Here is a 57,671-nt window from a genome sequence, read left to right as displayed (position 1 = left end):
CAACATGTTTACCTAATCTCTCTTTTCAAAACTGCCCATATTCTCAACAATATTATATTCACTTTTTAATTTTGTTGCAGAAAAGATTTATAGCTAATGGCTTCAGAGTAAACACAAATCCAATGAATCCTGGAATGGTATCAGAAAATTCTTTTATCAGTTGTCTCTAATGAACTACCTCGGGGCAGAGCCCGCGAGGTATCAACGAAGAACCCATAACATTTTGGTCAATACATGGCTTATTTTTGGAGTGTCCATCCGTTAGCTGACGGATGGCAATGGGGGATGATGCATTGTGAATCAGAATTCTAGTATTTGACATTTTTAAACTCAGAAAGTCATCCCCGGCTTACTCCGCCTGTCCTCCGAAGCCTTGGGCGCAGGCGGGCCTGTCTTCCGAATCTTCAGCGCAGGCAGGTTCGCTTTCCCCTTCAACCTGTGCACCGAAGCCTTAGGCGTAGGATGTAATGGGGATTTTTATCTTTTTCCAACCCAGAGGGTCGGGGAATTAAACCACTTATCATTAAACCCTCTTTTAATTTAATCCATCGTTGATTTTTGCATCGATTGAGTACTTACCGGCGCCTGTCAAAAACAGTGACAAAAATGCTATCAGAAAGAACAAGGGCAACTCCTTATCCCCAAATGGATCACCGGCGTAAACAACAAATACGATGACTATAAAAGTAAATATTAGTGGAATAGTCGCCAATCGAGTCCATAATCCAATCAGTACAAAGATGGCACATATTACCTCAGCAAATGTTGCTAATACCAGAGAAACCGCAGACCCAAGTCCAAGTGGATCACCAAAACTAAAATCTCCATTAATGATCTTTAAAAGTTTTGGAATTCCATGAGTCATAACCAGACAAGCAGTTCCAATTCTTAAAAACAGGATTGCCAGATCCGGACTCACAATTTCATTTAAATGAGGAGAGTTAAGTTTTCTAAACATAGCTAGATTTTATTGAGATTTTTGTCTGCGAACGTTTTGCATTTAATTTTCAATTCTAACTCCTAATAAAGGAACGTATAGTTCACTTTAAGCAGAATTGAATTATTAGGAAGTATGTCAAAGGTATCGTTGATTTGAGTTCCTATGGGCCTGTCGTATGGAGAGGAGCCATAAGGGGAAAGAGGATTAATTGCGTCCGAGAAATTCCTTCCGTGAGACCATACCAGGAAGATGGTTGACCCGGGACGGTATTCCCAGCGAAGTACCATATTTGAGAGAAAACTATTATATGAAAACTCATCCCGTTTTGGATAGGAGCTAAAATCAGCAAGATGATCCCGATCTTGTAATATTTTAAAATTTTCGTATTTACCTTTTGCAAGAAAAAGCTGGCTGTAGATTTGAAGTGACAGGTTGCGAGTAAATGTAACTGTACTTCTGAGTGTGAAATCGATGGAACGTGTATCTCTTTCTCCAAATAAGGGAACATAATACGCTTGATCGCCAAAAGGCTCCGTACTTGAAAGAATCGGTGTTAGTTCTCCACCCTCATCAAACGAGCGATACTCATCATCACTCAAATTGGACGGCGATGCTGAAGTTTCCCCTATTAACCAATTCATTCCATCTCTTCGGAACGATTCATTCGATGCCCAGGCTATTACGGCTTTTTCCCACTCTCCCTCTACATTTGCTGACAGATCTAACCTTGATCCTACATTCCAATTTCCACGCATTCCGAGTCCATATTCATTTCCCCCATCACCATGGTATGTCCATTCCACTTCAGGTGAAAGCTGCCAGGGCCGTCTCTCATCTGTTTCGAATTCTAATTCCACTGCGGCAGTAAAAGGCTGTGCATAAGGCCCCAGGCCTCTTGTTTCAAAAAGGTCATACCCTCCAAAAAGATTTTCCAAATCAAGTTCTGCTCCAATAGATTGAAAAGAATTAAAGGTCCAGTTAGAACCGGTTCTTAAGCCCAATCCAAGGTTTAAACCTGTGTCATATGAAACTGACTGGGTGAAAAACCCATCCACATCCGCTTGCTGAAAGGGGCCAAATGGACGTCCCCCATTCACTTCATGTTCAAATCTGAACAGTCCTCGTATAAAATTGTTTGCCCTTAGTTGACCGAGATCGTTCGGATTAAAATCGTCGCTATATACCTCAGATCCAATGAATCCCCTCCAGGATCCCTGTCGTTTCTCGGCAAAAAAGCGTCCGGAAAATCCGGTTTGGGATTCGTCATCTTCCGTCAAGGTTCTGTGAGTAAATGATGTGTAGCCATCAAGGCCATAGTTATTGTCAGCAAACCGAATATCCCAGTCAGCTCCACCTGTATAAGCTCTTCTCCTTCCATTCTCTGGATTAAATGGACTGTCATAAAAGGTAAGAATACCTCCCATTGTTGAATAATCACCAATCTGCTGACTTGCCCGAACTACACCATAATTTCTCGCCGGATCAAAATCGGTCCCTGTCATTGCCCCCAAAACGCCGAACGAGAGTCCATTTTCAGTACGGCCGGAAAGTTTGGTAGCCCCAATAATTGGGTCTTCTGCCCCAATTCTCCTTGTATAAAGCAGTTCTCCCCTGCCAACGGAAAATTCATAAATTTCTATACCCTCAACAAAAAACGGTCGTTGTTCCTGAAAAAATATTTCAAAAGCTGTCAGGTTCAAAACAGCAGGATCGGCCTCAACCTGTCCAAAATCAGGGTTGATGGTTGCATCAAGAGTTACATTCGGACCCAATCCCACTTTAAAATCAACACCTGCATCAATATTTGTGTCTGTTGCTACTTCTCCCGGAGCCGTTGGGTTTTCACTTGAATTGTAACCACTAACCAAATACGGTCGAACCTGGATATTTGGTTTAGGTTCAACATTTCTGATGTTTTGCATATAACCAAACTGAGTAATCAGGTTGTCTCTTTCTACCCTTGGAACCAATGGCCACTCCAATACTTCACCGAGTCTTGGTATCCTTCTCGTAAAATGAACACCCCAGGTCTGAATCTCAGCTGCCGAAAACCGAAGCATACTGTAGGGTATTTCAATTTCAATAACCCATCCATCATTCGTTATACTTATATCTGAATACCAAACTGCATCCCAGGATTCATCAACACCGGGTATTCCGGGTCCTCCGCCAAAACCGCCCGAACTTCGAATACCATCATACTGAACTCCACCGGCATTGACTCCAAAAGTAAATGCATTTTGGCGATTGAAATAGGAATCGAAGGAAACAATAAACCAATCGGCACGATTGTAATCATCCCTTCTGCCCAAAGCCCGTTCAATTTCAGCGGGATTATCATCGTAGAGCATCGCCCCTACGTATATACCGTCCTCACCATAAAGGACCCGAACTTCCGTTTTTTGACTTGGTGAATCACCCTCATTAGGTGTGAATTGTCTGAAATCAGTGGCCATTTCTGCTTCACCCCATGCTTCTTCATCAAGCCTTCCGTCAATGCGAATAGATGAGTCTATCTGATGGGCGTTTATCGTCTGGGTTTGCTGAGCCCATATTCGTTCAGAAAAAAATAGATTAACTGTAACTAAAAGGCTGATACTTACAGTATAAATAGCCAGGTTGTACTTATTTTTTTTCATTTACTTCTCGTTATCATTATCCCGTTATTTCCCAACACCCTTATTGTCTTAAACTTAAACATTGAATTTTATAATGGCATCTGCTGTAAGTTATACTTTCAACATCTAAACTCTTTAGCGAATGGGCTAATTGACTCTTCTGTAAAATAGATCTGAAATCTGCTCTAATCTTGAATGAATTCTGAAGAAATATTGATTTTTACTTTTATTTACAGGTAAAGTTGAAGTTTAATCTTTGAATTACACTTCATTTGTACCCATTCTTATCCCGTGATCCTTAGACTCCCATTTCAAATTCTTTTTGGCTTCTCATTTGAGATAAATGCTTGGTTACCGCCTTCGAAAACAGAAAATCCCTCATAGAGGTCATTTATTGAACTTTTAAGACTGATTTAAATATGCAGTTAACTTTTTGGATTTAAGAAGTTACATTGTACCGGTTTACTCTACTTATCATTTTTACCATAACATAGTTTCAATGAGCAATTTCAGTTCTCTTCTCACAGATCTTAAAAAAAGATTTACCCCAATATTAATCCTGTTTATCGCTGCATTTCTATTTCAAAGCTGTTCCAGCGAAGATCCTGATATCGAATCTGTAGAATTTGAGCCACGGGTTTTACGCGTAGAGGCTGATCAAGCTGCTTCAGAAGCACAACAGATCACTCAAAACACCCAGGCAGATGTAGCCGAGGGTTTGGAATACTCGTTGTGGGCCTCTGAAAGTTTGGTCGCTGACCCCATCGCAATAGACATGGATGACCAGGGCCGGGCATGGATAACAGTAACCAACCGAAGCGGCAACTCTGAATTTGATATTCGTGGTGTAGATAACAGCTGGCGATTTGAATCAATGAAGTGGGAAACTGTTGAGGACCGCCGTGAGTTTTTACACACCGAACTTGCCCCCGAGAAAAGTGATCAGAATGAGTGGATACCGGACCGAAATGAAGACGGTTCTCACGACTGGCGCGATCTTGCGGTGGTTGAAGAAGAGATCTGGAAAGTAGAAGATACCTCAGGCGACGGTATTGCAGACCAGTCTCAACTGTATATTAGTGATTTTAACAATGAAGTAACGGATGTAGCCGGCGGACTTACTACATTCAAAGATAACGCTTTCCTGGGAGTAGGCCCTGATATGTGGCGACTTTACGATACGGACAACGACGGCATGGCTGACAAAAAAGAATCATTAAGCCATGGATATAATGTTCACATTGGTTTCGGGGGACATGGAATGTCCGGCGTAAAAGTGGGGCCCGACGGACGTATCTACTGGGGAATTGGCGACATCGGTTTCAATGTTGTCGATCAGGAAGGTAATCGGCATGAATACCCAAACCAGGGAGCCATATTGAGGTCTGACCCCGATGGTTCTAATTTTGAGGTGTATGCCATGGGGCTTCGCAATACCCACGAGTTCGATTTTGATAAGTATGGAAATCTCATCTCTGTGGATAACGACGGCGACCATCCCGGTGAACATGAACGGCTGGTTTATTTGATAAATGGATCCGACAGCGGCTGGCGTATCAACTGGCAATTTGGAAAATATCGCGATTCTAAAAACAATGAGTATAAAGTGTGGATGGATGAAGAATATTTTCAGCCCCGGTTTGAGAATCAATCAGCACACATCTTACCACCAATTTCAGGGTATCATGCCGGCCCTGCCGGATTTGCCTATAATCCCGGAACGGCCCTCAGCCAAGAGTGGCAAGAACATTTTTTCGTGATGTCCTTTCGGGGATCTGTTCCAAATTCGCCAATCTATGCTTTTACGCTTGAGCAAGATGGTGCCGGATTTGAGCTCAATACAGATGAGGAGGTTTTAACCGGTATACTAGCCGTTGGACTGGACTTTGGGCCGGACGGTGCACTCTACATGACTGACTGGCGAGATGGCTGGGACCGAAACGGAGAAGGCCGGATATGGAAACTCGATGCTCCTGCTGATGCAAATTCTGAGATCAGAACGGAAACCAAGAATTTGATCGCTTCTGATTACACTCAAAAATCAGAAGACGAATTGACGGATCTTCTGGCACATGCAGATATGAGGGTCCGGCAAAAAGCGCAGTTTGAGTTGGTGGACAGGGGGGCAAATGATCTCCTCCTTGGAGAGATTGAATCCAGCGACCATCAACTGGCCAGAATCCATGGCATTTGGGGGCTGGCTCAAATCGGCCGCGAATATATCGAAGCAGTAGAACCTTTGGTTGAGTTCCTGGATGATGAGGACTCCGAAACCCGTGCTCAAACCGCCAAGATGTTGGGCGATGTTCGATATGAACCGGCAGCCGATGCTATCATTCCACTGCTAACAGACGAAGATGCCAGGGTCCGAATGTTTGCTGCCGAAGCCCTCGGACGAATCGGGGTTGAAGATGCCGTTGCCCCCATCGTAGAGATGCTTGAAGCCAATAACGATGAAGACGTTTATCTCCGCCACGCCGGTGCTGTTGCTTTAGCACGGATTGGTGATAGTGAAGCTGTAAACAATCTGGAAGATCATCCATCCCTAGCCGTGAGAACTGCTGCCGTTGTAGCATTGAAAAGAATGGGAGATCCCGGGGTTGCGCAATTTTTGGATGATGAGGACGAATATATTGTCACGAATGCTGCAAGAGCCATCTCAGATGATTCATACATTGGAGATGCCATACCAGGCCTCGCAGCTCTCCTGGATCAAACCGAATTTAACAACGAGCCGTTGGTCCGCCGAATGATCAATGCAAATCTTTACGACGGCACAGCTGAAGCTGCAGAACGGCTTGCACAATTCTCATTGCGAAACGATATCTCTGATACACTGAGAGTTGAAGCTCTAAACACACTTGAAACCTGGGATGATCCCTCCATTTTCGACCGTGTGACCGGTATGTATCGGGGAGAGATCTCCAATAATTTGGGCGATGCCCAGGAAGCGATTGCCGGTGTTATGGAATCGCATCTCACATCCTCAAATGAAAACCTGAAAGTGGCTACACTCAATGCAATCGGAAACCTGGATGTAACGGAGGCCTCTTCACAAATTTTAGCTCTTGTTCATGATGATCCATCTGCCTCGGTTCGTAGCGCATCCCTGCAAGCTCTGTTTGACCTGAATTACGAGGCACTGGACGACGTGCTCGCTATATCTCTGGAGGATTCAAACCAGGAAGTAAGAATGAAAGTACTCAATCTCCTGGTGGATTCGGACTTCACACCTGAAACGAAAGTGGCGCTTTACACTACAACTTTAGAGGAGGGAACCGCATCTGAAAAGAAAGAGGCTTATGGTGCTCTCGCACGGCTCAATACACCCGGAGCTGCTGATCTTTTGGTGAATGAATTGGAGGCACTTAAAGATGGAGATCTAAATCGAAACATCCATCTTGATCTTGTGCTGGCGGCCGAAAATAGTGAATCCGAAGAGGTTCAACAGGCTCTTGAAGAATATAAAGCTCAGAAACCGGAGGAGGATCCGATTGCCGAATATCGTGAAACGTTATATGGCGGAAACGCTCAACAAGGAGGTAGAATTTTCTATTCTGATGTTTCGGCCCAATGCGCCCGATGTCATATGATCAATGGGTTTGGTGCCGAAGTGGGACCCGATCTCACAGAAGTTGGAAATCGATTGAGCAGGGAGGAGTTACTCCTTTCCATGATTGACCCGTCTGCGCAACCGGCAGCCGGATATTCTTCGATCACCGTTACGAGAAGTGATGGCGAAACCGTGAGTGGAATATTCCAGGAAGAAACAGATTCAGAACTTACTCTAACTGTGAGTGGAGAAGAGGTGACAATTCCTAAATCAGATATTTCGAACAGGCAGGATGCCCCGTCTGCAATGATAGCGGTAGGGGATGTTCTTTCCCGAACTCAGCTCAGAGATCTGGTGGAGTTTTTGAGTCAGCTGAACGGACAATCCTGGGACTAATTAAAATTCCCCCATCGAAGGGAGGCGCAAAGGGATGACCTGCTCACACAATTTTAAAAACTAGTATTATAAACCGGTAACCATGTATAAACAGCGCTCATTTCAAATAACGTTTATTCTTTTCAGTGTAATTGTATTGAGTGCTGTTTCAATGACTCATTTGCCCGAAGTAAATCTAAATGAAAGTGAATCGCAGGATGAATGGATCTCACTTTTCAACGGAGAAAACCTGGATGGCTGGACGCCCAAATTTGCAGGTCATGAACCCGGAGTTAATTTTAAAAATACCTTTCGGGTTGAAGATGGACTTCTCAAAGTTTCCTACGATAACTATGAAACGTTTGATGGCAAATTTGGTCACCTTTTCTACGAGCAGCCTTATTCGAACTACAAAATCCGACTCGAATATCGGTTTGTAGGGGAGCAGATTCCGGGCGCCCCCGATTGGGCGTGGCGAAATAACGGGATCAAGTTTCATTCTCAATCCCCGGAGTCGATGGGGATCGATCAGCCCTCACCCGTATCCATTGAAGTTCAGCTTTTGGGAGGTAATGGAACAGATGAGCGCCCAACCGCAAACATCTGTTCAATGGGCACACACATTGTGATGGATGGAGAACTGATCACTCCACACTGCACGGAATCGAGTTCAAAAACCTACCATGGAGATCAATGGGTTACGGTTGAGGCAGAAGTTCACGGAGGAGAGATGATTCATCATTATATAAATGGTGAGAAGGTTCTCAGCTATAGCGAACCCCAATATGACCCTTCTGATCCAAATACAGAACATCTCATTCCTGAAAATGGTGATATGATCATTACCGCGGGATACATCGCACTGCAGGCCGAAAGTCACCCAACACACTTTCGTAATATTGAGATATTGCCGTTGGAGGAATAATCTATTCTTTGGGGTACTTCCTGCTCTTCGCGGTTTAAAGTGAATAAGCGCCGAGGGCTCGGTTAGGCGCTGAGTAATGACCCACCTTAAATCCCCTCTCGAGAGGGGAAAGTGATATGAGCAATTAGCGAATGAACTTGGGGTGTGTTTGCCTAGGTCAATGGTATATCGTGAACACACCTCTGATGACTACGCTTAACGCTTCGTCATCTGTCTCCTCTCAAGAGGAGAGCTTCATACTCGCTCAAACCATATCACAAATCTTTTCTGTAACCTTTCCCCACTGCAGCAGTGTATCCTAATGAACAGGCTAACGAAAAACTTTGATCGGTTGGATTCAAATTCGGACAAAGCATTGATGATGAAAGTAAGAGACGGCGATTTCGACAAGCTCGGGTTGCTGTTTGAGCGATACAACCAGCGCCTGTTCGGGTTCTTTTACAGGCTGACGCACCGCCGCGATATCAGTGAGGATTTGGTTCAGGGTGTTTTTGAACGGATTCTGAAATACCGGGAATCTTACAACGGTGACGGTGCTTTCTCGACGTGGATTTTTCAGATCGCACGAAACCTTCATATCGATTACTACAGGAAGAATTCAAGAACCAAAACCGAAGATAATTTTAGCGACTGGGACTCTCTGGAAGCCGAGGATTCCGATATCAAACTAAAAACAGAAGATGAACGAAATCGGCTGTTATTGAAACAGGCTTTCGATCAGCTGGATGAGGAAAAGAAGCAAACGCTGATTCTCAGCCGCTACCAGGGCTTCAAATACAAGGAGATCGCTGAGATTATGGATTGCACAGAGAGTGCGGTAAAAGTGCGGGTGTTCAGGAGCATTAACGAATTGAAAGAGATCGTTTCCGATCTCAAAAAACAGGAAGAATTATGATTGACGAAAAATATATCGACTTGGTGACCGCGTATCTTCAGAATGATCTGAATACGGATCAACAAAAGAAGCTCGATGAGCTGATTGAGTCCGGCAAGATCGATCTGCTGGACCTCAAAGAGATGGAGATAATGATCGGGAAAATGGATTCTCTCGACACTCCCAAACCAAGCTCTGCGATGCGTGACCGGTTTTACACCATGCTTGATGAGGAGAAAGAAGCTCAAACCGTTTCTTGGTCACACAAGTTGAATGGATGGATGGTTGAACAGAAACAACGATTCCAGCTTAGCTATCTGGTGTATATCGCGGCTGTTTTCCTGACGGGTCTGATGATTGGCGATCTCTATGCACCCATCAGCAACCAGGATGAGCAGATCGAACAACTAATGTCTGAAGTCTCTCAAATGCGCGAAGTGATGATGATTAGCTTGCTGGACAACTCGTCGCCAACAGAGCGGCTCAAAGCTGTGAATATCAGTAATGAGATCCGTTCAGTGGACGAGCGGGTTGTGAATGCCCTGCTGAAGACCCTGAATAACGACTCAAACGTAAATGTACGCCTTGCAGCTGTGGATGCACTCACCAGTCATGCCAACAATCCAGCGGCTCGATCCGGGCTGATCAATTCCATCGCCCAACAGGAATCCCCTATTGTACAGGCGGCTCTTGCCGATGCGATGCTGGCTCTCCAGGAGCGACAGTCTGTTGATGAATTCAAAAAACTCCTGTCACGAGACGAGCTGGACTCCAACGTCCGAAACAAACTGGAAAACACAATTGCCGAATTAATCTAAACCGGACAACAACATGAAATTGCTCAATAAATATTCTAAAAAATCCCCCTTCGCAGTGTCCTCCCGACGCTTCGGGATCGGGGAAGGGGGAGAGCGGGCGGATGACCGATGCATAGTGGTAGAATAAACGTTCAAGTTTCAGGCCAAACAACGTTCATCTCATCCCCCCAATGCTCTCCGTCAGCTGACGGGGGGACATTCCTCAACTAACTCTGACTTCAAACGCATGTTATTTATTAACTATCAACAACTTAACTGAAGTATTATGAAGACATTTAAATTTTTATTCGCATTATTATTGTCCCTTCTTTTCGGAGTGGTTCCAAGCTTCGCCCAGAAACAGATTGTGATTCCGCTGAGTAATCCCGGTGATCCAGGACAGCTGGAACTAGGTATTGTTCGGGGATCGATCTCTGTTTCAGGATCAGATACTGAAGAGGTCATCATCAGTTATGATGGCGACAGATCCATGAATGAAGCTCCGGAGAACAAGAATGGACTCCGCAGAATCTCCAACAATTCGGTTGGATTTGAAGTAATCGAAAATGATAACAAAGTAGAAATTGGCGGCGCGCCTCCACAGTCTGAAGTAAACTTTTCAATCACTGTGCCGCGAAACTTTTCGCTCTATCTATCAACTGTAAATGGAGGCGATGTTCAGGTTGAAAACGTAAACGGCGAGATGGAGATCAGTAATGTGAACGGGAATGTTTCCCTCACCAATGTAGGGGGTTCAGCAACTGTAAACACGGTCAACGGCGATATAACAGCTTCATTTAACAGCATAAACAGGGAAAGCCCTATGGCATTTAGCAATGTGCAGGGCGATATTGATATTACACTCCCGTCCGATGCCGGAGTAACGGCAAAAATGAGATCGGAATGGGGAGAGGTATATACAGATTTTAATATGGAGATTGACCGGTCGAACCGGGAGAGTATCGAGGCAGATTCGGATGTATACAGAGTGTCGATCAACAACTGGATTACCGGCCGAATTAACGGGGGTGGACCGGAATATATGTTTAAAACACTTCGCGGCGATATCTACCTTCGAAAACAGTAGTAAAAAGTAAAATTGACCTGTCGGAAAAAATCTAAAGGCAGAAACCCGACAGGTCTTAATCAAAAATTTAAAGTAGGTTTCTACATTGAAAACATAACTTTGAAACAATTTCAAAAGCAGGAGGGAAATATTAAAAAACAAGGGAGAACCTCAGCTACCTTTTCTAATCATAGAAGTATCAAATAAATAACAGTTCTTATATGTTATTTAAAAAGATCGCATTACTCATATTATCTCTTTTTTTCATCCTTAGCGGACTTTTTTCAGCTCCATTCGCACAGGATGTTGCAACACAGACTACATCTGAAAATATTTCAATTGCGACCACCCGTTCTTTACGGGCAATAAAAGCTACAAATTCAACTCCGATTACACTTGACGGGAAGCTGGATGAAGAGATCTGGATGCAAGTTCCCGTGGCTACAGATTTTATCCAGCGTTTTCCGAATGACGGAAATCCCGCCACGGAGAAAACAGAAGCCAGGGTGATCTATACTGAAGACGCGATCTATGTGGGCGCGAAGGCTTACGATTCATCCACAGACTCAATTGCAGCCACTCTTTTCCGCAGGGACGGATCTGCATACAGTGATTGGTTTTATGTAAATATTGATAGTTATGATGATAATCGAACGGGATTTTCATTTGCTGTTAACCCTAAGGGGGTACGCAAAGATATTCTAATCTTTGATGACGATGATGAAGATATCCGATGGGATGCCGTGTGGGAAGCAGCTACATCAATCAACGATGATGGATGGACTGTTGAGATGAAAATTCCGCTTTCACAGCTTCGCTTTAGTCCTACACAATCCAATGCCGAATCTTCCTGGGGAATTAATTTTCAACGGCGAATTGCCCGGAACGAAGAGATATCATTTTGGTCGCCCACTCCCCAAAATGAATCGGGTTTTGTGTCCCGGTTTGGAGAATTACAGGGCATCAGAGAACTTGAATCACCCAGGCGGTTTGAAGTGAGGCCCTATGCTTCTACAAATCTAATTCGCGAACCGGGAAATGGCTCGAATCCATTTCACGAACAAAACGAATGGAACGGATCGGTTGGCGCCGACCTGAAATATGGCATCACTCCGGACCTCACCCTTACTGCGACAATCAATCCCGACTTTGGCCAGGTTGAAGCAGATCCGGCCGTGATCAACCTAACCGCCTTTGAAATTTTTTTCCAAGAGCAACGCCCCTTCTTCCTTGAGGGCAACGAAATTTTTCAGTTTGGAAACACTCGAACATTCAACTCCTTTGGGAACCCGGTCACATTTTACTCCCGGAGAATTGGGCGAAATCCCCAGGGAAACCTCGACAGCTACAACGACTACAGAGGTGAAACGATTTACGATCCTGACGTTGTAGATAATGACGATCTATATACGAATCTCCCGGATCAAACGACTATTGCTGGTGCGGCAAAGTTAAGTGGTAAAACAAAATCGGGATGGTCAATCGGTTTACTCAATGCATATACCGTTGCAGAATCGTCCCCATATCAAATCGGTATCAACCAGTCGACGGGAAATTTTACAGTTGAACCGGGAACCAACTACCTGGTGGCACGAACCAAAAAGGATATCAACAATGGAAATACCATTTTCGGCGGATTTTTGAGTGCAACAAACAGAAGCATTGATGATACCTATTTTGAAGATTTCCTTCACTCATCAGTATACCTGGGAGGATTTGATTTTGAACATAACTGGAATGACCGTGACTGGACATTCAGCGGCACATTCTCGGCCAGCCGGGTAAATGGTACTGCTGCAGCCATTGAGCGAACTCAGAAATCATCAGCACGATACTATAACCGGGTTGATTCCGACAAGCTTGAACTCGATCCCACAAAAACTGATCTGACCGGTTTTGCTACTGAAATCAGTCTCCAGAAATCAGGGGGAGAACACTGGCTTTCATCACTAACATATTCTGAAGTAAGTCCCGGGTACGAAGTGAATGACCTAGGTTTTCAAAACCGTGCCGATTACAGGGCTGCGTCTTTGCTTGTAATTTACAGGGAAACTGATCCTAAATATTTAAGAAATTATGAGTTTTGGGCTGCCGGTAACTATGCCCAAAATTATGACGGGGATGTTATTGATATCGGTCCCGCTGCTGCCGGGTATCTGCAATTCAACAACTTATGGTCAGCCAACTTCCATCTCAGCTATGCCGGAAAAGAGTACTGGGACAGGTTAACACGTGGTGGGCCTGTTACATCTCGACCGCGTGATTGGAACCTGAATTTTAATATCCGTTCTGATCAAACCAAAAAGGTGTCCTACGGAATTGGGGGTTTTTACCGAAATGAAATCACCGGGAAGGAGATTGACCGGCGTTTTTGGGGTTTTATTGAATTCCGTCCCACTACATACATTCAATTGGAGATATCACCGAGATACGGTTGGGAGGTTGAAACAGACCAATATGTAAAAGAGGTTGAAGATCCGCTGGCAGTGAATACATATGGTTCCCGTTACGTTTTTTCTGACTTGGATCTTACAACCTTTTCCACCAGCATTCGCCTGGACTGGACCTTTACACCTGATATCAGTCTGCAGCTATATGCCCGGCCTTATATCAACTCGAGTAATTTCTACAACTTTAAAGAATTTACCACACCCCGGAAGTTTAACTTCGATATATATGGTGAAGATGCGGGTACAATCCATTACTCTGCCTATGATGAGGAGTACACGATTGATCCGGATGGGGAGGGAGCGGCAGAAGAGTTCACCGTTTCAGAACGTGATTTCAATTTTCGCTCAATCCAGGGAAATACCGTCTTTCGGTGGGAATATCGTCCCGGTTCAACCCTGTTTTTGGTTTGGCAGCACGACCGCTCAAGCAATGGCCGGCAGGATAATTTCAGGTTCGACCGCGACTTCAGAAATCTCTTCGATTCAGAACCAACCAACATTTTTCTCGTGAAGCTGAGTTATTGGTTTGGGTCGTAGTACAGTTGACTTACATTCATTTTGAGACGATATAATAGTTCGTTTACCTTCTGCCTTCCCGCAATACATCGAGGTGTCGTATAAAAGAGATGTCTCGATTCGATATGTACTGTTTGTACGCTTCGCTGCCCAAAGCCACCCTTGTCATTTCGACCTGAGCAAAGCGGAGTAGTGAAATCCAATGGGTATTGGGAGTCGTCGAATGAAAGATATGTCTCTATGCTTTATAGTAAAATGAACTGTTTGTGGATTTTGACGATCCCAGACTCACCTACTTTAAAAGATGGAAAGATTTTATGTCGAACTAATGCTCATTAGATCTATTCCGGTTTACTAAACATGATATAGTAGAACCGGCCCGATTCATCCTGGGAATCAATCAACTCAAACCCGACACTCGTGATCTCTTCTATCACCGTTTCGGGCGTTACTCCGTGCTCGTCGCCTTCTGCTCTTTCTCCCGGTTCCGCCTCTTCGCCGCGGGGCCTGAAATCAATAATGGCCAGGCGTCCTCCCGGTTTCAGGGATTCCAATAAGCTTGCGTTAAAAGAAGGCGGATCACCAATATGATGATACACTCGCCTCAAAAAGATCCCATCGCAGCACGCCTCAGGCAAGTTGGTTCGCTGAGGATGACCTTCCAATACCGTTACATTACTCAATTCAGAGCCTTCAATACTTCTCCGGAGATTTTGAAGAGACTCCTCACCAATCTCTGTACTGTAGATATGGCCCTCAGAACCAACATATTGTGCCAGCTCTATACTTTGATCTCCATCACCCGCACCAATATCAGCGATAACGGAACCTTCGGTAATTTGCAGTGATTCGATCAGCCATTCAATGTCTGCGGAGTTTTGCTGGGCTGTTGAACAACTGGCGACCAACAGCATTGTCAAAATTGTTAGAAAACTATGCTTCCATTTTCCCGGCAGTGTTACATAGTTATTTCTCATCTTGTCAAAATTTTATTGAAAGTTATCGGGCATCATTACAAATCAATTTGCACAATTTCATCATTGAAATAGACTGAAAAGTTGCTCCATTGTCAACCCCTCAAAATCTTCAATCACCAAATGAGCCCCATTAAATTCATCCGGTGTATGCGTTGTTGCCACCCCCACCACTATCATACCGGCATTGAGGCCCGCTTTTACACCGGCAACTGAATCCTCAAAAACCACACAGAATTTCGGGTCTATTTCCAATCGATCAGCCGCTTTTAGATAAATCTCAGGATTGGGCTTTCCTTCCGATACATCGGCCGAGTGCAAGAAAGCATCGAAATAGTGGCGAAGATCCAGGCTGTCCATAATGAAATTCAAATTCTCTATGGGGGCCGAAGTTCCAACTGCAGCTTTAATCTCTCGTCGCTGGAGTTCATCCAAAAAGCCGATCAACCCAGGTACAGGTTCAACATCTTTCTTGTAGAGATCACGGAATATAGCTTCTTTTTCGTTTGCCCATTCTTCGCCTTTTTCCGGAGTGTATTTGTCCTTGAAGATATATGGGAAAATCTCTGCATTTGTGCGCCCATACACATGATCCTTCAGCTCCTGGTCACTGATAGAGATATCATGCTTATCGAGAAATATCTTAAATGCTTTCTTGTGATAGGGATTGGTGTGAACAATGACGCCGTCCATATCAAATAATGCGGCGAGAGTGTTTCGGTTGTTTTTCATTTCGTTTAGATAATTTTCAAAAAGTTTTGAAAAAAAAATTTTTGTGATATACTCTTAACGTAGAGTCAGCTTAAAGCATGAAGGTAAGATGATTGCAATAGGTTCCAATACTACTGTTTAATAATTATATATGACATCTTCTGATTTTTACTTAAATGTTTTTTAGAGATACTACATTTTGTTTGGCATTCAAAATGTCTCAAAATTATTAAATTACAATAATTTATGTCTGATATTTTTACAGAAAAAAAATACTTATTCCTCCTTTTATCCGGAGTGATTTTACTTTTTGGTGGGGTATATATTATTAATTCCCACGAAAAGACAGTTGATTATAACAAAGACATAAAGCCCATTCTCAATAATCAGTGTATTGCTTGTCACGGCGGAGTAAAGAGGTCAAGTGGGTTCAGCCTTCTGTTTCAAGAGGAGGCCTATAGCCCCAATGAATCTGGAAAGCCAGCCATTGTACCGGGCAACCCGGAAGAAAGTGAGATGATTCGTCGTATCAATCATCCAAACCCTGAAGAACGGATGCCTCCTGAGGGAGAACCGTTATCAGCAGATAAAATTGAACTACTAACCCAATGGATTGAGCAGGGAGCCAAGTGGGGGGAGCACTGGGCCTATCAAAAACCTCAACCGGTTTCTCCGCCTCAGGTAAACTCCGGCTGGGTCGAAAACGACATTGACCGGTTTATACTTCGGGGTTTGCATGACCGGGACCTGAAACCCTCCCTGCGAGCTGATAAAGCAACCTTGTTGCGGCGAGTGACACTGGATCTGACCGGCCTCCCGCCTACCCAAAAGCAACTCGAAACCTTCTTGAATGACGATAGCCCGGACGCTTACGAAAAGGTAGTAAACCGGCTTTTAGACTCCCCGCGATATGGAGAGCGCTGGGCAGCGATGTGGATGGACCTTGCCAGATATGCCGACTCCAAGGGATATGAAAAAGACGGTCACCGAAATATCTGGCAATATCGTGACTGGCTGATTAATGCCTTCAATGAAGATAAACCTTACGACGACTTTACTATTGAACAGTTGGCCGGTGACCTTTTGCCCAACCCGACGGACCAGCAAATTATTGCGACCGCATTTCATCGGAATACCATGAATAATGATGAAGGCGGTACAAATGATGAGGAATTTCGGGTGGCAGCTGTCATTGATCGCGTGAATACAACCTGGAATGTCTGGCTTGCCACAACTATGGAATGTGTGCAGTGCCACGCACACCCATACGACCCCATACGGTTTGAAGATTTTTACAGATCATACGCATATTTCAACAATACCGCCGATGAGGATGTACCCAGTGAAGCTCCTACGCTTACAACGTTTAAAAGTGAAACGGATCAGCAACAACTCGACGAGATTAAACAGTGGATCGAAAGTCAAATTGATGAGCCGGAGGTATCAAATCAGAAAATAGATAGATTTGTCGAACTGATACGTATAGCTGAACCAAAGATTCATGGCCACTCATTTGATGAGGTCAGGAATGGTACCATTACCTCGACCAACAACTACCTGGCCGTAAAACATAATGGGGTTGCACGAATTAAAGATGCAGACTTGAGGGGCAAAGATCGCATGTTTATTCGTTCCAGCACCAGCAGCAGCAGCGGAGTGATTGAGATTAGAAAAGGCAATCCCGATGGACCCATGATCGGGCGAATGCAAACTGATGAAAGTAGTGGTAATGGTGGTTTTCATATTACATCTATCCCAATAACCCCCCAGCAAGAATTGACCGATCTCTACCTGGTATTTCATGATCCCGGTAATGATGGATACTTAAACTATATAGAGTGGATACTCTTTCACCAATCATTACCCGGTAACGGGCAACCCGGCCATGAAGAAACACTCGATAATTTACATGCTCTCTTAAATTCTAAAGAGACTATAGAAACACCTGTTATGGTAGAGCTGGAAGGCAACTACAGGCGAACCACGCAGATATTTGAAAGGGGAAACTGGATGGTACACGGGGATACGGTAAAACCGGGCGTGCCAGGTATTTTAAACCCGATGCCAGAGGAATATCCGGAGAACCGGCTGGGCTTGTCACGCTGGATGATGAGTAATGAGAATCCACTGACAGCCCGGGTAATGGTGAACCGATTGTGGGCTGAACTTTTTGGAACAGGTATCGTTGAAACTCTGTCCGATTTTGGATCCCAGGGATACCTGCCGTCCCACCCGGAACTGCTCGACTGGCTGGCACTGCAATTTATGAATGAACATAAGTGGAGTATCAAAAAACAATTAAAGCAGATTGTGATGTCTGCCACCTACCGGCAGTCTTCAAATGTAAGTCCTGATCTTCAGAGACTCGATCCTAAGAACCGCCTGCTGGCACGCGGGCCAAGAACACGCCTGACCGCCGAGCAGGTACGGGATCAGGCATTGGCAGTAGCCGGTTTATTGAGTGACAAAATGTATGGGCCAAGCGTGATGCCACCGCAGCCGGAGGGGCTTTGGCAAGTGGTTTACAGTGGCCTTGAATGGAAAACAAGTGAGGGTGAAGACAAATATCGGCGTGCCTTATATACCTACTGGCGCCGGACCAATCCTTATCCTTCAATGATTGCGTTTGACGCCCCCAGCCGGGAGGTTTGTGTCGTTGAAAGAATCAATACGAATACCCCTTTACAGGCCCTGGTTACATTAAACGATCCGGTGTATGTGGAAGCTGCTAAAGGACTGGCCGAGCGTATACTCGAGAAAACTCCTAATGATATTGAGCAACAGTTAGAAACCGGCTACCGCCTGGCGATACAACAGGATATCGGAACAGAAAAACTGGAGGATCTAAAGTATTTGTATCAGGAAACAAAAGTACATTTCCGGCAACATCCAAAAGAAGCTGAAGAACTGACGGGCGAGCAAAGCATTGAATTAGCCGCATTGACAATCGTTTCCAATGCCATTATGAACCTGGATGAATTTTTAACGAAATCATAAAACGGACAATTATGGATATTTTCGAAGAGCTCCGACACAAAAAGCTTGAAGCTCAAACCCGCCGGCACTTCCTGAAAAAGTGCTCGCTTGGACTTGGAGGATTGGCATTTGCAGCTATGACAGGCTGTAATCCCTTTTCATCTTCAGATGGCACTTTTGTTGATAATAAGGGTGGCAATCACCCACTTTTTCCGAAACTACCCCATTTTGTGCCTAAGGCCAAGCGGATCATCTACCTGCATATGGCCGGTGCTCCCTCTCAGCTGGAACTATTTGATTATAAACCGGAACTGCAAAAACTGCATGGCAAAGATTGTCCGCCTTCGCTGCTGGAGGGAAAACAGTTTGCATTTATCGAGGGAGTACCCAAAATGATGGGACCACAAGCGAATTTTGAAAAACGCGGGGAATCGGGAACCATGGTCTCCGATCTGCTTCCCCATTTTTCTACGGTCGTGGATGATGTGGCGATCATAAAATCGATGCACACAGATGAGTTCAACCATGCACCGGCTCAGTTACTCATGCAAACCGGCAGCCCCCGATTGGGCCGTCCCAGCATTGGTTCTTGGGTGACTTATGGACTGGGCAGCGAAAACGAAAATCTGCCGGGATTCATGGTATTGGTTTCGGGAGGAAAAACCCCAAGTGCCGGAAAAAGTGCCTGGGGAAGTGGTTTTCTGCCCTCCGTATACCAGGGCGTTCAGTGTCGCTCAAAGGGAGACCCGGTGCTGTATGCATCAAACCCTGACGGAGTAGATCGCAACCTTCGCAAAAAGGTGATTGATGCGATCAATAATGTGAACCGAAAAGAGCATGAAGAGGTTGGCGATCCTGAGATTTTGACCCGGATATCTCAATATGAGATGGCGTTTCGGATGCAGACATCTGTTCCAGATGTGATGAACATATCAGATGAACCTGATTATATCCACGAAATGTACGGAACCGAACCGGGTGAAACCTCTTTTGCCAACAACTGCCTGCTGGCTCGGCGATTAGTAGAAAAAGATGTACGCTTTGTGCAATTATTCGATTGGGGATGGGACTCTCACGGAACGAATGAAGAAACGGGTATCGATGCCGGTTTCAGGGATAAATGCCGTCAGATAGACCAGCCGATGACAGCCCTGATTAAGGATCTCAAACAACGCGGGCTCCTGGAAGAAACATTGGTTGTCTGGGGCGGAGAATTCGGCCGAACCCCCATGCAGGAAAACCGGGACGGTCAAGAGATGCCGTTTATGGGCCGGGATCATCATACCGAGGCGTTCAGCGTTTGGATGGCCGGTGGGGGTGTAAAGGGGGGTACGACATATGGTGAGACTGACGAAATTGGATATGCAGGTATTAAGGACCGTGTGCATATTCATGACCTCCAGGCAACGATTCTGCACCAGATGGGACTTGATCACGAGGAATTAACCTACTTCCACCAAGGACGAGATTTCCGTCTTACAGATGTGCACGGACATGTGGTTACTGATATACTGGCATAAAACGAACGAAGGATGATTGGCAAAGCATCATAGCCAGGTAACGTAATCTGGTTCGATTCTTTTGTTAGACTTGTCTGCTATAAAACGTGCTGTGTTTATTTAAAAACCACAGAAACAGAGAAAGCTCAAAGAACTCCGTGCCTCTGTGGCAATTTTAAAATCTATCTTGTGCTTCGGTTTTTCCAATTTCGGCCTGAGGGTCGTTTTTTCCTCTTCTTACGCCGGCCTTGGTTTGAAGGTCGCTGATTGTTTTGCGAACCAGACGAACCACCATTAACGGTAGCAAATTCATGCTCATCAATGACGGGAATCTGTTTGCCGATAAGCTTTTGGATATCGCGAATGTACGCTCGTTCAACGGAGTCGACGAATGAGAGAGCCGTACCGTCAGCTCCAGCTCGTCCGGTTCGTCCGATTCGGTGAACATAGGTCTCCGGTTCATTCGGGATCTCGTAGTTGATCACGTACTTCAACTCATCCACGTCAATACCACGGGCGGCAATGTCTGTCGCCACAAGTACTCGTGTTTTTTGATCTTTAAAATTGCCCAACGCTCGCTGTCGTGCGGACTGAGACTTATTTCCGTGAATCGCCTCTGCATTAATATTCTTCTTGTTCAGAATTTGAACCACTTTATTGGCGTTCCGCTTAGTTCGGGTAAAGACCAGTGCGGATTCAATTCCCGCATCCTTCAAAATATTGATCAACAGGTTTTTCTTGTTGCCTTTCTCTACGAAATAGAGTCCCTGTGTAATGGTATCTACAGTCGGTGATTCCGGCTCAATCTCCACTTTTGCAGGATTGTGCAGGAGGGAGTTCGCCAGCTTTAAGATCGAATTCGGCAGCGTAGCAGAGAAGAAAAGCGTCTGGTGTTTGTTCGGCAGAGCTTTCCTGATTTTTTTAATATCGTGAATAAAACCCATATCGAGCATTCGGTCTGCTTCGTCTAATACAAACACTTCAACATCTGAAAGGGAGATATGTCTCTGGTTCATCAAGTCAAGGAGTCGTCCAGGAGTGGCTGTGAGAATATCCACGCCATTTTTCAGTTGCTTCACCTGGCGTTTTTGACTCACTCCGCCATAAACAACGGTAGTGTATAGTCCAGTATATCGTCCGTAACTTTTAAAACTTTCGTCAATCTGGATGGCCAGTTCCCGTGTGGGGGTTACTATCAAACTCCTGATTTTCTTCTGTCCTCTTTTTTGTTGATTGGCTCCCAGGTTCTGTAAAATTGGGATTGCAAACGCGGCAGTCTTTCCGGTTCCAGTCTGAGCACTCGCCAAAAGGTCCTTGCCTTCCAGGGCAATGGGTATCGCTCTTGATTGAATGGGTGTGGGGGTAGAATATCCTTCTTCGTTTAGAGATCTAAGGATAGGATCTGTGATATTCAATGATTTAAATGACATAATATGTATAAAATGAAAAAAGCCCGGCTTTAACATTTAAAGTCGGGCTAAGAAATAAATGAGCCTTAAGGTACGGATAAAAAAGGTGGGGAGTACTATTTAGTTTTTTTGTGTGAAAAAGTGTTAGAATTTATCTGCTGAGAAATTTTGCCTGAAGTGACGAACGGTCAAAATTTCAATTACATCATCTCCAATCTCGTAGATGATTCCGTAGTTCTCATGGACAACCAACTCCCTGATACTTGGATTTGTGATTTCATTGATGATTCTTCCTGACTCAGGATTTTCCCTCAGATTCTCGACCTTTCTCTCAAAATCGTTGATAAGATTTAATGCTGCACTTGGGTTATCTTCTGAGATGTATTCGAGGATCTCTTTGATTTTATTCTGCGCTGTGGGCGACCAGACAATGTTCATGAACTCGAATATTGGGCTCTCAGTTCATTCATAAACTCTTTATGGTCAGTCCCGTTACCTTCTTCCAATTCTTTCTTCGCGCCTGCGATCTCTTCAAGAAGCTGAATCTTATCAAGCAGTTTTTGATAGTCTTCCACATCAATCAACACAGCCGAGCTTTTTCCATGTTGTGTAAGAATCAAAGGACGATGCTCTGATTTTACCTGCTCAATAAATGAAGCTGCATTTGCTCTGAATTCCGAAAGCGACCGTATATCGCGATCCAGTTGAATGTGTGACATAATGGTAAATACAATTTGGTTTGTACTGAATAATGTACAAAATTTAGAACAATAATTAATTACGATTATTTTTTTATGAACATTCGCAAAACCGTAGATATGCTGATTAGCAGTTGGTGTATCGAACATGAAGTAGAGTTTTTACAGAATGACAAAGATTTTGAGTGGATGGCTGGGGAGTTGCCTTTGAGGGTTATGAAGATTGAGTTCTCTTAAATTATCACCGCACAGGTATTAATTGTATTGCAAAACCGATCTGAGTGGGAACTGGAGGTAAACCAATGGGTGAATCAAGCCAACTCAACCTGATCCAGAGCTTTACAATCTGGCCCAACTATTCTTGTGGTAGCTAAAACTCAGTTCATCAAGAAAATCGCCAATTGGCTGTACAGAATGGCAGTCAGCAGAGAGATAAAGTTTCCGATCAGGAAATAATCATTGGAGACATTGCTGCTTCTCTGGAAACGGGTTCCGATTTTTAAGGCCCCAAACGCAATGATAACCTGTGGATAACCAAGAACCAGGCCAACGACAAGAAAGAGCCGTTCTAAAACTCCTTTTAGAATGGATCTGCCACGCTTCTCATCCGATTTCAATTTTCTGCTGACAATATGAAATACCCCGTTGATGATGCTTTCTACAATCAAATATGAAAGGACTAACCAAAACAAGTTCATGATGATTTCGTTTTGATTATGGTTCTTATTGATTCCTTCAGGAGATTATATTCATGAATCATGAGTGTTTTACGGCGCCGGTAAATTTGGGACCGGTCTTTGCCGTGCTTTTCTCCAACTTCTTGATCATTATCACTTTGGATCATATCTAGAATGAGGGCAAAGTCATCCAACTTCCATTTTTCAGTGATGCCTTCTAAAACCTCAAAAAGTCTATTTAACTGTTCGGATTGTTCTTTTTGTTCCAGGCTGAAGTTAAATCGCCTTCGATCTCTTTTTTTTGCCGTTAGTTTTTTTCGAGCCTCGGTTAAGCCTTCGCCAAGCATTCCATACGATGTTTCCCGGTTGATCTCTGTGTTAATTTTTCCAAAATGAAGGACATAGTGCAGTTTGAAATCCAGCTCTTTAGCAAGTCGTTCCTCTTCGAAATAGAATAACGTTTCAATACCGGATTCAAGTGACTTTGTTACTCCCTGAAATTCATCACCCAGCGTTACTGTGTAAGGGGATAACGTTTTTTTTCTGAGATCTTTGTTAGCTGAATGAACCAATTCTTTGAGAGTTTTCCCCAATTTCTCTGATTCATAATCACTGCTCCTGACTACATCTCCCATCAAAATGTAATATTTGTCTTTCTGACCAACCATGACTCATAATACAATTGATGCAAAAAATATGCAACAAATATATTTGATGCAAAATTAATGCATCAATAAGGTTTGTTGCAGTATAATCAGTACTAAGTAACGCGTTTACCAGTTAATATTTTAAGCAATAAAACCCTATAGTTATCTGAAATGAGTTTTTTTTAGCTTTTGTCATCCCTCCCAACAGCGGTCGGGAAAAAGTACCCGAATCTTCCCCCCTTCGAAGGGGGCTCAGGGGGATGATCAGCCTATAAAACATGCTTCATGTAATGAATACGACTTAGCTTTGTAAATTCAACTGGTAAACGCGTTAAGTAGTTGATGAATAAGTTTACACCCCTCGCCCCAAAATATCGGGCACTCCCCTCCCTGAAGGAATCGAGACAGGCAATGGTAGATTTTTATTCCTTCTCAGCCAACTCAAATTCATCCGCCGCTTTCGTGATCTGATCCAGTTCTTCTTTGGAGAGTTCAAAATCAAAAGCGCCGGCGTTGTCTTTTACCTGCTTGGGATTTCGGGCCCCGACCAATACACATCCCATTCCGGGTTGGTTGGCGGTCCAGTTAATCACGAGTTGTGCCAGTGTGGCGTTATGTTGTTCGGCAATCGGGCGGATTTTCTCAAGTAAGTCATTGACGCGCCGAATATTTTCGTCGGTAAAATATTTATCGCTTTTTCGGGTATCGTAACCGCTGAACTCGTAGCCGGGAGTAATTTTTCCGGTCAGCAGACCTCGCTGCAGCGGGCTGTAGGGCAGAATATGCATTCCTTTTTCTATCGCCTGTGGAACAACGTCCTCTTCAATGCCTCGATTGATCATACTATAGGGAACCTGGTTGGATGCCAAATCAATGGTTTTTAATGCTTCTTCCACATTTTCAACAGAATAGTTGCAAACACCGGCTGCCCGGATCTTGCCTTCCTCAATCAGTTCAGAAACGGCCTTCATTGTTTCAGAAATTGGAGTTTTGGGATCGTGCCAGTGAATCTGGTAGAGGTCTATATAATCGATATCAAGCCTTCGAAGACTGTCTTCACACTCTTTCTTCACACGTTCTTTGGAGGCCCATTTGTAAATCTTTACCGGGTTTCCCTGCTCATCTTCACTGTCAAAATAGAATGTACCATCGTCTGTTTCCCAGTTTAGCCCATATTTGGTTAGAATCTGGTAGCTGTCCCGCGGCCGGTATTTCAACGCTTTCCCGATCAGTTTTTCACTTTTTCCATACCCATATACTGCGGCCGTATCGATGGTGGTCATGCCGAGGTCTACGGCCGTTTGCACAGCTTTAATAGCATCGTCTTCATCAGCGCCACCCCACATCCATCCGCCGATCGCCCATGCACCAAACGCGATTGGTGTTACTTTAATATCTGAGTTACCGAGTTGTCTGAGTTTCATGTGTCAGTATAGTTTTTTTGATGATGTTGTTAACTCGTTCCTAAGCTCCTGCTTCGGAATGGCGGATGGAAGCTCTGCTTCTCATCAGCTAAAACCTGAATAGAAGCAGAGCTTCAGTCATTACGCTCCGAAGGGGACCTTCGGATCGAGAAAACACGGAGAGGTCATCCCCCTGAATCAACTTTTTTGATTCATCCCCCTTCAAAGAGTTCTTTTAATTTAAGGCTTTTCAAACCCGTTTTCATTGAGTCATTCACACAACACACACATAATGATCTTCTGATTGTTATTTTCTGATATGAGCAAGCCATCAAACCTACCCATTCAACCAACTCTCCGATTTTATGGAGATCTCGTGGATCTTGTATCACAGCCAATTTCTGATAACCGGATCATTGAACGCTCTCTTTCGGAACCGACCTCTGTAAAAGATCTGATTGAAGGTTGCGGAGTTCCTCACACCGAAGTGGATTTCATCCTGGCAGATGATAAGCCTGTTGATTTCTCTTACAAGATTACCGGTAATGAACGAATCAGTGTATATCCATTTTTTATTTCGCTCGAGATTCCAAAATCAGAACGACTTCAGATTTCAAAACCGGATGAACTACTATTTCTGGCGGATGTCAATCTTGGAAAACTCGCCAAACATCTTCGGCTGGCGGGGTTTGATACGGCTTACAAGAATGATGCAACAGATTCTGAAATCATCAAACAGATGCAAAAGGAAAACCGCATTCTGCTCACGCGTGACCGAAAACTACTGATGCGAAATGCCGTGAAAATAGGCTATCTGCCACGTTCGGATGATTCCACCGAACAACTGGAAGAGGTGTTCAAACGGTTTGATCTGTTTGATGAGATTCAGCCTTATTCGCGATGTGTAAATTGTAATGGAATGCTCGAAAGAGTATCAAAAGAATCGGTGATGGATCAGCTTGAACCGCTGACTAAAAAGTATTTCGATGAGTTTTCACAATGCCCGGATTGTGGCCAAGTGTACTGGAAGGGGTCGCATCGAAATCGGTTGGATTCGAGACTTGAGCGGTTGTTAAAGCTTTGATTTATGGGGTCAAGATTGGGAGTGGCTTTTCTTTTCCGTTGACTAAAATCAAGGGTAATAGATACTAACTCTACTATTCAACTTTCTCAATTGGTAAAACTGCAAACTTACTTGAACAGGTCTGAAATCTATTACCGTCATTTTTAACTGACGGAAGAAGCGTAAGCAAAAACTCCGATGGCTTTAGCCACATCTAAAATGTGATAAATTTTTACTGGAAATAATCTCTACAGAGTCAGTTAGATCACTCCAAAACCTGCCCAAAGGCGATATCATACCCGTCCAAGTCCTGTATACCAAACTCCAGGCAGCCGTAATCTTTCTCGCCCAAATGATAATCGATAATGGCTCCGGATGCTTTCATCTCTTGGTACATTTTGGCTGCATCATCCACCCAGAAGTACACATTCCACATGTTTTGCACTATTTTATAATGTGGTTTGATATCTTTGAAATTGTGCACACGGCTGAGCATCAACCCAAACCCATCACGATCAAGAATACAGAATCCCGGCGGATCTCCCCAAAACCGTTCATACCTGAAACCTACTTTGTCCCGGTAATAATTAGCGGCAGCTTCAATATCCTTTACCAGCAAAATTGGTGCAGTGCCATTGATCCTTGCTTTATTCGTATGACTATAATTAGATTTTTTCGATTGGATATCTATGATATTTTAAGAGTTCATCAAATCATAAATAAGAATGAATAGAAAACAACTTTTAGGTACCGATATTTTCTGTATCTGTTTGATTTCAATTTTTCTGCTTACCGGATATTCTCAAACAGTAAACGGTCAAACAGAAAAACCCAATATCATCTACATTTTAGCGGATGATTTAGGATATGGAGAGTTAGGGGTTTATGGCCAGGAAAAGATAGAAACACCCAATATTGATGCCTTGGCAGAAGCCGGCATGAAATTCACCAATCACTATTCCGGTGCACCTGTTTGTGCCCCTGCCAGGTACATGCTTATGACAGGCAAACACCCCGGCAATGCTTTCATACGGTCGAATCATGAATGGGGCGAACGCGGTGATGTTTGGAGTTTTGAAAATATGGCTGCAAATCCGATGCTTGAAGGTCAGTTTCCCATTCCGGGCTCAACGGAAACAGTCGGGAAATTACTTCAAAAGGCCGGATATAAAACAGGGGCTATTGGCAAGTGGGGATTGGGAGCACCCTTTACAGAAGGAGTTCCCACAAACCAGGGATTCGATTTTTTCTTTGGATATAATGGGCAGCGGCAGGCACACACTTATTACCCAATCTACCTGTGGAGAAATGATACACGGGTTGCTTTGAGAAACCAGTTGGTACCACCACACCAGGATCTGCCGGATAGTGCCGATCCTCATGACCCTGAAAGTTATGCAATTTTTCATGATCAGCCCGATTATTCAGCAGATCTGATGCATGATGAAACGATCGGATTTATCGAGAGAAATCAGAACATGCCCTTTTTCTTGTACCTGCCTACGCCAATACCCCATGTATCACTTCAGGCACCGGAGAGATGGATCAATTACTACAGGGAGAAGTTTGGGGAGGAGGAACCGTACACTCAAGGGAGTTATGTACCTGCACAATACCCCAAAGCAACTTATGCGGCCATGATCTCATATATGGATGAAAAGGTTGGTGAAATTGTAGAAAAGCTTAAAGAATTGGGGTTGTATGAAAATACGCTCATCATGTTTTCAAGTGATAACGGGCCAACCTATGCAGGCGGGGTAGATCCGGATTATTTTAGGAGTGCCGGTCCATTCCCGAATTATGTGAACGGCGAGTCAAGGATTAAAGGCCATGTGTACGAAGGAGGAATTCGGGTACCAATGATTGCCACATGGGAAGGAGTAATTCCCGCCGGAAGTTCTACAAATCACATATCAGCTTTTTGGGATGTTTTACCAACTCTTACTGAAGTTGCTGAAGCAGAATCACCCGAAGGTATTGATGGCATCAGCTTTTTGCCCACTCTAAAGGGTCATTCAACTACTCAGAAAAAGCATGACTATCTCTATTGGGAATTTCCTTCTTATGGAGGTCAGCAGGCCGTACGCATGGGTAAATGGAAGGGCATTCGAAAAAATATTATAGCTGATGGCAACCTGGAGATCGAGCTCTACAACCTCGAAGAAGATATCAGGGAAGAGAACAATGTAGCAGCAGAACATCCGGAAATCGTGAACCAAATTCGAGAGATCATGAAAGAGGAACACACCGTTCCCGAACTGAGTCGATTCAAAATGGAGGCTTTGGGCGATTACGATTAGATTCAATAAAAATGGGTAACAAGTCAACCAACACTCGTTACCCATCAAATTTATTGAAATCTAATTTTATTGACTTCCTGTATAAAATATACGCCAGATTTTACCTACTCTGGAATCGACGATGTAAACAGAACCATCCGTCCCTTCAGCCAATCCCATTGGGCGGTGTTCTGCCTGACCGGGGGATCGAATAACTCCTTCTCCTGCAAATCCATTCGCAAAGGTTTGATATTCACCGGAAACCTCAGTTCCGTTAAAAGGTGTAAATGTTACGCGATACCCGGCCTGCGGAAGTGGAGCACGATTCCATGATCCGTGAAATGCAATAAATGCACCACCGTAATATTCCTGTGGAAACTGATCTCCGTGATAAAAGATCAGGTCATTAGGAGCCCAATGACCCGGAAATGCCTGGATAGGATCTTCAAAATCATCACCTACGTAAGGAGTTTCTCCATCTCCACCATACTCGGGGTTCATCATCCTCTCGCCCCGGCGCTGGTCATAATAGGTGTAAGGCCATCCAAAGTTATCGCCATCATCAACCTTAAAGAATTCCTCCGCCGGAAGCTCTGCATTATCCAGTGAATCGTAGTGTTCAGGCCAGAGGGTATTTAACTGATCACGGCCATGCTGAACCAGGTAGAGATTTTCAGCGCCTGAATTCCATTCAAGTGCCACTGCATTCCGGTAGCCTGTTGCGTATTTATAGCCATCTTCCTGGAGAGTCTGTCCTGTTGAATTTGAATTAAACTGCCACACACTTCCCTGCCACTCAAGCTGCGGACAGGGTTTCATTCCCGGCGATCCCGCCGTACGAGATTCTTCCTGGCACGCATTTGATGGAGCGCCAATATTCACATATAAATCTCCCCCTCCATCGAATGTAATGGGTTTTGCGGCGTGACTTCCCTGGTCGGGAAATCCGGTTACCACCATTTCAGGCTCTGATGTGGGAACAAGGTCCACACCTTCCATGGAGTATCTTACAATGGCCGTATCGGGAGCGAAGTACAGATACCCGTTGTGAAGAGCAATTCCGGTGCCGGTGTAATCACCAAAGTAGGCTGTAGTATCTGCAACGCCGTCGCCATCCGTATCACGTAGGGCGGCGATCCCGTTTCCATTATGATCATTACTTAGAGCAACATAGATATCACCATCTTCATCTACAGTCATCTGCCGGGCACTGCCGATACTTTCAGTCACAACAACAGCCTGAAATCCATCGGGCAGAGTAATTCCTCCATTATCAGGAGAAAAGTTCATGTTTTCATACACTGCGGCTGATTCATCACCGGATGAACACGCAACCATCAGTGTTGATAAAATAAGTATTAAAAAATAAGTCGTTTTACGAAGCATGATTTGTTAGATAAATTAGAATTGAGAGCAATTAAAGGTCATTCACTATTCATACAATCTATCCCATTATAAAAGAAATCGCGGTCAATTCGAATCTAACTTCAATAAAAATCAAGAGGTAGGGGTAGTTTGTTGAATGAATAGCAGCAGATTTAACAATATCATCCCCCCGAGCTTTCTTATAAAAGAACATTCTTAATCCAGTGATAAAAGGAAAATTTAATTTACCAGTTCCAGCAATTCCTCCGGTACTTCAACATCCATCCGAAGAAGCGTAGATGCATGCGTCTTTCCCTGGGCGTCGAGTTTAAGAGAGACAGTTCCGCCACCGCCCAAACTCTCATTCAGAATAAAGTTCAGTGCTCCAAGATTTGGCAACTCATAGCGTTCAACCTCTCCCTTGCAAATATGCTTCATATATTCTTTCACCCGGTCGGCTGTCAAAGTTTTCTTCAAAAACGGGTAGATCTCCGGGTGACGAGCAATGATTCCCACATTACTTCCATTACCTTTATCTCCGCTGCGGCCGTGTGCAATTTTTATAAGTTTAACTGTGGGCATGGTTTTTCTTTTTTTGAGTGAAAGGGTAATAGGCAAAAGTTTCCCCTTACACTTTTGCGTTTTGCCTTCTGCCCTTCAAATATATCTAATCAGACAAGTAATAGACAATCGTGGAAACCACTCTCACATTTTTGATGTGCGGATTGTTGTTATCCCGGTCACTAATTGAAAACTGACCCTGGGAGGCTGTTTTTATTTTCCCAAGCCGGCTGTTGGAATCTTCGGCAAATTTTTGAGCTGCTTTTCTGGCTTCATTCGTCGCTTGCTCAATCATTTCCGGTTTGATTTCGTTAAGCCTGGTAAACAAATACTCCGGGCGAACCTGGTATTCATCTCCGCTCAGCGTTACTCCCTGTTTCCCCAGATCAACGAGCTCACTCATAATCTGGCGGATTTGTTGTACATTTTCTGAATACACAGTCGCCGTTTGAGTGGCAACAAACCTGAAATCGAAATTTTCCATTCCACTATATCTTTGAGCGGATTTGTCAGTCAGAAAAGGTGTTGAAAATGTAATTTCATCCAACTGGATTTCCCGTTCCTCTAAAAAGGATCGTACCAGTTCTGCGCTGTTATCCAGTGCAGTATAGGTTCCATCCAGTGTGTTCCCGGCTTCGGTAAACTGGATAGGCCAGATGACAATATCAGCCACATGTTCTTGTTCTGCCAGGCCTTTTACTGTGACGGATCGTTCGTACTCTTTAACGGATATTGCCGCACTACTGAGAAAATATCCAAGGGCAACAAGCCCAAGAAAAATGGAAACCCCGATAACGATAAACCCTGGATCTTTCTTTTCTTTCATAGTTTGTTTGATGAAGTTTTTTAACCCCCACTTGAGTGAGGGAAAGTTATTCGTCAATTGTCGAAAATTGGTTTTACGAGGTTGTCTTTGCAATGTTTACTACAACAGCATCGGACACACCCATAAATCTCTTCTCAAGAGGGTGTGAAAAACGGATTATCTAAAAGTATCCGTCAGGTTAATTTGCCACGAGAACACAAAGTCACGAAGATACACGAAGTTGAGTAATATCAAACTCTTGGTCTTCGTAGTTCATCTCACGAACCTGATTTACTTTTGAATCCTTATTTTTCACAGCCCCTCATGAGGAGACTTTTATTACTGAATTTAAAATATGGACAATTGTTCCCTTTTCACTTTTGCCTTTTTATTTCTCATTAATTGGATTGACCCGCCAGCCATTCCATAATCGTAACCGGTTCTCCATCCAGTTTTACCAGGCTCCCGTCGTAATCTCGTCTGGCTTCATTGGCGTGTGAGTAGATCCAACTCCAGTGATCCGGGTAGTGATATCCCTCTCCGCCAAATAATCCGTTTATATCAACTACGTGATCATAAAATGAAAAGTGTACGTCTGAAGCTCCGGCATCCTTGAGTTTGTTGTAAACCGGGATTACGGTTTGTTCCGGTACGGTGGTTCCATCTTCTTTGGCATGGATAAACCAAGTAGGCACATCTTTTACGCGATCCACCTGATCATCCGTAAAATAGGCACCTCGATAAGCTAAAGCACTTGGGAACGCAGCCGCAAAAAATCCAGGATATTCGATGATCAGCTTGAAGGCCAAATAACCTCCGTTCGAGCAACCTCCAACATAGATGCGATCGGGATCTACATCCGGATTTTCAGCAATATATTGATCAATCAAAGCCTTCACTGCTTCGTAATAAATATCATCCGTTTGGCCAGTTGTGGTTCCTTCACCACTGTCCATCCAGCGTGTAGGGCTCTGCGGCACGAGAACATGAGCTCCATCAAAGATGGCTTGGATTTCATCAGATGCATAATTTGCCGCCCGGTTCGCAATCAGTGGAATGGTTGGATCTGTACCTCCTTCCCCACCTCCATGCAACCAGATGATCAGTGGAGATTCATCATCATTTTCAGGGCTATAGGAAGCATACGACATAGTGATATCTCCGTGTGAAAACGTCCCGGATAGATCAAACCGGTCAATAAGGGGCATTACCCGATTCACCTCTTCATTCCAGACCAAACCCTTTGTTTCATCCTGAATGGTCATATTATAGTCGATCCAGCTGTTGCCGTTGCAGCCTTCTGCCTGTGAATATTGAATAGGTGATCCGATCGGCTGATTGGGAGCCACATACAGCACTAATGTTACATGATTCCCTTCCTCCACTCGTTCCCCGTTAGCGTCTGACACATACCCCGCAACAACATTTCGGCTGCCAAGTCTCTGACCGGCAGGAATCACAGCACAATCAGAGGATCGTTGAACCATTACATTATAATCGTTCCAGTTGACGGTGGTTACAGGTTCATCCATTGTTAGAATAACCTTGTTAACCGCCGCCCCCCAGTCAAAGCCTTCAATGACAACACCATACTCGCCATTTGTTTGAGCCTGAGCTGTAAATAGCCCACTGAGTGATGCGATTAGTACAACAATGAATAATGAGAAAATCTTTCTTTTCATGAGATCTTGGATTTAATGACATCAATTTAAAGCAATCTACTTAGACGATTGTCTAAAATCAAAACAATGGATCCGTTTTTGTCTCAATCATGATCATCGGAACAAGTATCCAACAGTTGCGGGTTGATGAAGAAGCCAACCCGTAAGCGAATATCTTGGGACCTTTGTGGTCAAAACTTCGTGTTCAACAACATCACTTTTGAAAAGAAGAAGTCGTTTTGCAATCGGTTCAACTAAAATCTGTTTGTCATCTTTATATATTTTCAGTTCGCCGCCATCACCTTTTTTCCAGTTTTGGTTGAGATAGATCAGAACGGTAATTTGGCGATTGGATCGTTCATTAAACTGATCCAAATGCCGATCATAATGTGAACCTGCCGGGTATTTTGCGATATGAAATTCCGATCCCGACAAACTCATAAAGCAGTGTCTTCTCAGCGATTCAATCAACTCATCCATCAACCCAAAGAACGGTTCCAATTCTGAATCACGCTCTCTGTCCAGTCAGTGAATAAAGTCTCCACGAATAGAATCATTTAGCTGGAATTCTCCCGATGAACCAATCCCGGCCCTTTTTAGCAGATTTCCATGCTCTTTCTCATGAAAAAAACTCATGATGGACCTGAACATCTCCTCACTGATAAAATCGTCAGCGATTACATAGTCATTAAATGCCAGTTCATCCATCCACTGAATCCACTGCTCTTCTGAATATGTTGCATCTTCGATCTCCATCTCTTTTTGTAAATAAATTAGTTTGTGCGGAAGGGAAGCAATCCGCTTTTTTTAAAGATTAGAATCCAAAATTACTACTTTATCCGGTTTTTAGGAATAGGTATGTTTCTTTTATGAAATCTGATTTTCTCATCAAACTTGTTCGAGCCCGAATGCCATTCGGTCAATATAAGGGACGGTATATTACTCAGTTGCCGGTACACTATTTAGAGTGGTTCAACCGAAAGGGATTTCCAAAAGGTCAGCTTGGTCAGTATCTCGCTACAATGTATGAGATCAAGACAAACGGATTGGACCAGATATTGAGGCCGATTATCCAACAGTTTCGAAACCGGAATGAATAAAGTTTATGGAACACCGAATTTTAAATCACAAAACCGCTGAAACAGATTTAGATGAAATTTTCAGATTTCGTAATTTTCGACTCAATAATTTTGAGTAGCAGGAACGGAGAACAATTCAGAGAAGTTCTTACCAGACAAGAAGATTCATGAATTTAACGAAGTTACATATTATCGGGATTGCTGGTGTGATGATGCTTTTTGCTGTTTTTACACTTATGCATCAGTATGACTGGCTGATTCCTGCATCGCCTGCTTCTCCTATATCAACACAAACATCTGTTCCTTTTCCGGATGCAGTAGAGGAGCATGGAACAGAAGATGACATTACCCACGATTTTTCCAAGCCTTTCTTTATTTCTGAAAGTTTACAAATTATAAGTACATGCATGATCTTTGAGGATCTGATATATCCTCAGATATCAACTCCACCGCCGGACTATCTCATATAGTTCTTTTTTAGCCATTCAAATTCTTATACCCAAAAAAAGAATAAAAGCCGGATTATCCCGAATAAACTATATCAAAAGGGAGATCCAAATTTCAGGCTTCTAAAAACGGGAGTGGCTATGTAATTCAAATTCACTTTTAACTAAAGATCATGTATACAATGAAATATCAAAATATTTTTCTAATTCTTGCCATTGCAATGCTTCCTCTAACAGCGTGTTCCCAAAGCAACATGCAGAGTGATACTGAAACTGTTGAATTATCATCAGATGTCCTTACTGCAGATGATCAAGCCGAACTTACCCCGGATGAAATCATTCAACAGATGAAGGATGGAAACGAGCGATACGTCAACAATAACTTAACACCAAGAGACTACCAGGCACAGGTTCAGGCTACAGCAGGTGGACAATATCCAAGTGCAATCGTCATCTCTTGTGTGGATAGCCGCGTTCCTGTGGAGACAGTCTTTGACATGGGCGTTGGTGATATATTTGTTGCTCGTGTGGCCGGTAATTTTGTGAACGAAGATATTCTTGGAAGCGCAGAATTTGCCACTGCAGCTGCCGGTTCAAAAGTAGTCATCGTAATGGGCCATGAAAGTTGTGGGGCTGTTAAATCAGCTATTGATGGTGTTGAGATGGGGAACATCACCGCAATGCTCGATAAGATTGAGCCAGCAATTGATATGACTGAAAACTTCGATGGCGAACAAGCCAGCAGTAACAATGAATACGTCACCGAAGTTGTGAATAACAACGTCGTGCATACCATCAGCGAGATGAGAGAAAGAAGTTCCATTATTGCTGATTTGGAACGCAACGGAGACGTGGTAATTATGGGTGCTTTTTATGACTTGGATACAGGCGAAGTTACGTTCCTTGAGCCGTAAGATATCTGAAAGGGGAGGGGATTATTCTTCTCCCTTTTTTATTTCACATGGCGAATGAAAAAATCTTTTCGCCTATGAACTCTGCTTTTTCCTGAAGCTCTCTCTCTATTCGCAGAATTTCGTTCCATTTTACCATCCGTTCTGATCTTGAAAATGAGCCTACTTTCAACTGACCTGCATTAGTTGCTACAGCAAGATGAGAGATAAATGGATCTTCCGTCTCCCCCGACCGTGCCGAAATAACTGGCGTCCATCCAAACTCCTGTGTTTGTTTGATACATTCAATCGTCTCTGTAACCGTTCCAATTTGGTTTAGTTTGATGAGTACACTGTTTGCCAGTTTGTCCTCTTTCCCCTCTTTTACCCGTTTGATGTCTGTCGTGAATAGATCATCCCCAATGATCTGGATTTTATTCCCAAACTCTTTGGTAAATCTCTTCCAATTCAGAGTGTCTGTTTCGGCGAATGGATCTTCAATAGATATGATTGGATACTGTTTACACCAGCCGGAGATCACCTTGTAAAATTGATCACCCGTGAGGGATCTGTTGTCGAGGTTGAGATGATATCGTCCATTATCATAAAATTCTGATGCGGCAATATCGAGTGAGAGTTGAACATCTTCGCCGAGTGAATAGCCTGCTCCTTCAATTGATTCTAAGAGAATTTCAAACAATTCCTCATTTGAATCGAAAATCGGCCAATAACCACCTTCATCTGCCACACCGGCCAGCTTACCTTTCTTTTTTAAAAGCCGACCACAATGATGAAATACATTAAATGTCATCTCCAGGCACTGTAGATAGGACTCAGCACCGGTGCAAATAATCATAAAATCCTGTATGTCGATACTGCCTTCTGCATGAGCACCACCCCCCATAATTTGAATTTCCGGTAGGGGAAGAAGTGTTCCGCCACCGTCTGTCAGAGTTTGAAAGAGAGATTTTCCTTGCGCATTGGATAAAGCTCGAGAAATGGCCATTGAAACTCCGAGTATGGCGTTTGCTCCAAGTCGACTCTTGTTTTTGGTGCCGTCGAGTTCAATCATTAACTGGTCCATCTCTTCTTGTTGATGAACATCTTTTCCGACCAGCTCAACCCGGATTTCACCCTTCACATTTTCAATGGCTCTATAGACGGATTTTCCCAGAAACTTTTCTTTATCTCCATCCCTCAATTCATGCGCTTCAAACTGACCTGTGGATGCACCCGATGGAACAATTGCTGATCCTGTAGTTCCATTTTCCAATTCCACGAATGCCTCCAGCGTAGGATTACCTCTCGAATCAAAAACCTGGATGGCATCAATATTTTTAATCCTCACCGAATGTTCGTTTAAGTTCATATTTCCATTTTTGATTGATCTCTGCATGTGAATATATTCCTGCCGGTAAATTTGCCATCACAAAAGATCTCACAAATTCCTGCTGGTCGGTCTCTAAATACTCAACCGGGGATTTACCGTCGATTCTTGCAAGCATCATCATCAAAAGTAAACGGATCGTCCGCAATTCCATCTGTTCCTCTATTTCCGATCCCATGCTCTCAAAATAAGTAGCCCATGCTATTTTTGTCAGGTCCTCAAATTTGCCTGTTTTTTTGAAGTGATTCAGCATTTTCAAATAGAGATGATTCAGTAAAAAAGCGAGATCGAATGCGGGATCACCAAACCAGGCAACTTCATGATCCAGGAGAACCACTCGATCATTTTTGATCATGATGTTTTTCGGACTAAAATCTCCATGTACAATCGCTTCACGGTGGGATTTTAAACGCTTTACCTCATCAATAAAGAGATATTTAAGTTCAGGATGTCTCTCGCCGGTTGTAACCAGGTAGGGCTCAGTTCGGAGCTCGTAAAAGTTATCCGCTTTGTTAAACTTCTTTTTTAAATGCTCATTGTCCCAAGATTTTTGATGAATCGTTGCCAACAATTCGGCTGACTTTTCTGCAATCTGCGAATTAAAGACTCCGTTTAACATCTGCTTTTTCCAATTCTGAAACTCCTCATCCAAAAACTCCATCACAAAAAAGGAATGCTCTGAATTACTATAGAGAAGTTCTGGAGTGGCCTCCGTTTTTATCGTGTTCAAAAACTGTAAAAATTTTTGCTCATTCTCATTCCGCGAGATATCCGCATACCAGTCATCTTCTACATTCAGTTTTGGAAGTGCTTGTTTTACTACAACCGAATTCACCCCATCTGAAACAAGAAATATATCAGAAGAAACACCACCTTTGAGGTGCTTAAATGTTATTTCTGAACCATAAACAAGATTTTTCTGCCTCAACAGGTTTCTGATTTTACCTTTGTCCATACTGGATAATAACGGTTCTATGCCACTCTTTTTAGATCTATCAAACTTTATTTAGTATAATTTTTCATACATGATGTAACATTTTTTTTACATCACGTAAAAAATAATATACATTCACAAAAAGTTGATGCATTATGTCAAAACAAGAAATTTTATCGTGGACCTCTTTGGCCACTTCACTTTCGGCAATCATTTTTTATGTAACACTTGTGCTCGGCTGGCCTGCATTCTTGCCGGATGTTTCGGATGATCTGTTCCAGTTCTTCTTCAACATCTTTTGGATTGCGGTTGGAATTGAAATCGTGGTAGAGATCATCTGGGAAAAGAAAAAGGTTCAGCAGGATGAACGGGATTTTAGAATAGAAGCGATCGGCAATAAGTTTGCATACAATTTTATCGTCGCTGTGATTGTGGTCGTTCTCGTGCAACTTTTCCTTTCCGGTATTTTTGGATCCGTTAATGAAATCTATGGGACGCTTGGGAAGAAAAAAACTCTCTTTCATGTACTGATTATCGCACTTTTCACTTCATCACTGATCCGTAGAGGGATTATGATCTATCACTATCGAAAAGATTTTATCTGATGAAAGAGGGACAAATCATAAATAATATCCGAGTACTGAGATTTCATCATGGTGAGATGACACAGCAAGAACTTGCTGATAAAGTCGGCGTAACCCGTCAAACCATCAATGCGCTTGAGGCGGCTAAATATTCGCCGTCCCTGGAACTGGCTTTTAAAATTGCTGATGTGTTTGATCGTCCGTTGGAGGACGTTTTTAAGTATAAAAAACTATAGCTCTTTGTTTGATGCGGGTCATCCCTAAATAGGAACGATTTCAATGCATTTTTTTCTAAAAAATGAACAGTATTAATAAATATTAGTTACTATTACTTATATAAAAAATAACATTGATATACTTTCAATTACTGATAATCAAACAATATAAATTTCATTTGGAGTGAATACCCTCAACTCTTTATATTACTAGTAGTTGATCAAAACAAAAAGCACTTCATCGATCAATCGTTCAAAAAAATCAAGGCACCATCACTCTGTTTGATACATTTTTTTCGCAATATCGGCTAAACTATTCTTAGACTTTACTGACACCTACTTTCAGTTGGATGTGCTTTTTTAAAAAGAGATCAGGTAATCCAATAGAATTCGTTTAAAATATCTGCGTTTCCAGCTCTACGTTCTGAATAGTTGAATCGATCTCTATTTCAAAATCTATAATTCCCAAAACAAGCCCCTCTTCGGTAATAACATCGACCTCCCAAATTCCCTCTTTGATATTTCTCTTATAGGTAAATCCTCGATATCCCTTATCACGACCGCCAGTAATTTCGTACCCTATATTATCAGCAATCTGCCATTCTCCTGTCTCAGGATTTTTCCATTTCCATCGGTGAGAGACCTCTTTTTGAAGATCAGTTGGGGCAAAAATGGATGTAAAAAGATACACATTCGTCCCCGGCTGCTGGATGTAAGTTAGTCTGTTTTCTCTCCAAAATTTATACCATACATTTTTTTGATAGGTCACAACATAGTTGCCATTTGTCTTTTCAACATCATGAGCTACCATCCCGCTTTCAAGTGCCAGTGGTACCGGCGGGATTAAATTGAAATAGTAAAATGTATTAATCATCAAATAAATCCCAACAACCAATCCAAGCGTTTTCCCCTCATGAATTTCTGCCCTTGTTGATGGACTCACCGCGTAGATATAGATGATCAGCGCCATTGTGGTTCCCAGGCTAATCAACCCGGAGATGATAAAGATGGTTGTACTCATCTGTGCTATTAGTACAGGAATGAAAAATGTGCAAAAGGTAAAATTCACAAAAAAGTATGCACTGAACTGCAGGTATTTATTTGAGATCTTTTGCTTCAAAAATTCATTCGCAAAGAGTAGAATTACAAGAATTACGAAAAAGGAGAGAGTCTTGGAAAAAGAAACACTTCTCGAAAAATAGATAACAAACGCACTGCACAGAGCTCCGAGAAAAAACTGGATCGCCAGGGGGAGATACTCCTCATACTTTTCAAAGAATGTGTCTTTCCATTTCCCGTCATCCGCCACATTGAACATGTAAAGGGCCACGCTCAGCAAAATCATGTACGTGGAAAGAATAGTACGGTCGTAAAGTCGATCGATGCGGCCGAGAGTGAGCGAATCCCAGATGAAACCGCCAATAAAGAAGAGTACAGGAAGATATTTTTGATGCCTCCTGACAAATGCACGAAAACGGCTGATCATAAATCTATTCTATTTTTATGTTTTGACAACCGTTTTCTTTTTTGATTATGTGACAGAGCCAATCTTATAGATCTCTTCACCCAATTCACTGCACATTTTTTCAACTTCATCAACTTTAGATGGTGAAATCACCGTAATCAAACCGATCCCAAGATTAAAAGTTGCACGCATATCGTCTTCCGGTACATTTCCTGTTTTTTGGATCAGATCGAATATGGCGGGTCGTTTCCAGCTCTTCCAATCCAGATCCAGTTTTAGGCCATCCGGAAGAATTCGCTTGGTATTCCCTACAATTCCACCGCCGGTGATGTGGGAAAATCCATGAACTCCATCTACCTCTTTTAGTTCCGAAATAACGTTGAGATAAGATTTATGAACCTGGAGCAGTTCATTACCAACCGTTCGATCTAATTCCTCCGGCTGATCATTTACATCATACTCACTAAACAAAACTTTCCGAGCTAAAGAATATCCATTGGTATGGAGGCCTGAACTTTTGAATCCAATTAGCAGATCACCTTTTTGAATTTTCTCACCGGTGATCAATTGATCTCGGTCTACCACTCCAACGATGGTACCGGCCAGGTCAAATTCTCCTTTGTCGTATATATCCGGCATTTCGGCAGTTTCTCCTCCGATCAGTGCCACACCGTTTTCTTTGCATGCTTTGGCAAAACCGCTGACTACATCAAAACCAACTTTTTGTTCCAGTTTTCCGGTTGAAAAATAATCGAGAAAGAAAAGGGGAGTGGCTCCGCAAACGGCAATATCATTCACACAATGATTTACCAGATCCTGGCCAACTGTATCGTACTTTTCAGATTTGAATGCTACAATCAGTTTGGTTCCAACGCCATCCACACTGCTTACAAGAATGGGATTTTTCATCGATCCAAAGTCAGCAGAAAAGAGTCCGCCAAACCCACCGATATTACTTACCACATTGGTATTGTGGGTTTCCTTTACTATATCTTTGATGGAATTCACCAGGTCTTCGCCGGCTTGAATATCAACTCCTGAGTCTTTGTATGTAAATTTTTTGTCTGACACGAAATTATTTGGTTCGTTGGGTTTCCATTGAATTGTTCTCGACTCCACTTCGTTACGCCTGTCTGCCGACAAAGGCAGGCTCGAACTGACGTCATATTGAGTGAAGCGAAGACGAAATATCGGTAAAATCTCTTCCAATTAGTACCGAACTCATATGATAAATTGAAGGATCCTCATCTATGATTTCTTGGCCGGTGAGTTTTTTTAAAAATTGATCAAAAAAAATAAAGAATTACAAATAAAATGATGAGAAACCCTGTCAAATTGATCTCTGTTCTTACATATGATGATTTCTGACCCGGTAAAGAGATGTTCTTTATTTTGATCTACGTAGATCTATAGTGAGAAGTTTTCATCAGGTTATCCACATGTATAGACTAAGAGTATGAGAATTTGAATTTTGTTGTATTGTAGTAGGGGATGTGGAGAAGTGTATAACTTTTTTATTGTGATGAATTTATATCATCTTAATGATATGTGAATAATTATGTGGATAATTTTTCCATAAAAAACAGATACTTATAAAGTCGAGTTTTGACTAATCAACATTTTATATTTTTCACACCTATTGACACACATTCTCTTTTCAACACGAAAAGTTATTCTTTAACCCTGTGGATAACTGTTTTTAATTGTGGATTGATGTGGATAGATTCGATCATAATTGAGAAATTTCTGTTTTAAACAAGAAATACAAAGTTTTCCACACAGTTACTCACATATGAAAGTTGTAGTGCAAAGAGTAAAAAACGCGAGCGTAACCATTAATAATAAGGTGACAGGAAGTATTGAAAATGGACTGTTAATTCTTGTTGGCATCCACGAATCAGATACAAAAAAAGAGGTAGATTGGTGTTGCAGAAAGATTCCAACCCTCCGAATTTTTGAGGATGATGAGGGAAAAATGAATCGATCTGCTGAGGATGTAAACGGTGGAATTCTGGTGGTTTCACAATTCACTCTCTATGGAAACGCTAATAAAGGAACTCGACCCAGCTTTATTGAAGCGGCCAAACCGGATAAAGCGGAACCGCTCTATGATTATATGATTGATCTACTAAAAAGAGACAGCGGGTTACAAATAGAATCAGGTGAGTTTGGAGCGATGATGGATGTAACGTTCACAAACAGTGGACCGGTTACTTTGATCCTGGAGAAGTAATGGCTGTTTGTTTTCTTTTTGTTGATGGAGTTGGAATCGGACCAAAAACAGAGTTCAATCCACTGGCTTCTTCCGATTTAAAATCCTTCTCCTATTTTACCGGAGAAACGGGTCTTTATGATGGTTGTGAAGAGAGAGATGTGGGGTCCATCCTGTTCAAAAAAATCGATGCTAATCTCGAGGTAGAAGGACTTCCACAAAGTGGAACAGGTCAGACTTCTCTGTTTACAGGAGAGAATGCTTCTAAAGTAGTAGGAAGACATTTTGGGCCTTTTCCTCATTCAGAAATTAAACCATTGCTAAAAAAGAAAAGCCTGTTTCATAAAGTAATTGAGATGGGGTTGAAACCTCATTTTTTGAATGCCTATCCGGACCTGTTTTTTGAGAAATCACAAAAGAGAAACCGCTGGAGTTGCACCACACTCATGGCTCGATCTGCAGGAGTAAAGCTAAATCGTTTAGAAGATGTGGTAGAAGGAAGAGCTGTCACAGCCGAGATCATACAATCAGCCTGGAGAAGTAAACTGCGATTAGACGTACCGGAAATTGAACCGGAAGAAGCTTCAGTAAGAATGCTCAAAGCGCTGGGTCAGTATGACCTTGTTCTATTTGAATACTACCTCACAGACAAAGCCGGCCACGAACAAGACCCTGAGATAGCGAATAGATTCTTAAGCGTTTTGGATCGATTTATTACAGAAATTATAGAAAATCTGGATGAGAATGATACACTTGTTCTCTCAAGCGATCATGGAAATTTAGAAGATCTGTCCATTAAAACGCATACCCGAAACCCGGTTCCACTGTTTGTGAAGGGAAACACGAAGCCGTTTAGAAATGCAGAGAGTATTTTGGATGTTACGCCGGGGATCTTGGAGGTTTTGGAAGATTAGAGCTCCCCTATTCGAAGGGGAAATCTCCTTGTGATCCACAAGTTGAGCACAGCCCTCTGAATTTTTCTATTGATGGCGCGAACGTCTCGCTTGTGCCTTCGATTACTTTTCACTATGGGGTTCTCTTTTGGCGAAGGTGGATGACCTATTGATCAATACTGTAATTATTCTTTGGAATGGAAAATGGAAGCAGAGCTTCATTCATATGACCCGAAGGAGGACCTTCGGATCAAGGAAAAGTGACTTGAGCGATTAGCGAATGAACTCGGGGGATGTCCTTGGGATCAACATATTGAGCACACCCCTCTGAGTTTTTCAAGAACAGTTGAAAAACTCTGTCTCCCCTCAAAGGGAGACTCTGTCACTTCGCAATTATATAGATAGCCATCCTCTGAATCGAAGCACGAGCGGGACGCTCGCGCTATTTACCTAAGAAACAGCTTTCTTAATTCTCTCGAAAATCTCGTCTACGTCACCGACTCCGTTTATCTCTTCAACCAACCCTTGTTTTTTGTAATAGTTTAAAACGGGTTCAGTTTCATTTCGGTAAACTTCTAAGCGAGTTTTTACTTTCTCGGGAGTATCGTCTGTGCGTCCTTCGTCCCGGCTCAGAATTCGGTTGATGAGCTCCTCCTCCGGAACATCAAGCGTAACGAAGGCATCCACTTTTTTGTCGTTCTCTTCCAGGTATTGATCCAGCGCTTCTGCCTGGCCAACGGTTCGTGGAAATCCGTCGAATATCACACCTTCATCATACTTTTCATTGTCCAGTTCGTCGGCTACCAGTTCAACAACGGTTTCATCAGGAACGAGTTCACCGGAATCCAGGATAGACTTAACTTTCTTTCCTAACGGTGTTTCATTTTTGATGTTTGCCCGAAAGATATTCCCGGTTGATAGGTGGGGAAGATCAAAGTGGTTTACGAGTTTCTCTGCTTGCGTACCTTTACCTGCCCCGGGAGGCCCAAATAAAATGAGGTTCATGCTTTAACGTCGTCTGTTTTTATAAGTTTGTAGCTGATTCCAATAAGGGACCAAACAGTCTATTGTTTTTCCCTGGTATCTTTTTCCTGTATCCGGGCGGCTTTCCCTTTCAGATCACGAAGATAGAAGAGTTTTGAACGACGAACTTTACCTCGTTTCTTAACCTCAATTTTTGCAATAAATGGCGAGTACAACGGAAAGATTCTTTCAACGCCAATGTTCGAAGAGATCTTACGAACGATAAATGTTTTGTTGGCACCTTCGCCACGTTCATTAATTACAATACCTTCATACTGCTGAATACGTTCTTTCTCTCCCTCGCGGACTCGATAATGCACATTCACTGTATCGCCTGCTGTAAACTCCGGCAGATCGTCTCGCATTACGGTCTGTTCAACTAATTTCATTTTATCCATTTTGATTTCCTCGTTAGTGGGCTTTTAATGTTTCTTATTAAATTTTTTGTATAAATCGGGTCGTTTTTCTTTGGTACGTTTTTTAGCTGTTTCAAAACGCCATTCTTTAATTTTATTATGATCGCCGGACAACAACACCTCCGGAACTGATTTACCTCTGAATTCAGCCGGTCGTGTATAAACGGGAGCTTCTAAGAGATCTTCCTGGAACGAATCATTCAGGGCGCTTTCCGCATCACCCAAAACACCGGGTAATAATCGGACAATCGCATCTGTCATAACAAGCGCCGGAAGTTCACCGCCGGAAAGTACGTAATCACCAATGGAGTACTCTTTGGTGATCAGTTCATCCCGAACCCGTTGATCAATTCCTTTATAATGGCCGCACAAAAAAATCAGGTTTTGTTTGATGGATAACTCGTTGGCATCTTGTTGCTCAAAAGTGTCGCCATCGGGTGCGGTAAAAATGATCTCATCATACTCGCGTTGCCCTGTCAGTTTTTCGATACAGTCGAAAATAGGCTGGGCAGTCATCACCATGCCGGCACCACCGCCATACGGGTAATCATCAATCTTACCGTGTTTGTCGGTTGTGTAATCCCGCAGATCATGAACGTGAATCTCTACAAGCTTTTTATCCCGTGCCCGTCCAACAATGCTGGTCTCCAGCGGACTTGTCAGCAGATCGGGAACACCGGAAATGATGTCAATTCTCAGCATGATTTAAGATTCCGTTAACTGATCGAGGTTGATGCAAGAGATGATTCCATTTTCATGATCGGTATCATCTATATACTCATCAACCATTGGGATTAAAATTGTACCCGAACCGTGCTTGACTTCAAGGATCGGGTGAGCCGGATTCTTCAAAACATCCAGAACTTTACCGAATTCTTCGCCATCATATTTAATGATGTAGCCAAAAAACGATTCTTCATCATTTTCTTCAGGTTCAACTACCTCATCAAACAGGTCTGCTTTAATAAAGACAGCTTTATTCTGAGCCGTCTCTGCATCCGTGCGGTTGGCAATCATATCAAATTTTACAAAGAACGTTTGCTGATTTCGTTTGGTCTCAACATGTACGGATTCAATCCGGGAAGGAACCAGATCGGTGCGTTCGTTTTTCATATAAAACAGATCAGCCCGATCAAAAAGGTCATCAGCAAAATTATGGTTCGGCATAAAGCGGACAACACCTTCCAGTCCGCGAGGCCTGCCGATACGGCCTATCTCAACAAACCGGTTTCTTATGGATTGTACCATTACCGGTTCCTTTTACATTTATTCAGAGTCAGACTGCTTGCTTTCCCAGGCGCGCTGTACAGTTACACGATCTTCATCTTCAGGTACAAAACCTTCTAACTCCTCAAGTGGAGTATTTTTGATGTGATCAATCGCCTCGTTCGCATTCATATCGGTAGAAACAGTTCCGGCTTCAGCCTTTTCTTCCTCTTCGTCTTCTTCGGATTCTTCAGACTCAGTTTCAGCTTTGGCTTCTTCTTCGTCCTCATCTTCATCCTCTTCATCAGATTCGGCTTCTTCCTGTTTCTTATCTTCAGCTTCTGGTTTAGTCTCTTCCTCAGCTTCTTCGGTATCAGCTTTCGCTTCAACCTCTTCTTTTACTTCAGGTTCTTCCTCTTTGGTTTCCGCTTCAGCAGGAGTTTCTTCTTCTTCTTCTGTTTTCTCCTCAGCATCGGCTTTCACATCTTCCTCAGCTTCCTCTTCAGCTTCTTTTTCTTTGGACTTTGCTTCAGCTTTCTTCTTGGTTTCTTCAGCTGATTTTTCCGCCTTTTCTAAAGCAGCTTCAATTTCACCGGCGGGAGTCTTAGGAGCTTCGTCTTCTTCCTCCTCGTCCTTAGCTTTGGCTTCTTCCAGTTTTTTCTTTCGCTCTAATTCTTCTGCTGCCTTGGCTGCTTTCTCTTCAAGCTGTTTTTTATACTCTTTCTCTTCGGCTTTGAGGAGTTCTTTCTGTTGAGCTTTACGGCTGGTATCGTCTTCTGACTTGGCTTCGCGGGCTTCTTTCCACTCGGTAAGAGCTTCCTCAATCTCTTCGTCGGATTTGCCCCAGCGCATAAGGTGCATTTTGTACATAATACCTTCATGTTTCAAAATATTTCGCACGGTATTGCTTGGTTGTGCACCGATTTTTAACCAGTGAATAATTCGCTCTTCATCATAAGTGAGCTCCTTATTTTCACTTGCATTGTCGTATCGGCCGAGCCGTTCAATAATCCGCCCGTCTCTTGGAGAGCGGCTGTCTGCTGCCACGATATGGTAATACGGCCGTTTTTTTCTTCCTCGTCGTTGTAAACGTAACTTAATCAATGATGTACTCCTGTATTGTTATGTTGGTAAATTTGTTTTCATTTCGTCATTCAGAATGACAGTATCAATAATTTTTATTTGCCGAATGGCAGATCTTTGAGCCCCTGCATGGCCTGGCCCATTTTGCCCATCTTGCTCATAGACTTCATCATCTTCTTCATCTGGTCAAACTGCTTGATCAATTGATTGATCTCGCGAACGCTTGTACCGGATCCTTTAGCAATTCGGCGGCGACGCGTTCCATTCAAAATCTCCGGGTTATGTCGCTCTTCCGGGGTCATGGAATTGATGATCGCCTCAATGGGCTTGAATGTGTCTTCACTTAAATCTGCATCTTCAACAGCTTTTCCCGCTCCGGGAATCATTCCTACCAAGTCGGAAATATCTCCCATCTTTTTGATTTTCTGGATTTGATCGTAAAAATCAACAAGATCAAATTTGTCGGAAGTTATTTTTTCCTGCAGTTTTTTGGCCTGCTTCTCGTCGTACTCCTGCTGGGCTTTTTCCACGAGGGAAACAACATCACCCATTCCAAGAATTCGCTGAGCAAGGCGGTCGGGATAAAAAGGTGAAAGAGCATCGAGCTTCTCACCGGTACTCATAAATTTGATCGGTTTTTCAACAACCGACCGGATAGAAAGAGCTGCACCGCCACGAGTGTCCCCATCCATCTTCGTTAACACGACCCCATCAAAATCGATGGTTTCGTTAAATGCTTTTGCTGTATTAACCGCATCCTGGCCGGTCATGGCATCCACGATGAACAAAATCTCATCCGGTTCAACCGAGCTCTTAATCTCTGCTACTTCGTCCATCATCTTCTCATCAACGTGGAGTCGGCCGGCGGTGTCAATGATTACCGTATCCAGTGCCAGGCTTTTGGCCATCGATACCGCTTCTTTTGCTACACGAACGGCGTCTTTCTGTTCGATTGAATAGACCGGCACATCAATTTCTCCGGCCAGTGTTTTCAGCTGATCGATCGCTGCGGGCCGGTAAACGTCTGCTGCAGCCAGAATTGGATTTCGGTTATTCTCTTGCTTGAGGTAGCGAGCTAATTTCGCTGAAAATGTTGTCTTTCCGGATCCCTGTAATCCTGCAATCAAAATTACAGTTGGTGGTTGATGAGCCACGGCGATATCCGAGCGTTCTTCGCCAAGAATTTTCACCATCTCATCGTAAACAATCTTTGTAAACTGCTGACCGGGGTTAACGCTATTTAAAACGTCGGATCCCATTACGCGTTCTTTTACTTCATCAGTAAACCGGCGGGCAACTTCAAGGTTTACGTCTGCATCGAGGAGAGCTCTTCTGATCTCCCGAACGGTCTCGGCGATGTTTACATCAGTGATACGTGCCTGACCTTTCAGGGACTGTACAGCTGATTCTATTTTAGAAGACAAATCTTCAAACATTACACAGGTACATTTAAGTAGTAGTATTTCAAATATTGCAGAGTCTCCAAAAATACGCACATCCAGATGTATTATCAACATCAATGTGGATAATTTTTCCCAGGATGATTTTGAGCAGTATAAAGTCCACTTTGAAGGGGGTTAGGGGCATGACCGCTCTTGTATATAAGTAAAAAAATATGTTGAGAAGTCGTAGGAATAAAAGTGCCTTTAGCTACATGTTGAATTGGGCGAAAGCCCTAGTTTGAGTGGAGTATCACATCCGTTGGCTGAAGCCAACGTCTGGAGTTTGGCTAATATCTCATGTTTATTAGTGCCGAGATGGCCGGGTTTGCCTGTTTTTTAGCGGTTCTCCTCTGATGGTCTCTGGCCACGAAGTCGGAGAAACTCCATCCAAGATACCGGGTGTACTCCTCTGCTCTGAATCGATTGCAAATATCCCCGGTTGTCCAGCGATCTCCATGTTTACGTGGATACCACTTTGCCCTGCACAGATGGGTAAGGACTCCCTGGCGGCGCAGCCGATCTGCTGCGACCATCAGCAGACTATACACACCGGTCACAAACTGCGGCACAGTCTCGGCCGAGCGTTCATTACGCACCTGCGCCTGTCCACATCCCATCAGGGTCTTTTGCTCACGAAAGTTTACCTCAATTTCCCATCTCCACAGATAGGCTTGCAGAATCCTCTCAATGGAATGCTCCAAATCGTTACAAATAAGATAGGCTGGTTGGCGGTACAGAATCTTTGAGGTGTTACTGAGCCGGTAGCCAAGTGGACGGATAATAATCAGTTGAAGTGTCTGATTGCCACCGGCAGAGCGCCACTTGACAGGGGATATGATTTTCACGTCAAAGGTATGCTCGCGACCGGCGGCAAACCCTTTCACGGATTGCCAGGCAATCGCCTCATCGCGGCGGAGCTGCTCCGGAGTGGGGAGTCGCTCGCCATAGACCCGCCGCCGGCCCGTTGGCGGTTGCCCGTCTGCAGGCCGGTAGAGCTTCGCATCCTTTCGAATGCGCCCCACAAGGGTTGTGCGCTCGGGCAGGTATTTCACAATTTCCTTATTGGTATAGCTTCCATCGACGCTTACGATCATATGGCGTCCGGCTCCGCCCGCCTGATCTACCCGATCACGCAGCTGGGTCAGACCTTCTCGTCCAACACGGGTTACTTTGCTTGCGGTCAGGCTGCTGTGATAGGCCTCCCATTGCCCGGCAGGCGCTTCCTTTCGGGGTTTGACCGGCGAGGGCGCATGGGTAAAGGTAACGGGAATGGCCCGTGCCCGACAGGATCCCTCCGAGTCCGGACACGCAACCGAGAACTGGACGAACCGCTGCCCCCAAATAAAATTGGTATGAAAGGGTGGACCCAGTGGATCCCGTCGCCACTTGGTCCCCGGTATTTTTCGGCCAGTCTTTCGGATCAACGTGTCATCAAGATGGGCAACAATCAACTCGTCATCCGGGAGCATATCGATTGTCTGGCGCAGGCTCACGTCCAGCAGACGCTGCGGATCCACCCGCTGCTGGCTGAACAACCGATAGGCGGCCGACCAGTCGGCAAACTGCCGGCCGGCCCCACACAGTAACCCGGAAATGGTGCGCTTGCCGGCGCAGTTAAGAAGACCGGTGGCCAGATCGCGTGCCCTCCGGCGGGTTCGCGGCTGCATAGCTTTCGGCATGGCCTGCTCCCAGAGTCTGTCAAAGAGTGCGTTCACCGAGTCTTCGGGAGTTTTTTTTTGAGCGAGGCGACAAGATCTGAATCTCGCTTTAGCACCAGGTGCTGCTGGTCGTCAACAATCCACTCAACAACTTCACCTTTTTGAAACTCCATTGCCTCGGCAACGGCAGCCGGCATGTTTACGTACCACTGCTGACTGGCTTTTCGATTAATGAGCTGCATTTTGGTTGGATATCCCATAGGTATTGGATAAAATTAATAATCTAGTGATGTAACTAGATAATAAGATCGTAAAAAACCCTATCAAATCCATCATGAACCACATTTTTATTATAAGCTGTCTATCTTTATCTAGTAAAAGCCAAACTCCAGCCGTTGGCTGAAGCCAACGTTAATAAAGAAAGAAAATATTTAAGATTGAGGTCAATATAATAAAGTTTGAAAAGCGGGATAATTGCGCCATTCTCCTCAAACAAAAGAACAAGTTAAGAGATCTTAATTTTATTTCGTCCAAATCCAATCTGGTTCTCTGTTCACTTCGTACCCATTAGTGAAGACAGTAAAAAATCACAAATCATAAACAATGAAATAACAGAGGAAACAATATGTCTGACGAAAATAATAACCTTTTGGATAAGACGATGAGCAAGGGATTATCGAGAAAAAAATTCCTGAATTACGCAGGTACGTCTGCCGCTACCGTTTTTGCTTTTGGCCTGGCCGGTTGCAGTGATGATAACCCAATGGGAATGGATGATGATGAGAATGAGAATCAGATGGTGAATCTGGGCTCGGGAGATCTTGGCGTATTGAATTACGCGTACGCACTTGAACAGCTTGAAGCCGCTTTCTACATCGCCGTATTGGACTCTGCTTACAGCGGAATGAGTTCTGAAGAAGGACAAATCCTTGAAGATCTGCGAAATCACGAAGTGGCTCACAGAGATTGGTTCAAAGCCGCGATTTCCAGTGTTGCACCAAACGGAATTATTCCCGGCCTGACTCCCGATTTCAGCTCAGTTGATTTTTCTGATCGTTCAAGTGTTCTGGCAACAGCCCAGGCATTTGAAGATCTGGGAGTCTCTGCATACAACGGTGCAGGTCAGCTGATTGAAAGCAAAGATTACCTCGTGGAAACGGGTAAAATTGTATCTGTAGAGGCACGGCACGCCGCCGCTATTCGATCCCTGATCGGCAGCAGCAATACTTCGTTCGCAGGTGATGGTATCATCGACGGAAATGGTCTTGAGATGACAAGAACGCCAAACGAAGTTCTTTCCATTGCTCAGAGCTTTATTACCGAGCAGATCGACGGAAGTAACATGCCCCAACCTCAATAAACAAATTTAAAGACCTAAGGAGACAAGATTATGAGTTTGATTAAATTTTTAGATCAGTTTAACGACGATGAGTTCAACTCAGAAGCGAAAGACAAATTCTTAAGCAGAAAAGATGCATTAGGCAAAATGACGGATTTCAGCAAGAAACTTACCCTCGCGGCTTTACCCCTGGGAGCAATTTCTGCTTTTTCATCACCGGCTAAAGCACAATCCACAGATGAACTGATTGGCGTACTAAATTATGCACTGACTCTGGAGCATCTTGAAAATGAATTCTATGCGATGGGGAATGCCCAATCCGGTTTAATTCCAAGCGGAAAAGACGCTGATATCTTTATGCAAATTGGTAAGCATGAACAGCAGCATGTTGATTTTCTAATTGATACAATCGGAACACTTGGTGGAGAACCCATCGAAAAACCCACCTTTGATTTTACTGTAGGCAGTGCATTTGATCCGTTTAACGTGTATGACCAATTCCTGGCACTTTCACAGGCTTTTGAAGACACCGGGGTTCGTGCCTATAAAGGCCAGGCACCGGCTGTTCAGGGAGTTCCACAGGTGTTGACTGCAGCCCTGGCTATTCATTCTGTTGAAGCACGTCACGCATCAGAAGTACGACGACTTCGAGGCTTGAAGGGATGGATTACCCAGGCTGAACGCGGAGCAGGCATGCCGGAAGCAACGCAGGCAGTTTATGCCGGCGAAGACCAGACATCACAATTAGGAGTTGAAGTTACCTCTGTTACAGATGTTGGTGCAGACGGCGTGACTGAAGCCTGGGATGAATTCCTGACAATGGAGGATGTTACAAACATCGCCAGCTTATTTATCACTTCATAAATTCTTCTACCCGGGTTCCCCAAATTATTGGTGAGCCCGGTCCCTATTTTGAGTGGACAATCTTTTCAACTTTTCTACTGCGTTGATAAAAATTTATTGATATGAACCCGTTTACCAGTTAAGAACCTTCAAGAGTCCGAAGGTCCTTGAAGAGTTCGTTTGGTGGCGACCTCATCATGCTCACTTCTATTGCTAACTGATAAAAGCGTTGATATGAATATTCAACCTGGAGGTTGAGGTTGCTAAAGACATTGATATTGGTTTAGTCATTTTCAGAACGACTCGTTGTCATAAGAAATTCTGACGGCGATCCCCGATATCACATACGTCCGAAGTTCCACGGAAAGCCAGGTATGATATGCCTGATTTTTTTATACCTGCCAATCTTGGCAATCCCAGATCACTTTTGTATATATGAGATGAGTGAAAACCTTTTCAACAATCTTTAGGATCATGGGACTTCAAACTGCCAATCAACAACATCGGATCTTTCTTATAACTTTTGTTCTCGCCATTTCTATAATGTTTGCCTCTTGCAATCAATCGCAAGATAGTACTACGAATGAGGAGCCCCCCAATATTCTGCTCATCATGTCAGACAATCACTATTACAAGCATCTGGGAACCTATGGTGATCCTGTGGTTCAAACTCCAAATATTGACAAAATTGCTGAAAATGGTGTCCAATTTATGAACGCGTTTTGTGCATCTCCCTCGTGCACCCCGGCTCGCGGAGCCATGTTGGCTGGACAAGATATCTGGAGAATTGGTCAGGGCGCCAATTTATGGAGCACGCTTTCTGATACCATAACTACCTATGTAGATCTGTTGGAAGAATCGGGCTATACCGTAGGCCATTCAGGAAAAGGATGGGGACCCGGAAACTGGGAAGCGGGCGGACGAGATCGAAATCCGGCCGGATATACATTTGAAAGTTTTGGCGAATTCCTGGATCAGAAAGAGTCCGACGCTCCCTGGAGTTTCTGGATCTCCTCACGAAATCCTCATCGCCCGTTTACCTACGATGCCGGTGTGGAATCCGGTATGAATTTGGATGAGGTTGAAGTTCCTCCTTATCTGCCGGATGTACCCGAGGTTCGTGAGGATATGACTGATTATTACTATCAAATTCAGCAGTTTGATGAAGAAGTGGCTACAGCTATTGCGGCGCTTGAAGAATCAGGTCAAATGGAGAATACCATTGTCATGGTTACAGCCGATAATGGCTGGATGATGCCGCGCGGACTTGCTAACCTCTACGATTTCGGTACGCAGATTCCGTTGATTATCTCTTGGCCGGGGCATTTTGAATCAAACAGAAAAGTGGACGATCTCGTGAATTTGAATGATATTGCGCCCACAATTCTCCAGTTAGCCGGAGTTGAAGTGCCTGATGAGTTTACCGCGCAATCACTCTTACCAATTCTGGAATCCGGCGAGGAAGGACAAGTTCTTGAGGAAAGAGATGAGGTGTATATCGCCAGGGAACGTCATGCGATTGCAAGACAGGGCGGGCCTGGTTATCCGGGCCGGGCGATCCGAACGCATGATTACCTTTATATTTATAACTTTGAACCAGACCGATGGCCGGCCGGTGATCCACCTCTTTTTGCGGATATCGATGCTCATATGCTTCAGTACGAAAGTCCCACCAAGGAGTACATGATGATGCACAAGGACGATCCCGAGGTTGGTCCGTTGTATGAAGATGCATTTATGAAGAGGCCGCAGATGGAGCTGTTTGATCTGAACCGCGACCCTTATCAAATGAATAATGTGGCGGACGATCCCGAGTACCAGGATGTACAACAAGAGCTCCATGAACGACTGTTTTCATACCTGAGAGAAACCGGAGATCCACGTGTTACAGGCGGAGAATTTACCTGGGAAGATCAACCCTATTATTGGGAAGACGACTGGGTTGGAACCCCGCGTGAAGAAGCTCAGGAGAAGTTTGATCTGGAAGAAGAGTATCCTTATCGGTAAAAAACTTCTTTAAAGAGAGATTAATTAAGAATGTTGCAGACCGATTCAAGAAATCCTTGAACCTCTTGTAAGTTGTTTCCCGGGCGAAATCGCTACTCTATTCGTCCGGGTAAATGACGTAATAATAGCTTTTCTGATAAAGAATTAGAGAAATCTTACATAACCTGTAAAAAAGCGCTTGCAAATCCCATTCAGGTTCTGTTAATTCTAATAAGTGTAATATTTACACCTAAATATTTTTATTAAATATTCGGGTAAAAAGATGGGCGGGTTCCTGCCCAAGCCAAAACATGAAATCATACGATTGATGAGAATAAGAAAAGGAAAACCAATTCAATTATTGTCAGCTATTCTTTTGCTAACAGCATTTTTTGCTTGCACATCGGAACAGGATCAAACGGCTGACCAACAGATAGAAACAGAGGAGTTTGGAACCATGGATGACGGACGATCAGTTGAGCTTTTTACACTCACCAATGAAAATGGAATGAAAGTTTCCATCACCAATTATGGTGGAATTGTCACTTCCATTAGAGTACCTGATAATGATGGAAATATTGAAGATGTAGTTTTAGGCTTTGATGATCTTGAGAAATATAAGGCAGGTCATCCCTTTTTTGGAGCTATTGCCGGCCGCTATGCCAACCGGATTGCAAATGGGCAATTTGAGTTGAACGGTGAAGTGTATGAGTTGGCGAGAAATAATGGGGAGAACCACCTTCACGGGGGAAATGAAGGCTTCGATAAAAAACTTTGGGATGCTGAAGTGAACGAAGATGAAAATTCTGTAACGCTCAGTTATCTCAGTCCCGATGGCGAGGAGGGATATCCCGGAAATCTGGATGTAGATGTTACATACACACTGACCGAAAACAACGAACTCCAAATCGACTATCACGCGACCACGGATAAAGCTACGGTCGTTAACTTAACCAATCACTCCTATTTTAACCTGAGTGGAGATCCTTCGCAGGGAATTCTGGATCATCTCTTAACAATCCAAGCCGATCGATATACTCCTGTTGATGAAGGCCTGATTCCAACCGGCGAACTTCGTGCCGTTGGAGGAACACCTTTTGATTTCACTGAGCCTGAAACGGTAGGTGCACGAATTGAATCAATCCCTCCTGGTTATGATCACAACTACGTGTTAAACAATCCCAATTCAGGAGTTCGAAAAATTGCCACAGTTGAGCATGAAGAATCCGGACGAATCATGGAGGTGTATACAGATCAGCCCGGAGTCCAATTATACACAGGGAATTTTCTGGATGGAAGTATAACGGGGCACCACAGGGTTCCCATCGAACAGTATGCAGCGCTTTGCTTGGAAACTCAAACCTTTCCCGATTCACCAAACAAACCGGATTTTCCAACCCCGGTATTAAATCCGGGAGAAACCTACGAAACCACCACAATTTACCAGTTTAAAGTCAGTGAGTAACATTCAATACCTATAAATCAAATTCTGTCTGCCATGAAAAAAATAGTCTGTTTATCAATTTTTCTAAGCTTTTTCATATTAGCATCCTCACAAGCTCAGAATAACAAGATTGTTATTAATGCCGACCAGGAAGTGAGTACCATCAGCCGCCATATTTACGGTCACTTTGCCGAACACCTGGGAGAGGGAATTTACGGCGGTGTATGGGTGGGTGAAGATTCAGATATCCCAAATACAAATGGATATCGAACGGATGTGCTGGAAGCTCTTCAACATTTAGAAGTTCCCAATATTCGGTGGCCCGGTGGTTGTTTTGCAGATGAGTATAACTGGAGAGATGGAATAGGCCCGATAGATGAACGCCCAAATACCATTAACACACATTGGGGAATGGTGATTGAAGACAACAGTTTTGGTACGCACGAATTTCTAAATTTTACAGAAATGCTTGGTGCCGAACCGGTTGTAGCGATGAATGTTGGAAGCGGTACTCCGCGTGAAATGCAAAACTGGATTGAATATATGAATTACGATGGCGACAGCGACCTGGCAAATCTCCGGCGTGAAAATGGCCGCGATGAACCCTGGGGTGTGAATTATGTTGGAATCGGAAACGAGAGCTGGGGTTGCGGCGGAAATATGGATCCCGCGTACTATTCCGATCTCTACAAACGCTTTGCAACGTATGTACGCGATTACAGCGGCAATGAAATTACCAGGGTTGCGAGCGGCTATTCGAATGAACAGTATTATTGGACGGACAAAGTAATGGAGGAGGCATCTCATATGTTGGATGCTATCTCCCTCCATTACTATACCATTGCCGGTGAAAGCTGGACGAACAAAGGCGCCTCCGTCAACTTTGGAGAAGACCTGTACTTTGATGGCATTCGGAAAGCCCTTCGCCTTGACGAATTTATTCAGGGTCACAAAAATCGGATGGACGAGTATGATCCTGAAGAACGAGTGGGACTCTTTGTGGATGAATGGGGTATCTGGACGGATCCGCTGCCCGGATCAAACCCCGGATTTTTACAGCAGCAGAACTCTCTTCGAGATGCACTGATCGCCGCCATCTCCCTGGATATTATGAATAAACACAGTGATAGGGTTTGGATGGCTAACATCGCCCAGATGGTGAACGTGCTGCAGGCTGTGATTTTAACCGAAGGCGATCAGATGATCAAAACGCCGACCTACCATGTGTTTGATCTCTACAGGGTTCATTTCGATACAGAATTACTTCAAACAAACTCAACGATTACAAGCTACGGACACGGTGGCGAGGTGATTCCGTCCATCAGTTATACCGCTTCTAAAAGTGATGATGGACGGATTAACCTCACCATTACAAATTTAGACGCGGACAATACCCAGGATGTTGAACTCGATTTTCGTGGGATTGATCATCTTGGAACAGTCTCAACAGGGATGATTCTTACGGCAGATGAAGTCAGCTCGATAAATACTTTCGAGGATCCCGAAAATGTCATTTTACAGGATTTTAGTGATCACGAACTGGACGGAACCACTTTGTCAGTCACGCTTCCATCAAAATCTGTAGTAATGTTGACAATAGAATAACAACGGATAAGGTGTTACCAAACCAATACGAAAATATTGATCGGTTCCCGGTTGCCCTCGATACGATTATCTTCGGATTCGATCGGCAGAACCTCAAGTTGCTGCTGATAAAAAGAGATTTTGAACCGGAGAAAGGTAACTGGTCTTTGATGGGAGGGTTTCTAGAGGCGGATGAAAGTCTTGATGAGGCCGCTTCACGAATCCTTACAAAACTAACGGGACTCAAAAATATCTACCTCGAGCAGTTGTACGGGTTTGGTGAAATTGATCGAGATCCGGTTGAACGAACCATTTCCATCGCCTACTACTCGCTGATAAATATTCATGACCATAACAAAGAACTTGTAGAGAAATACAGCGCCCGGTGGTTCCCGATTGATGACCTGCCGGATCTGATTTTTGACCATCATAAAATGGTGGAAGCTGCGAAGGGACGGCTCAGGCATAAAGCGGCAACACAGCCGGTAGGTTTTGAACTGCTGCCTGAAAAATTTACGCTGCCTGAACTCCAACAGTTGTACGAATCGATCTACGAAACCGATCTGGATAAACGAAATTTCCGGAGAAGAATCCTTTCAATGAATGTGCTTGAAAAAACGGATGAAAAGCAGAAGAAATTCTCAAAGAAAGGAGCCTATCTGTACAGGTTCGACAGCAAAAAGTTTGAAAAACAGAAGGC

51 protein-coding genes and 1 pseudogene (1 of these 52 only partly in view) are annotated in these 57,671 nt (G+C 43.6%); 23 read left to right on the top strand and 29 right to left on the bottom strand.

Translation table 11 applies throughout. From position 1 onward, the window contains the following. Positions 1-535 precede the first annotated feature (535 nt). Together L6773_RS01725 and L6773_RS01720 are read right to left on the bottom strand one after the other, a co-directional pair. Positions 536-958 (bottom strand): DoxX family protein, encoded by a 423-nt coding sequence (locus tag L6773_RS01725; protein ID WP_237852111.1) that lies wholly within the window; start codon positions 956-958, stop codon positions 536-538. A 62-nt stretch (positions 959-1,020) separates the two neighbouring features. Beyond that, positions 1,021-3,579, bottom strand: a complete 2,559-nt coding sequence (locus L6773_RS01720; RefSeq protein ID WP_237852110.1) for a DUF5916 domain-containing protein — start codon at positions 3,577-3,579, stop codon at positions 1,021-1,023. Between the two features lie 478 nt (positions 3,580-4,057). On the opposite strand from L6773_RS01720, the gene L6773_RS01715 reads away from it, so the two are divergent. The 6 genes from L6773_RS01715 (at position 4,058) to L6773_RS01690 (ending at position 14,135) form a co-directional block, all read left to right on the top strand. Further along, the gene (locus L6773_RS01715) at positions 4,058-7,507 is read left to right on the top strand and encodes a HEAT repeat domain-containing protein (protein WP_237852109.1); all 3,450 of its coding nucleotides are present in this window, start codon (positions 4,058-4,060) and stop codon (positions 7,505-7,507) included. Between the two features lie 82 nt (positions 7,508-7,589). Beyond that, positions 7,590-8,411, top strand: a complete 822-nt coding sequence (locus tag L6773_RS01710) for a 3-keto-disaccharide hydrolase (protein WP_237852108.1) — start codon at positions 7,590-7,592, stop codon at positions 8,409-8,411. A gap of 331 nt (positions 8,412-8,742) precedes the next feature. After that, positions 8,743-9,306 (top strand): RNA polymerase sigma factor, encoded by a 564-nt coding sequence (locus L6773_RS01705; protein WP_237852107.1) that lies wholly within the window; start codon positions 8,743-8,745, stop codon positions 9,304-9,306. After that, on the top strand, positions 9,303-10,103 hold the full coding sequence (locus L6773_RS01700; protein ID WP_237852106.1) for a HEAT repeat domain-containing protein: 801 nt from the start codon (positions 9,303-9,305) through the stop codon (positions 10,101-10,103). Before L6773_RS01705 ends, L6773_RS01700 begins: the two co-directional genes overlap by 4 nt. 265 nt (positions 10,104-10,368) lie before the next feature. Next, positions 10,369-11,169 carry a DUF4097 family beta strand repeat-containing protein gene (locus tag L6773_RS01695; RefSeq protein ID WP_237852105.1) on the top strand — a complete coding sequence of 267 codons (801 nt, stop codon included), beginning with the start codon at positions 10,369-10,371 and terminating at the stop codon, positions 11,167-11,169. 200 nt (positions 11,170-11,369) lie between these two features. After that, the gene (locus tag L6773_RS01690) at positions 11,370-14,135 is read left to right on the top strand and encodes a DUF5916 domain-containing protein (RefSeq protein ID WP_237852104.1); all 2,766 of its coding nucleotides are present in this window, start codon (positions 11,370-11,372) and stop codon (positions 14,133-14,135) included. Positions 14,136-14,455: 320 nt separating this feature from the next. Here the strand turns inward: L6773_RS01690 and L6773_RS01685 are convergent, their stop codons facing one another. Together L6773_RS01685 and L6773_RS01680 are read right to left on the bottom strand one after the other, a co-directional pair. Continuing rightward, positions 14,456-15,091, bottom strand: a complete 636-nt coding sequence (locus L6773_RS01685; protein WP_237852103.1) for a class I SAM-dependent methyltransferase — start codon at positions 15,089-15,091, stop codon at positions 14,456-14,458. Between the two features lie 60 nt (positions 15,092-15,151). Beyond that, entirely contained in the window at positions 15,152-15,820 is a 669-nt protein-coding gene (locus L6773_RS01680) for an HAD family hydrolase (protein WP_237852102.1), read from the bottom strand. 225 nt (positions 15,821-16,045) lie between these two features. Between L6773_RS01680 and L6773_RS01675 the strand changes: the two genes are divergently transcribed. Together L6773_RS01675 and L6773_RS01670 are read left to right on the top strand one after the other, a co-directional pair. Next, a complete protein-coding gene (locus tag L6773_RS01675; RefSeq protein WP_237852101.1) occupies positions 16,046-18,796 on the top strand; it encodes a DUF1553 domain-containing protein in 2,751 nt (916 codons plus the stop codon). An 11-nt stretch (positions 18,797-18,807) separates the two neighbouring features. Then, complete coding sequence (locus L6773_RS01670) at positions 18,808-20,295, top strand: DUF1501 domain-containing protein (RefSeq protein WP_237852100.1); 1,488 nt, start codon at positions 18,808-18,810, stop codon at positions 20,293-20,295. Positions 20,296-20,456: 161 nt separating this feature from the next. On the opposite strand, the gene L6773_RS01665 is transcribed toward L6773_RS01670, so the two are convergent. The 6 genes from L6773_RS01665 to L6773_RS01640 all read right to left on the bottom strand — a co-directional run bounded on the left by L6773_RS01665 (position 20,457) and on the right by L6773_RS01640 (position 25,129). Further along, positions 20,457-21,704, bottom strand: coding sequence for a DEAD/DEAH box helicase (locus L6773_RS01665; protein ID WP_237852099.1), 1,248 nt, complete (start codon positions 21,702-21,704; stop codon positions 20,457-20,459). A gap of 123 nt (positions 21,705-21,827) precedes the next feature. Continuing rightward, the gene (locus L6773_RS01660; protein WP_237852098.1) at positions 21,828-22,121 is read right to left on the bottom strand and encodes a type II toxin-antitoxin system RelE/ParE family toxin; all 294 of its coding nucleotides are present in this window, start codon (positions 22,119-22,121) and stop codon (positions 21,828-21,830) included. Then, positions 22,118-22,402 (bottom strand): type II toxin-antitoxin system Phd/YefM family antitoxin, encoded by a 285-nt coding sequence (locus L6773_RS01655; RefSeq protein ID WP_237852097.1) that lies wholly within the window; start codon positions 22,400-22,402, stop codon positions 22,118-22,120. The genes L6773_RS01660 and L6773_RS01655 overlap by 4 nt, the downstream gene beginning before the upstream one ends. 356 nt (positions 22,403-22,758) lie before the next feature. Beyond that, positions 22,759-23,079: a hypothetical protein gene (locus tag L6773_RS01650; protein ID WP_237852096.1), complete on the bottom strand. Its 321-nt coding sequence runs from the start codon at positions 23,077-23,079 to the stop codon at positions 22,759-22,761. Beyond that, positions 23,076-23,726 carry a SatD family protein gene (locus L6773_RS01645; protein ID WP_237852095.1) on the bottom strand — a complete coding sequence of 217 codons (651 nt, stop codon included), beginning with the start codon at positions 23,724-23,726 and terminating at the stop codon, positions 23,076-23,078. Before L6773_RS01645 ends, L6773_RS01650 begins: the two co-directional genes overlap by 4 nt. Positions 23,727-24,127: 401 nt before the next feature. Then, positions 24,128-25,129, bottom strand: a complete 1,002-nt coding sequence (locus L6773_RS01640; RefSeq protein ID WP_237852094.1) for an aldo/keto reductase — start codon at positions 25,127-25,129, stop codon at positions 24,128-24,130. A 298-nt stretch (positions 25,130-25,427) separates the two neighbouring features. Here L6773_RS01640 and L6773_RS01635 point away from each other — a divergent pair, with 298 nt between their 5' ends. Continuing rightward, entirely contained in the window at positions 25,428-26,192 is a 765-nt protein-coding gene (locus L6773_RS01635) for a Mut7-C RNAse domain-containing protein (protein ID WP_237852093.1), read from the top strand. Between the two features lie 244 nt (positions 26,193-26,436). On the opposite strand, the gene L6773_RS01630 is transcribed toward L6773_RS01635, so the two are convergent. Then, complete coding sequence (locus L6773_RS01630) at positions 26,437-26,790, bottom strand: VOC family protein (protein ID WP_237852092.1); 354 nt, start codon at positions 26,788-26,790, stop codon at positions 26,437-26,439. A 106-nt stretch (positions 26,791-26,896) separates the two neighbouring features. Between L6773_RS01630 and L6773_RS01625 the strand changes: the two genes are divergently transcribed. Next, positions 26,897-28,471 (top strand): arylsulfatase, encoded by a 1,575-nt coding sequence (locus tag L6773_RS01625; RefSeq protein ID WP_237852091.1) that lies wholly within the window; start codon positions 26,897-26,899, stop codon positions 28,469-28,471. A 66-nt stretch (positions 28,472-28,537) separates the two neighbouring features. On the opposite strand, the gene L6773_RS01620 is transcribed toward L6773_RS01625, so the two are convergent. The 6 genes from L6773_RS01620 to L6773_RS01595 form a co-directional block, all read right to left on the bottom strand. Next, positions 28,538-29,836 (bottom strand): PQQ-dependent sugar dehydrogenase, encoded by a 1,299-nt coding sequence (locus L6773_RS01620; RefSeq protein WP_237852090.1) that lies wholly within the window; start codon positions 29,834-29,836, stop codon positions 28,538-28,540. A gap of 219 nt (positions 29,837-30,055) precedes the next feature. After that, positions 30,056-30,397 carry an AtuA-related protein gene (locus tag L6773_RS01615; RefSeq protein WP_237852089.1) on the bottom strand — a complete coding sequence of 114 codons (342 nt, stop codon included), beginning with the start codon at positions 30,395-30,397 and terminating at the stop codon, positions 30,056-30,058. Between the two features lie 85 nt (positions 30,398-30,482). Next, entirely contained in the window at positions 30,483-31,202 is a 720-nt protein-coding gene (locus tag L6773_RS01610; protein ID WP_237852088.1) for an SIMPL domain-containing protein, read from the bottom strand. A 377-nt stretch (positions 31,203-31,579) separates the two neighbouring features. Continuing rightward, positions 31,580-32,863, bottom strand: a complete 1,284-nt coding sequence (locus L6773_RS01605) for a prolyl oligopeptidase family serine peptidase (RefSeq protein WP_237852087.1) — start codon at positions 32,861-32,863, stop codon at positions 31,580-31,582. Between the two features lie 93 nt (positions 32,864-32,956). After that, positions 32,957-33,322, bottom strand: a complete 366-nt coding sequence (locus L6773_RS01600; protein ID WP_237852086.1) for a 2OG-Fe(II) oxygenase — start codon at positions 33,320-33,322, stop codon at positions 32,957-32,959. Between the two features lie 45 nt (positions 33,323-33,367). After that, on the bottom strand, positions 33,368-33,598 hold the full coding sequence (locus L6773_RS01595; protein WP_237852085.1) for a 2OG-Fe(II) oxygenase: 231 nt from the start codon (positions 33,596-33,598) through the stop codon (positions 33,368-33,370). A 113-nt stretch (positions 33,599-33,711) separates the two neighbouring features. On the opposite strand from L6773_RS01595, the gene L6773_RS01590 reads away from it, so the two are divergent. The 3 genes from L6773_RS01590 (at position 33,712) to L6773_RS01580 (ending at position 35,281) form a co-directional block, all read left to right on the top strand. Then, positions 33,712-33,942 (top strand): DUF3820 family protein, encoded by a 231-nt coding sequence (locus L6773_RS01590; protein WP_237852084.1) that lies wholly within the window; start codon positions 33,712-33,714, stop codon positions 33,940-33,942. A gap of 146 nt (positions 33,943-34,088) precedes the next feature. Then, complete coding sequence (locus L6773_RS01585) at positions 34,089-34,391, top strand: hypothetical protein (protein WP_237852083.1); 303 nt, start codon at positions 34,089-34,091, stop codon at positions 34,389-34,391. A gap of 149 nt (positions 34,392-34,540) precedes the next feature. Beyond that, positions 34,541-35,281, top strand: a complete 741-nt coding sequence (locus L6773_RS01580; RefSeq protein WP_237852082.1) for a carbonic anhydrase family protein — start codon at positions 34,541-34,543, stop codon at positions 35,279-35,281. Positions 35,282-35,324: 43 nt separating this feature from the next. Here L6773_RS01580 and eno read toward each other — a convergent pair whose 3' ends face one another. Both eno and L6773_RS01570 read right to left on the bottom strand, forming a co-directional pair. Then, positions 35,325-36,626, bottom strand: a complete 1,302-nt coding sequence (eno, locus tag L6773_RS01575) for a phosphopyruvate hydratase (protein ID WP_237852081.1) — start codon at positions 36,624-36,626, stop codon at positions 35,325-35,327. Next, complete coding sequence (locus L6773_RS01570; RefSeq protein ID WP_237852080.1) at positions 36,595-37,599, bottom strand: phosphotransferase family protein; 1,005 nt, start codon at positions 37,597-37,599, stop codon at positions 36,595-36,597. Before L6773_RS01570 ends, eno begins: the two co-directional genes overlap by 32 nt. 134 nt (positions 37,600-37,733) lie before the next feature. On the opposite strand from L6773_RS01570, the gene L6773_RS01565 reads away from it, so the two are divergent. After that, entirely contained in the window at positions 37,734-38,183 is a 450-nt protein-coding gene (locus L6773_RS01565) for a hypothetical protein (RefSeq protein WP_237852079.1), read from the top strand. Then, entirely contained in the window at positions 38,183-38,398 is a 216-nt protein-coding gene (locus tag L6773_RS01560) for a helix-turn-helix transcriptional regulator (protein ID WP_255727675.1), read from the top strand. The genes L6773_RS01565 and L6773_RS01560 overlap by 1 nt, the downstream gene beginning before the upstream one ends. A 373-nt stretch (positions 38,399-38,771) precedes the next feature. On the opposite strand, the gene L6773_RS01555 is transcribed toward L6773_RS01560, so the two are convergent. Together L6773_RS01555 and purM are read right to left on the bottom strand one after the other, a co-directional pair. Further along, a complete protein-coding gene (locus tag L6773_RS01555) occupies positions 38,772-39,863 on the bottom strand; it encodes a DUF2914 domain-containing protein (RefSeq protein WP_237852078.1) in 1,092 nt (363 codons plus the stop codon). 45 nt (positions 39,864-39,908) lie between these two features. Then, positions 39,909-40,913: a phosphoribosylformylglycinamidine cyclo-ligase gene (gene purM / locus L6773_RS01550; RefSeq protein ID WP_237852077.1), complete on the bottom strand. Its 1,005-nt coding sequence runs from the start codon at positions 40,911-40,913 to the stop codon at positions 39,909-39,911. 721 nt (positions 40,914-41,634) lie between these two features. Here purM and dtd point away from each other — a divergent pair. Both dtd and L6773_RS01540 read left to right on the top strand, forming a co-directional pair. Beyond that, on the top strand, positions 41,635-42,075 hold the full coding sequence (gene dtd / locus L6773_RS01545) for a D-aminoacyl-tRNA deacylase (RefSeq protein ID WP_237852076.1): 441 nt from the start codon (positions 41,635-41,637) through the stop codon (positions 42,073-42,075). Further along, positions 42,075-42,968, top strand: coding sequence for an alkaline phosphatase family protein (locus L6773_RS01540; protein WP_237852075.1), 894 nt, complete (start codon positions 42,075-42,077; stop codon positions 42,966-42,968). Before dtd ends, L6773_RS01540 begins: the two co-directional genes overlap by 1 nt. Before the next feature lie 429 nt (positions 42,969-43,397). Here L6773_RS01540 and L6773_RS01535 read toward each other — a convergent pair whose 3' ends face one another. From L6773_RS01535 to L6773_RS01500, 8 genes and pseudogenes are all read right to left on the bottom strand, one after another. Continuing rightward, positions 43,398-43,952 (bottom strand): adenylate kinase, encoded by a 555-nt coding sequence (locus L6773_RS01535; protein WP_237852074.1) that lies wholly within the window; start codon positions 43,950-43,952, stop codon positions 43,398-43,400. A 59-nt stretch (positions 43,953-44,011) separates the two neighbouring features. Next, positions 44,012-44,368 carry a 50S ribosomal protein L19 gene (gene rplS / locus L6773_RS01530; protein WP_237852073.1) on the bottom strand — a complete coding sequence of 119 codons (357 nt, stop codon included), beginning with the start codon at positions 44,366-44,368 and terminating at the stop codon, positions 44,012-44,014. A 24-nt stretch (positions 44,369-44,392) separates the two neighbouring features. Further along, positions 44,393-45,085 (bottom strand): tRNA (guanosine(37)-N1)-methyltransferase TrmD, encoded by a 693-nt coding sequence (gene trmD, locus L6773_RS01525; RefSeq protein WP_369431062.1) that lies wholly within the window; start codon positions 45,083-45,085, stop codon positions 44,393-44,395. A gap of 6 nt (positions 45,086-45,091) precedes the next feature. Further along, complete coding sequence (gene rimM, locus L6773_RS01520; RefSeq protein WP_237852071.1) at positions 45,092-45,634, bottom strand: ribosome maturation factor RimM; 543 nt, start codon at positions 45,632-45,634, stop codon at positions 45,092-45,094. A gap of 837 nt (positions 45,635-46,471) precedes the next feature. Further along, positions 46,472-46,696, bottom strand: a pseudogene (rpsP, locus tag L6773_RS21920) (30S ribosomal protein S16); the annotation flags it as partial. Between the two features lie 74 nt (positions 46,697-46,770). After that, on the bottom strand, positions 46,771-48,111 hold the full coding sequence (gene ffh / locus L6773_RS01510; RefSeq protein ID WP_369431060.1) for a signal recognition particle protein: 1,341 nt from the start codon (positions 48,109-48,111) through the stop codon (positions 46,771-46,773). Positions 48,112-48,404: 293 nt separating this feature from the next. After that, on the bottom strand, positions 48,405-49,832 hold the full coding sequence (locus L6773_RS01505) for an IS701 family transposase (RefSeq protein WP_237852069.1): 1,428 nt from the start codon (positions 49,830-49,832) through the stop codon (positions 48,405-48,407). After that, entirely contained in the window at positions 49,829-50,035 is a 207-nt protein-coding gene (locus L6773_RS01500; protein ID WP_237852068.1) for a hypothetical protein, read from the bottom strand. Before L6773_RS01500 ends, L6773_RS01505 begins: the two co-directional genes overlap by 4 nt. A gap of 365 nt (positions 50,036-50,400) precedes the next feature. On the opposite strand from L6773_RS01500, the gene L6773_RS01495 reads away from it, so the two are divergent. The 6 genes from L6773_RS01495 to L6773_RS21645 form a co-directional block, all read left to right on the top strand. Beyond that, positions 50,401-51,135 (top strand): ferritin-like domain-containing protein, encoded by a 735-nt coding sequence (locus tag L6773_RS01495; RefSeq protein ID WP_237852067.1) that lies wholly within the window; start codon positions 50,401-50,403, stop codon positions 51,133-51,135. A gap of 30 nt (positions 51,136-51,165) precedes the next feature. Continuing rightward, positions 51,166-51,978 carry a ferritin-like domain-containing protein gene (locus L6773_RS01490; protein WP_237852066.1) on the top strand — a complete coding sequence of 271 codons (813 nt, stop codon included), beginning with the start codon at positions 51,166-51,168 and terminating at the stop codon, positions 51,976-51,978. Positions 51,979-52,431: 453 nt separating this feature from the next. Further along, a complete protein-coding gene (locus L6773_RS01485; protein WP_237852065.1) occupies positions 52,432-53,964 on the top strand; it encodes a sulfatase family protein in 1,533 nt (510 codons plus the stop codon). Between the two features lie 307 nt (positions 53,965-54,271). After that, on the top strand, positions 54,272-55,408 hold the full coding sequence (locus L6773_RS01480; RefSeq protein ID WP_237852064.1) for an aldose epimerase family protein: 1,137 nt from the start codon (positions 54,272-54,274) through the stop codon (positions 55,406-55,408). Between the two features lie 33 nt (positions 55,409-55,441). After that, on the top strand, positions 55,442-56,992 hold the full coding sequence (locus L6773_RS01475) for an alpha-N-arabinofuranosidase (protein ID WP_237852063.1): 1,551 nt from the start codon (positions 55,442-55,444) through the stop codon (positions 56,990-56,992). 11 nt (positions 56,993-57,003) lie between these two features. Beyond that, positions 57,004-57,671, top strand: partial view of an NUDIX hydrolase gene (locus L6773_RS21645; protein WP_237852062.1) — the 5' portion only. The gene runs 46 nt beyond the window's last position; the window shows 668 of its 714 coding nt (coding positions 1-668); the start codon lies at positions 57,004-57,006; its stop codon lies beyond the right edge, outside the window.

The organism is Rhodohalobacter sulfatireducens, assembly GCF_022012475.1.
Taxonomy (GTDB): domain Bacteria; phylum Bacteroidota; class Rhodothermia; order Balneolales; family Balneolaceae; genus Rhodohalobacter; species Rhodohalobacter sulfatireducens.
This window is presented reverse-complemented; position numbering and strand designations above follow the sequence as displayed.

What these genes read in the sequence shown, in the direction of transcription:
- L6773_RS01490 (WP_237852066.1), top strand. Translation starts at nt 51,166, where the DNA reads ATGAGTTTGATTAAATTTTTAGATCAGTTTAACGACGATGAGTTCAAC.
- rimM (WP_237852071.1), bottom strand. Translation starts at nt 45,634, where the DNA reads ATGGTACAATCCATAAGAAACCGGTTTGTTGAGATAGGCCGTATCGGC.
- L6773_RS01710 (WP_237852108.1), top strand. Translation starts at nt 7,590, where the DNA reads ATGTATAAACAGCGCTCATTTCAAATAACGTTTATTCTTTTCAGTGTA.
- L6773_RS01600 (WP_237852086.1), bottom strand. Translation starts at nt 33,322, where the DNA reads ATGGATGAGTTGATTGAATCGCTGAGAAGACACTGCTTTATGAGTTTG.
- L6773_RS01585 (WP_237852083.1), top strand. Translation starts at nt 34,089, where the DNA reads ATGAATTTAACGAAGTTACATATTATCGGGATTGCTGGTGTGATGATG.
- L6773_RS01480 (WP_237852064.1), top strand. Translation starts at nt 54,272, where the DNA reads ATGAGAATAAGAAAAGGAAAACCAATTCAATTATTGTCAGCTATTCTT.
- L6773_RS01640 (WP_237852094.1), bottom strand. Translation starts at nt 25,129, where the DNA reads ATGAAACTCAGACAACTCGGTAACTCAGATATTAAAGTAACACCAATC.
- L6773_RS01560 (WP_255727675.1), top strand. Translation starts at nt 38,183, where the DNA reads ATGAAAGAGGGACAAATCATAAATAATATCCGAGTACTGAGATTTCAT.
- L6773_RS01650 (WP_237852096.1), bottom strand. Translation starts at nt 23,079, where the DNA reads ATGAACTTGTTTTGGTTAGTCCTTTCATATTTGATTGTAGAAAGCATC.
- L6773_RS01690 (WP_237852104.1), top strand. Translation starts at nt 11,370, where the DNA reads ATGTTATTTAAAAAGATCGCATTACTCATATTATCTCTTTTTTTCATC.
- ffh (WP_369431060.1), bottom strand. Translation starts at nt 48,111, where the DNA reads ATGTTTGAAGATTTGTCTTCTAAAATAGAATCAGCTGTACAGTCCCTG.
- L6773_RS01625 (WP_237852091.1), top strand. Translation starts at nt 26,897, where the DNA reads ATGAATAGAAAACAACTTTTAGGTACCGATATTTTCTGTATCTGTTTG.
- L6773_RS01720 (WP_237852110.1), bottom strand. Translation starts at nt 3,579, where the DNA reads ATGAAAAAAAATAAGTACAACCTGGCTATTTATACTGTAAGTATCAGC.
- L6773_RS01715 (WP_237852109.1), top strand. Translation starts at nt 4,058, where the DNA reads ATGAGCAATTTCAGTTCTCTTCTCACAGATCTTAAAAAAAGATTTACC.
- L6773_RS01540 (WP_237852075.1), top strand. Translation starts at nt 42,075, where the DNA reads ATGGCTGTTTGTTTTCTTTTTGTTGATGGAGTTGGAATCGGACCAAAA.
- L6773_RS01615 (WP_237852089.1), bottom strand. Translation starts at nt 30,397, where the DNA reads ATGCCCACAGTTAAACTTATAAAAATTGCACACGGCCGCAGCGGAGAT.
- dtd (WP_237852076.1), top strand. Translation starts at nt 41,635, where the DNA reads ATGAAAGTTGTAGTGCAAAGAGTAAAAAACGCGAGCGTAACCATTAAT.
- L6773_RS01620 (WP_237852090.1), bottom strand. Translation starts at nt 29,836, where the DNA reads ATGCTTCGTAAAACGACTTATTTTTTAATACTTATTTTATCAACACTG.
- L6773_RS01665 (WP_237852099.1), bottom strand. Translation starts at nt 21,704, where the DNA reads ATGTCATTTAAATCATTGAATATCACAGATCCTATCCTTAGATCTCTA.
- eno (WP_237852081.1), bottom strand. Translation starts at nt 36,626, where the DNA reads ATGAACTTAAACGAACATTCGGTGAGGATTAAAAATATTGATGCCATC.
- L6773_RS01580 (WP_237852082.1), top strand. Translation starts at nt 34,541, where the DNA reads ATGTATACAATGAAATATCAAAATATTTTTCTAATTCTTGCCATTGCA.
- L6773_RS01655 (WP_237852097.1), bottom strand. Translation starts at nt 22,402, where the DNA reads ATGTCACACATTCAACTGGATCGCGATATACGGTCGCTTTCGGAATTC.
- L6773_RS01535 (WP_237852074.1), bottom strand. Translation starts at nt 43,952, where the DNA reads ATGAACCTCATTTTATTTGGGCCTCCCGGGGCAGGTAAAGGTACGCAA.
- L6773_RS01675 (WP_237852101.1), top strand. Translation starts at nt 16,046, where the DNA reads ATGTCTGATATTTTTACAGAAAAAAAATACTTATTCCTCCTTTTATCC.
- L6773_RS01595 (WP_237852085.1), bottom strand. Translation starts at nt 33,598, where the DNA reads ATGGAGATCGAAGATGCAACATATTCAGAAGAGCAGTGGATTCAGTGG.
- L6773_RS01500 (WP_237852068.1), bottom strand. Translation starts at nt 50,035, where the DNA reads ATGGGATATCCAACCAAAATGCAGCTCATTAATCGAAAAGCCAGTCAG.
- L6773_RS01645 (WP_237852095.1), bottom strand. Translation starts at nt 23,726, where the DNA reads ATGGTTGGTCAGAAAGACAAATATTACATTTTGATGGGAGATGTAGTC.
- L6773_RS01485 (WP_237852065.1), top strand. Translation starts at nt 52,432, where the DNA reads ATGGGACTTCAAACTGCCAATCAACAACATCGGATCTTTCTTATAACT.
- L6773_RS01565 (WP_237852079.1), top strand. Translation starts at nt 37,734, where the DNA reads ATGTCAAAACAAGAAATTTTATCGTGGACCTCTTTGGCCACTTCACTT.
- L6773_RS01570 (WP_237852080.1), bottom strand. Translation starts at nt 37,599, where the DNA reads ATGGACAAAGGTAAAATCAGAAACCTGTTGAGGCAGAAAAATCTTGTT.
- rplS (WP_237852073.1), bottom strand. Translation starts at nt 44,368, where the DNA reads ATGGATAAAATGAAATTAGTTGAACAGACCGTAATGCGAGACGATCTG.
- L6773_RS01475 (WP_237852063.1), top strand. Translation starts at nt 55,442, where the DNA reads ATGAAAAAAATAGTCTGTTTATCAATTTTTCTAAGCTTTTTCATATTA.
- L6773_RS01725 (WP_237852111.1), bottom strand. Translation starts at nt 958, where the DNA reads ATGTTTAGAAAACTTAACTCTCCTCATTTAAATGAAATTGTGAGTCCG.
- L6773_RS01590 (WP_237852084.1), top strand. Translation starts at nt 33,712, where the DNA reads ATGAAATCTGATTTTCTCATCAAACTTGTTCGAGCCCGAATGCCATTC.
- L6773_RS01495 (WP_237852067.1), top strand. Translation starts at nt 50,401, where the DNA reads ATGTCTGACGAAAATAATAACCTTTTGGATAAGACGATGAGCAAGGGA.
- L6773_RS01605 (WP_237852087.1), bottom strand. Translation starts at nt 32,863, where the DNA reads ATGAAAAGAAAGATTTTCTCATTATTCATTGTTGTACTAATCGCATCA.
- L6773_RS01555 (WP_237852078.1), bottom strand. Translation starts at nt 39,863, where the DNA reads ATGATCAGCCGTTTTCGTGCATTTGTCAGGAGGCATCAAAAATATCTT.
- L6773_RS01670 (WP_237852100.1), top strand. Translation starts at nt 18,808, where the DNA reads ATGGATATTTTCGAAGAGCTCCGACACAAAAAGCTTGAAGCTCAAACC.
- L6773_RS01680 (WP_237852102.1), bottom strand. Translation starts at nt 15,820, where the DNA reads ATGAAAAACAACCGAAACACTCTCGCCGCATTATTTGATATGGACGGC.
- L6773_RS01685 (WP_237852103.1), bottom strand. Translation starts at nt 15,091, where the DNA reads ATGAGAAATAACTATGTAACACTGCCGGGAAAATGGAAGCATAGTTTT.
- L6773_RS01660 (WP_237852098.1), bottom strand. Translation starts at nt 22,121, where the DNA reads ATGAACATTGTCTGGTCGCCCACAGCGCAGAATAAAATCAAAGAGATC.
- L6773_RS01700 (WP_237852106.1), top strand. Translation starts at nt 9,303, where the DNA reads ATGATTGACGAAAAATATATCGACTTGGTGACCGCGTATCTTCAGAAT.
- L6773_RS01695 (WP_237852105.1), top strand. Translation starts at nt 10,369, where the DNA reads ATGAAGACATTTAAATTTTTATTCGCATTATTATTGTCCCTTCTTTTC.
- L6773_RS01610 (WP_237852088.1), bottom strand. Translation starts at nt 31,202, where the DNA reads ATGAAAGAAAAGAAAGATCCAGGGTTTATCGTTATCGGGGTTTCCATT.
- L6773_RS01635 (WP_237852093.1), top strand. Translation starts at nt 25,428, where the DNA reads ATGAGCAAGCCATCAAACCTACCCATTCAACCAACTCTCCGATTTTAT.